This window comes from Exiguobacterium sp. s57 (genome assembly GCF_018617685.1).
Taxonomy (GTDB): domain Bacteria; phylum Bacillota; class Bacilli; order Exiguobacteriales; family Exiguobacteriaceae; genus Exiguobacterium; species Exiguobacterium marinum.
The window spans coordinates 230,328-287,998 of sequence record NZ_JACSKR010000003.1 but is presented as its reverse complement, the minus strand read 5'-3'; the positions used below and the strand labels follow the sequence as shown (position 1 = coordinate 287,998).

The following is a 57,671-nucleotide window of genomic DNA, read 5'->3' as shown; positions in this document are numbered from 1 at the left end:
TTAAAAAGAGAGGCGACGAGGGATGATCCCTAGCCGCCCGTCCCCTATTTAGTCTAGACCGACTTCGTCGCTGACGATATCGAATGCCTCCATAACCTCGTCAAAGTCTTCATCGTCTTCGACAAGCTTCAAGATGAATTCGCCATCTTCAAGTTCTTCAATTTCAAATGCATATACTTCGATTGTGTCTTCATCTTCTGTTTCCGGAGCGCCGACCGGCTCAAGCACGACGAATGTCTTTTTCGTGCGGTCGCTTGTCATACGGAAAATTTCTGCAAATAAATGCTCGTCTCCATTTTCATCTGGAATACGGTACATTTCTTCTTCACGACGGATTTCTGCCATGAGAGATTCCTCCTTTAATTCCCGGAACGATCCAGGTAGTTTTGTAAAATCATCACGGCCGCCATTTTGTCGATGACCGCTTTTCTCTTTTTGCGGCTGACATCTGCTGAAATGAGCATCCGTTCCGCCTGCATCGTCGTCAATCGTTCGTCCACCAACACACTCGGAAGACCAGTCTGTTCAGTGAGGGCTTCAGCAAATGCTTCTGACGCCTCTCCACGAGGACCGATTGTTCCGTTCATGTTTTTCGGGTGACCGACAACAACTTCTTTCACATCGTACTGTTCGATAATCGGACGAAGGAGACGAACGGCCTCTTCAAAGTCAGGTTCAGTCCAGTAGACCGTCTCCACACCTTGTGCCGTCCATCCCATTAGGTCACTTACCGCGACACCAATTGTTTTCGAACCGACATCGAGTCCCATGACTCGCTTCATATTAACCCTCTCTACGATCGTTCAAATACGATTTGACCAACTCTTCGAGTAGTTCGTCCCGCTCAATTTTGCGAATCAAGTTTCGCGCATCATTATGACGTGGAATGTAGGCAGGGTCACCTGACAATAAGTATCCCACGATTTGATTGATCGGTTGATATCCTTTTTCCTCGAGTGCTTGATATACCGTAATCAGCGTTTCGCGTGTGTTAGCACGTTGATCATCTTCTGGAAAATTGAATTGCATCGTGCGATCCATTTGGCTCACAAGAATCCACCTCTTTCCGTTTGCACTTCACACTCTATTATGCCAGTGATTGGACATAATGTGAAGCAAACTTCAATGCTTCATCTAGTTTTGTTACATCGCGACCTCCGGCTTGCGCCATGTCTGGACGACCGCCACCGCCGCCACCGCAACGTGTCGCGACTTCTTTAATGAGTTTTCCGGCATGGAAGCCTCGGTCATTCAAGTCTTTCGTCACGCCCGCGACGAGGTTGACTTTGTCTCCGTTCGCAGACCCAAGGATGATCACGGCAGAACCGAGATTTCCTTTTAAGTCGTCGACCATGCTACGAAGAGCATCCATATTTTGTCCATCGACGCGTTTCGCAATCAATTGGACGTCACCGATTGTCTCGATTGCATCTGTTAAAGAAGACGCTTCGATGTTCGCAAGCTTCGCTTTGAGTGACTCTGAAGCGCGCTCTACTTCTTTGATTTCAGCCTGAAGTGCCTGAACACGTACCGGAACCTCGAGAGGTTTCGTCTTCAATAGTTTCGCTGCCGCTTCAAGCGTCTCGATTTGCATGTTCATCACTTCGTATGCGCCAGCACCTGTGACCGCTTCGATTCGACGTGTCCCAGCGCCAATCCCTGACTCAGACAAGATTTTAAAGAGTCCGATTTCAGCCGTATTGGATACGTGGCAACCACCACAAAGTTCAACCGAGTAGTCACCTGCTGATACGACGCGAACGACATCGCCATATTTCTCACCAAAGAGTGCCATCGCTCCTTTTGCTTTCGCATCAGCGATGTTCATCTCTTCGATGTCGACACCGATCGATGCCCAAATCTTCTCGTTTACTTGACGTTCAATCGATTGAAGCTCGTCGGCTGTCACTTGACCGAAGTGAGAGAAGTCAAAACGAAGCCGATCTGGTGTCACGAGTGATCCAGCCTGGTTGACGTGCTCGCCGAGCGTCTCTTTTAGCGCGCGGTGAAGAAGATGCGTCGCCGTATGGTTTTTCACGATCGCTTGACGTGATGCTTGGTCGACCGTTGCCGTGACTGCCACTTCCGCTTTTGCCACACCTGATTCGACCGTGACCGTGTGTAAGTTTTGACCGTTCGGTGCTTTTGACACATCTTTGACACGAAGAACGAAATCTTCGCCGACGATTTGTCCTTTGTCACCGATTTGACCACCGCTTTCTGCGTAGAATGGTGTCTGATCGAGCATCACTTGTGCTTCTTCCCCGGCAGCGACGACATCGACGAGTTCGCCATCGTGAATCAAGCTGACAATTTTTGCATTCGTCTCTAAATTGTTGTAGCCGAGGAACGTCGATGGCATCGTTATGTCCGCGAGCACACCTGACTGAATCTGCATCGATTCAACGTCGGTACGCGCTTGTCGTGCACGTTCACGTTGCTCATTCATCGCTTCTTTGAAGCCGTCCTCATCGACCGTCATCTGATGATCTTCTGCGTATTCGATTGTCAATTCAAGTGGGAAGCCGTATGTGTCATAAAGACGGAACGCATCTTCACCGCTAATCACGTTCGACCCTGCTGCCTTTTGTGCTTTTGCAACTTCGTTCAAGATCGCGAGTCCATCGTTCAATGTTTCATGGAAACGCTCTTCCTCGTTTTTAATGACTTTTTTAATGAAATCTTTCTTCTCAGTCACTTGTGGATAGAAGTCGATCATGATGTCACCGACAACGTCGACGAGTTCATACATGAACGGACGCTCGATGCCAAGCATCTTCGCATAACGCACGGCACGACGGAGGAGGCGACGAAGTACATATCCACGTCCTTCGTTCGACGGAAGTGCCCCATCACCAATCGCGAACGATACGGTACGAATATGGTCCGCGATGACTTTGAACGCGACATCTTTGCTGCTGTCTTGGCGGTAAACCTCTCCGCTGATCTTTTCTGTTTCACGAATGATCGGCATGAAGAGATCGGTATCGAAGTTCGTCGGCACGTCTTGAAGGACGCTCACCATCCGTTCGAGTCCCATCCCCGTATCAATGTTTTTACGCGGGAGTTCCGTATAATTCCCGTGCCCATCATGGTTATATTGACTGAATACGATGTTCCAGATTTCAAGGTAACGCTCGTTCTCCCCACCAGGATACAGTTCAGGGTCGGTCGGGTCGTCTCCAAACGCTGGTCCTCGGTCGAAGAAAATCTCTGTGTTCGGACCAGACGGGCCTTCACCGATTTCCCAGAAGTTATCTTCAAGCGGGATGATGCGGTCAGCCGGCACACCGAGCTTCAACCAAATCTGTTTCGACTCTTCGTCGTCCGGGTGAATCGTGACGGACAGGCGCTCCGTGTCGAGACCGTACCATTCGTCACTCGTCAATAGCTCCCAACCCCATGTGATTGCTTCTTCACGGAAGTATTCACCGACTGAGAAGTTTCCGAGCATTTCGAAGAATGTATGGTGACGAGCGGTCTTCCCAACGTTCTCAATATCGTTCGTCCGAATCGATTTTTGAGCGTTGACGATGCGCGGGTTTGCAGGGATGACACGACCATCAAAATATTTTTTGAGTGTCGCTACGCCTGAGTTGATCCACAAAAGAGTCGGGTCTTCGACCGGAACGAGCGAAGCACTCGGCTCAACGCTGTGACCTTTTGATTTAAAGAAATCTAAGTACATTTGGCGAATCTGTGCGCCAGTCAATGATTTGAGCGGTTTCATGAACAATTCCTCCTTAAATTCTGAACGAAACGAAAAAAAGCGATGCCTGCCCCTGTGGAAAGGGACGAAAGCATCGCTTCGTGGTACCACCCTCGTTCGCACGGTAACACCGTGCCTCGAAACATCCGTTAACGTGGATGAGGCGCCCAGGTTGAGTGGGAACTCCAGAATAGCTTCGGTCGGCCTGCCCCCATCTTCTCGCAGCCTAGGAAGATGTCTCTGTAGAGGTGGTGACGACGTACTCATTTCCTTCATCGTCTGTATCGTTTCAGTTGTCTATTCGTCATTATCACACGCGCTTATGAAGACGTCAAGACTTCCCTCCTAAGCGCTCGACCAATTTCGTCCGTCGCACTGGTTCCTCTTCTCGCGTGGCCGCCTCGAGTGCCCGTACGTCCCCGAACAGCAGTAAACTTTTCTTCGCCCGGGTCACAGCTGTATAAATCAAGTTACGCGACGACCGGAATCCTCCGTTGAAGAAGACCGGCATGAGCACGATTGGGAACTCCGAACCTTGTGACTTATGAATCGTGATGGCGTAGGCGTGAGTAAACTGATCCCATTCACTACGGTTATATTCGACTTCCGTCTGGTCGAATCGAATATAAATCTTATCGACCTTGTCAACGTTCTCTTTGGCGAAGAAGATGTTCGTGATTTCACCGATGTCTCCGTTATATACGTTTTCTTCAGCATTATTGACGAGTTGTAGCACTTTATCGCCATTTCGGTAAATGCGTGTCCCGTGTTTTACTTCACGGGCATTCGATTTAGGATTGAACACATTTTGGAGCGCCTCGTTCAACCCGTCAATCCCGCATACACCACGATACGTCGGAGCGAGTACTTGGATGTCAAACGGTGAATACCCTTTCCGAAGGGCAGCCCCTGCCATCTGACAGATCGCTTGAAGCGCCGTCTCCTGATTCGCCGTATAGAAACGACGGTCCGGGAGAGCCGCCAACAAATCGTCCGGCATTTTCTTGGCGTTCAAAGAATGCGCGAGCCGTAAAATACTCGACTCCGACGCTTGACGATGGACGACGTCAAGTCGAACGACCGGAATCCCGTCCGTCTGCATCAAATCCGCAAGTACTTGCCCCGGTCCGACAGACGGGAGCTGATCGCGGTCTCCGACGAACAAGATTTTCATGCCGTTCGGAACAGCCTTCAGTAAACTCCTAAACAAGAAGATGTCAATCATCGATGCCTCATCGACGATGAGGACTTTCCCGACAAGCGGATTCGTTTCATCCACTTGGAACGAACTTCCGTCGAACTTCAACAGACGGTGAATTGTCGAGGCCGGTAGCCCTGTCGACTCACTGAGGCGTTTCGCCGCTCGACCCGTCGGTGCGGCCAAGACGAATGGGAACGGTTGGTTCGGTACAGGCTCTAACTTCCAATCGAAGACGTCACTGAGTGCATGAATGATGCCTCGAACGACAGTCGTCTTCCCTGTACCCGGCCCTCCGGTGAGTACCATGAGCGGTGATTTAAGTGCGAGCTCAATGGCTTCTCGTTGCTGTGTCGCATATTCGATCGAGAACATCTCCTCAACACGTCCGACCGCATCAAAGATTGTCGTCATGTCCACGTCTTCTGTCGTCGACGTCGCCATGATTCGGGCCAACTCCTCTGCCGCCTTCCGTTCGGCACGGAAGACACGGGGGTGATAGACGACCCCGTCTTCGATAACGACTCGTTCCTCTTTCGCAAGTGACTCCAAAGCCGTGACGAGGGCGTCACCTGGGTCCGCCCCGATGATGCGAGGCATCTCGGCCTCGAGTTGGTCTGCGGTTACATATAGATGACCGTTCCCTTGTTCGAGTTCTAATACGTAAAGTACTGCTGCCGCAATGCGTTCAGGATGGATTCCTTGAATCCCAAAATGCGCGGCGATGGCATCGGCCGTTTTGAAGCCGATACCTTGCACATCGTACATGAGCGCGTATGGATTCTTTTCAATCGTTTCCATCGCTCGGCCTTCATATTCTTTATGAATCTTTGAGGCGAGACGTGGCGTCACGTCGAATGGGGCGAGAAATAGTAACAGTTGGTCGACCCCGTATAAGACGTTCAGACGTTCCGTAATCACACGTGCCTGTTTCTCTTTCAACCCGTCGACCTCTGACAGGAGGCTCGGATGTTTCACGATTTGGTCGATACAATCGTCGCCGAGAGCATCCGCAATCTTCTGCGCCGTCTTTTGACCGATTCCAGGGAACGATCCGTTCGTCAAAAAGCGGACGGCTGCCCGTTTCGTCATCGGGACGACACGGCGAATCCAATCGGCCTTCATCTGTTTCCCAAATTTGGGGTGTTCGACGAGACGACCGTGCGCCTTATACGTCTCACCTTTCTCGATGCCGACACCGACGCCCGCGATGACCATCTCGGTCTCGTCCGTCTCAAAATTCTTTTCTTTTATTCGTACGAGCGCGATCGTGTGCGCTTCTTCTTCTGATTGAAACAGGACTCGAATGACTTTTCCAGTCAACTCATAAGGTGCTGCCATCATATCCGACACCTCCAGCTATTTTTCCATCATCCATTATAGCCCGAGATGAATCGATTGAACAAATGACCTATCCGAACAGATTTAAGATTTGTTCAATCCGATCAAGGTCGACGACTTCTAAAATGCGTATCAACTGTTCGATATCGACCCGGTCCAAAATACGCTCAACCTGATCAAGGTCCACTTCTTCAATCAGACGCTGAATCCGGTCTAAGTCCCCAGATGCCTGATATGCCTCGAGTTTTGTGAAGAGCTCGGTCTTCTCGATTCGAATCGAATCTTCCAGCATCCCCCTCGCCCCGAATAGGACGAGACCGATGACCGCCAACTGAATCAACCAGTTCGTCACGACTTTCCAAAACGGGACGGTCTGATGGATGAATGGGATGAGCGGAATGAACGTTACCTGAATGAGTAAAATCCCAACCTGGGCATATACGTTCGGAATGAGGAATCCGAGTACTGCAAGAATCAATGGAACGACCCACCCGACACCGACGTGTTCAGATGTATGCTGGCAAGACTTCTGTTCCGAGTACACATAATGAACAACCCATCCGACAATGAGGAGCGCTACGAACAGCATGAGTAATAACGTCATGAGTCCTCGTGGTTCAACGACCACTTGATACAAAATCGTATTCGTCCACTTCCCGTCTGCCAGTCGTTCATTCACCGATTCAAATAATTGTGTGAACCACACATACTCGATAATGAAAAACAAAATGACACTGACCATGCTGAATTTTCGCAAGCCACTCGACCTCCTTCTATAAGTTGTCATTCCCCCACTTCAAGACGGGTAGTCGCGTTTTTGATTCAAAGAAACGGGGAACTGTTCGAATGACACAGTGAAGGAGGAGTCATAAATGGGTAAACGAATTCCAGTCAGCGGATTATGCGAACTCGTGTTAGAAGTGACGGATATGGAAGAAGCGGTAGCATTTTGGCATGAAAAATTAGGTCTCCCCGTCGTCGAACAATGGGTCGGTGACGATGCGGAACCGAGTGAATCCCAAGAACACGCGAACGAGCCGTGGGCAACATGGCTCTATATCGGAGGGAATACACGACTCGGACTTTGGTTGAAGCGTAACTTCACAGAGGAAGAAAACGCGAACCGCAAACAAGATGTGACCGATTGGGACACACTTTATGACGAAGGTGGCGTCCACGTCCATTGCGCGTTCTTCGTTCCGATAGAGTCGTTTGAAAAAGCACTTGAGATTTTGAATGATACCGATGTCCCGGTCAAACTGCGAACGTGGGATGAAGACGAGACGAAAAATGGGAAAGAGCGCTCTGCTTACTTTAAGGATCCGAGCCATAACATTATCGAACTGTATACGAAAAATATGGACGAGGCTTACGGAGAATTTGCCGGAGAACCCGTCAAAATCACGACGAAACAACTCTAATCGCGTTAACGAAAAAAGTGCCATCGCTCCATTGCGATGGCACTTTCCTATTCAAGAAATCAGTTCCCAAGCAGTGCATCCATCTTCGCGATGGCGTCACGTGCAAGTTCATGATCCGGTTGCATCTCCAAGACGCGTTGAAGCTCGGCATAGGTTTTTTCTTGGTCTCCCAAGAAGGCATATGCGATTGCCAAGTTGTAGCGTGCGTCCGTATGGCTCGCATCGAGGTCGAGCGTCTCTTCCAATGCGTCGACCGCTTCTTCCAACTGTTCACTTTGCGCAAGCGCAAGTCCGTATTGGAACGTGATTTCCACGTCTTCCGGCGATTGCTTCTTCGCCTCACGTAGACGTGGCATCGCGCGAACAAAATCACCCATCGCCTTGTACGTCAAGCCGAGCATGAAATGAAGATCGGCATCGTCCATCCCCGAAAGGAGTGCTTGGCGAAGCGAGGTCTCCGCAGACTCCAATTGTTCAAGTTCATAAGCGAGAGCGCCTTTCGCATAGTGCGCGGCACCGAATGAATCATCGAGTTCAATCGCTTTGTCATAGAAGATGGCGGCACGGTCGTAATCGTTGATCGCCTGAAGCAACGTTCCCATGTTGACGAAACCTGTTGGGTCCGTCGGGTTCTCTTCAATCGCCTCATTGAAATGTTTGGCTGCCTGTTCAAATTCACCTTGTTGCATCGCTTGGATGCCTTGTTCGTTTGCGTTCATATTCAATCACCTCATCCGATATAGTCGAGTCGTTTGCCGTTGCGGTATGCTTCGTCGATTGTCGCTCCACCGAGACAGACGTCGCCGTCATAGAAGACCACGGCCTGTCCTGGTGTGATGGCACGTTGCGGCTCATCGAACTTGACGAGGACTTCGCCATTTTCGAGCGGAGCGACCGTGACCGGCACGTCTTGTTGACGATAGCGGAACTTCGCCGTCGCCCGGAACTCATTTGTTGGAGCAACACCCGTCCAAGAGAGTTTTGAAGCAAGGAGCGCGTCCGAATAGAGCGCGTCATGATGGAAGCCTTGTCCGACGAACAAGACGTTGTTCTCCACATCTTTTCCGACGACGAACCAAGGGTCCCCGTCGCCACCAATCCCGAGACCGTGACGTTGTCCGAGCGTATAATACATCAACCCGTCGTGACGTCCTTTGACGACACCGTCGAGCGTCCGCATCTCACCTGGTTGTGACGGAAGATATTCCGATAAGAACTCTTTGAAATTCCGTTCTCCGATAAAGCAGATCCCAGTCGAGTCTTTCTTCTTCGCTGTCGCGAGTCCTGCTTCTTCTGCGATCGCACGCACATCTTTCTTGTCCATATGACCAATCGGGAACATCGTCCGCGCGAGTTGGTCTTGAGACAATTGGTTCAAGAAATACGTTTGATCTTTGTTGTCGTCTTTTCCTCGTAGCAGACGGTGCTCGCCGTCAACGTAATTCACTTGGGCGTAATGCCCCGTCGCGACAAAATCGGCACCAAGTCGAAGAGCATGGTCAAGAAATGCTTTGAACTTGATTTCTTTGTTACACATGACGTCCGGGTTTGGCGTTCGACCGAGACGATATTCTGCTAAGAAATATTCAAAGACGCGGTCCCAATATTCTTTTTCAAAGTTGACCGCATAGTATGGGATCCCGATTTGGTTGGCCACGGCGATGACGTCTTCATAATCCTCCGTCGCCGTACACACACCGTTCTCATCCGTGTCGTCCCAGTTTTTCATAAAGATTCCGATGACATTGTACCCTTGTTCTTTCAATACGTGGGCCGTCACCGATGAATCGACGCCACCTGACATGCCGACGACGACCGTCGTCTCTTCAGGGGCTTTCGTGCGTAAATTCATCTATCTCACTCCGTTCATAAATGTCGAGACGACTTCTTGTAGTCGCTCCGCGAGCCGTTTCGCGTCCTCGACCGAGTTGCCGTGTCCAAAACTGATTCGAACAGACTGACGCGTCCGTTCTGAATCCCCGTACATCGCCGACAATACATGGGACGGTTCGACCGACCCTGCCGTGCAGGCACTCCCACTCGAAATCGCCATGCCTCGCATATCCATCATGATGAGGAAAGGTTCAAGGTCAATTCCAGGGAGGTATAGGTTCACGATGTGAGGTAAACGGTTTGACCCGTTCACTTCATAAGTTACGCCTAGTTCGTCAAGACGTTGACGCAGCGCCAGATCGAGCGACGCATAGAGTGTCACCCGGTCCTCACGCTCTGCCATGACGAGTTCAGCTGCTTTTTGGAATCCGACGGCACCCGGAACATTTTCCGTGCCGGCTCGACGTTTACGTTCTTGTTGTCCACCAAAAGAACGTGACGCTAATTTTACACCTGTTTTCATGAAAAGAAAACCGATACCTTTTGGCCCATTCACTTTATGCGCGGACGCCGACAATAAATCGACATGGATCTTTTTCACATCGATTTCTTCTGTACCGAGCGCCTGTACCGCGTCGGTATGGAAAATGGCTTGATGGTCTTGTAACAACTCGCCAATCGTTTGAATCGGTTGGCGCGTCCCGACCTCGTTGTTGCCGTACATGATCGACACGAGAATCGTGTCATCTCGTAACGCGGCCCGGAACACATCTACATCGACAGCTCCTGACGCGTCGACATCGAGATATGTGACATCAAACCCCTCTCGTTCGAGCTGTTCCATCGCATGAAGCACGGCATGATGTTCGACTTTCGTCGTGATGATATGTTTGCCTTTTCCTTTGTGGGCATAGACTGCACCGAACAAGGCATAATTATCCGACTCCGTCCCACCTGACGTGAACACGATTTCGTTCGGTGAAGCACCGATCCATTTCGCAAGGACACGACGTGACGAATCGAGCGCCGCTCGGGCATTACGACCAATCCCGTGAATGCTCGACGCGTTCCCATAAGTCTCTAAAAAGTAAGGTGTCATCGCTTCGAGGACTTCCGGTCGCATCGGCGTCGTCGCAGCGTGATCAAAATAGTTCATAATAAGGTCACCTCGTTCTTAAATATAAAACATGTAGCCGTCTGACTCTTCTTCTGCGAGGTCAGCGAGTGTCGTCTCATCTAGGACGGTATCAATTGCCTCTTTGATTTTATCCCAAAGCTTTCGTTTCACCGCATCATCTGCTTCAGAGTCCTCGACAACGGCTAAAGGTCCTTCAAGTAAGCGTATAATTTCTCCTGCCGTCACTTCTTCTGCCGGTTTGACGAGTTGATAGCCACCGTATGCACCACGTACGCTCTTGACGAGGCCTCCGTTTCGGAGCGGACCGATCAGTTGCTCTAAATAATGCTCCGGCAACTCGTGACGTGCCGCGATTTTTTTTAAACTGAGCGGTTTGTTGTCTGTCTCTCGTGCCAACGCAATCATAATCGTTAAGCCATAACGGCCCTTTGTAGATATTTTCATCTTCAAGTCTCCTTCTGTTATACTAATCGAACAAACGTTTGTCGAAAGGAATGGTTACGTATGCCTGATTTGTTTCATCAATCGAATGGTGGACCGCTCGCCAACCGGATGCGCCCCGAAACGTTAGATGACGTGATCGGACAGCGACATATCGTCGGCGAGGGCAAGCTCCTTCGCCGTGCCATCGAAGCGGATCGACTCGGTACGATTATTTTATACGGTCCACCGGGTACCGGTAAGACGACACTCGCTCGTGTCATTTCGAATTACACGAAGGCGACGTTCGTCCAATTGAACGCCGTCACCGCCAAGCTCGATGAATTGCGAAGCGTCATTCGTGAAGCGGAGTCCCGGTTTGACTTCGACGATGAGCGAACGATTCTCTTTCTAGATGAGATCCATCGATTCAATAAACTTCAGCAAGACGCGCTTCTCCCTGCCCTTGAGTCCGGAAAGCTTGTCCTCATCGGAGCGACGACCGAAAACCCGAGCTTTGAAGTGAATGCCGCCCTGTTGTCTCGGGCGACGGTGTTCCGACTTGAGCAGCCGGGTGCCGAGGAGTTACGTGCCGTCCTTGAACGGGCGCTCCATGACTCCCGTGGTCTCGGGAACTACCCTGTGAAAATGGATGAAGCTGCTGCTGACCATTATATCAAAATGGCGGACGGTGACTACCGTGTCCTATTAAATGCACTTGAACTCGCCGTCTTAACAACGCCAGAAGTAGACGGGCAGATTCACATCACACTAGAGGTCGCAGAAGAGTCGATTCAACAAAAATCGATCAAATATGATAAAACGGGCGACCGACACTACGATGTCATCTCGGCCTTCATCAAATCGATTCGTGGTTCGGACCCGGATGCCGCGCTCTACTGGCTCGCCGTCATGATCGAAGCTGGCGAGTCCCCGCGCTTCATCATGCGTCGTCTTTATGTGCATGCCGCAGAAGACATCGGGCTGAGCGATCCGAACGCGCTACTCGTCGTCGATGCGGCAGCACGAGCGAGCGAATACATCGGCTTTCCTGAAGCCCGTATACCGATTGCAGAAGCTGTTCTTTATCTCGCGACCGCCCCAAAATCAAATGCGGTCATCACTGCCATCGACAAGGCGCTCCATCATGTCCGAACAGTCGAAGGTGGACCTGTACCGGTGCATCTCCGCGACGCCCATAGTCCCGGGGCACGTGAACTTGGGAACGGGGTCGGTTATAAATATCCTCATGATGAAAAAGACGGGTTCGTTCCTCAAAACTATTGGCCTGAGAATTTGGCCCGAAAACGACCGAACTACTATAAGCCGACGCCTCGTGGATTCGAGCAACAAATCCAAAAACGGCTTGAGTATTGGGAAAAACGACGCTGACTCACAATGAGTCGCGTCGTTTTACTTTTGGATTCGATTGATCTCGACTCCTGCTTGTTCGAGCAAGTCGTTAATGACGTAACCGGCAGCTACAAGTCCTGCGACCGATGGGACGAACGCGTTCGAGCTCGGTGGCATCTTTGCTTTCCGGATTGGAGCGTCTTTCTTCCCGACGACCTCGTTCACGTCTTCACGCGTCACAATTGGAGATTCGTCCGAGAAGACGACTGGGACCCCCTTATAAATCTTTTCTTTACGGAGACGTGTCCGAACCATCTTCGCAATCGGGTCATACGATGTATCTTTGATGTCGACGACTTTGATGCGAGTCGGGTCCATCTTGTTTGCCATCCCCATACTCGAGATGACTGGAATACCACGGCGCTTACACTCCACGATTAAATGGATCTTATAAATGATCGTATCTGAAGCATCAATGACATAGTCGATGTTTTGAGCGAAGAATTCTTCGTACGTCTCTTCTGTATAAAACATCTTCAGTTGAACGAGGTCGACGTCTGGATTGATGTCGAGGAGACGCTTGCCCATCGCTTCTACTTTCGGTTGACCGACTGTCGACAACAACGCGTGGATTTGACGATTGACGTTCGTGATGTCGATGTCATCTTTATCTACGAGGACGATGCGTCCGACGCCACTGCGCACAAGTGCCTCGGCTGCGAATGAGCCGACGCCACCGACACCTAAAATCGCGACCGTTTTATTTTTTAAAGCATCGAGGCCTTCTGAACCGATGGCCAATTCATTTCGTGAAAACTGGTGTAACATGTTTCTTCCTCCAACCAATTCTATTTTCTCATACTATTTTACTCGGAATTATATTCAAAAAAAAGACGTCTCTCGACGTGTTCTCAAAAAAATCGATGGGGCCCGGAGTGCCGTGACGATGCCTTGCTTTTGAACCTGCGTATGCAGGTGGGTGACCTAGCGTTTCCTTCACAAGTCCTCCTGCACGTGATGAGGCAGTTGATCCGGTTAGCAGTTCGGTCTCCCGTATTCAAAGTGTTGGCTCAAAATAACGAAGGCGGCTCTCGTACACCTCAGGTATCCCATCTGTTGATTTAACTATAGCGCTTCTATAAAAAGAAGTCAATGAGAAACACCGACTTCTCGTGACAGTTTCGTCACAACCATTTGTTACGAAACGCACGGTCAGGATCGTACGTGAACTGTTGACGCTCGATGTTAAAATGCCGATTTCGTGAGTCGTTTCCAACACCCGCTTGATAAGCCCAATTCGCCCAATTACTAGCGACATCATAATCGATCAGCTTCGATTCAAAGTAGGCTGCTCCGTATCGCCAATCCTGCATCAACTCCTTAGCGAAATAGTTGGCAACGATTTGCCGACCCCGGTTCGACATCCACCCTGTTGCATTTAGCTCGCGCATGAACGCATCGACAAACTCCACTCCGGTATCGCCTCGTCGCCATTTCTCGATGATGTCAGAATCGACCCGCCACTCCTTCGGCTTCGAACGAATCCCCTGCTCCCGAAACAATCGTTTTCCTTGTTCAAGTGCGACCCATTGAAAAAACTCGCGCCACAACAACTCAAAGTAGAGCCAGTACGTCGATTCGTTCACACTATGTGTCCGCTCGTGCGCTTCTAATTCAAAGAAGACTCGACGCGGGGACAACGAGCCATTCGCCAAATACGGGGACAACTTTGTCGAATCGTCGACCCCGAACCCATTCCGTGTCTCTTTATACGTTCGAATCGGCACGGACAAATAATCATTCAACCGACGTTTTGCAGCTAATTCGCCACCTTTGAAGGGGAATGCCGTCCTCGGGTCTTGCTCGACTTCTTGAACTGGGAATGGGAACGTCACTTCGCGTTTAGACGCTGTCGCCTTTCGGGAGGTGAGTTCGCGTGGTCGTACATCATATTCGACTGCTTTACGGAACTCTGTAAACAGGAACGGCATCTTTTCAAATGGGATATCAACTTCTTCAAATAACGTAAATCCTTCGAACGTTTCGTACTCCCCCTCCCACTCCCCGATTACTTCTTCTTCACGCTTTCGTTCATTGTATCCGATTGCCCTCTGAAACAAGAGACGGTCGGCCGGGTCTAGTATGTCGAGCGGATGCCCAACATGGACATAGAACGGAATCCCAAGAGCATTCAATGAACCTGCCACGTCTTCTAACGTTTCTTTCAAAAAATGAAACCGTTCGTTCCCGAGCGGAATGACACCATATCGATTCTCAACGAGCTGCTTTGGACTGATAAAATAATGCCCTTCTATCGGATCATCATGTCGCAGCGCCTCCTCGAGTGGCAAGTGATCATCGACGCGTAAATCATTTTGGTACCATATAATTGTTTTCATGAAGAGACCTCCTCCATTACTTAGTATGATGGATGACAGTTTAGTACAAAAAGATTAGGATGTGTTTGAAAAATGTTTTCAAAACCAACTTGTGTGGAATATATTCATCTAGAAGAGAAAGGGGTGCTACTATGGCTAAGAAAGGTAAGATGGGATCATTAATCAAAGTCGCGACGGCGGTCGCACCGTTCGTCTACAAATATTATAAAAAGAATAAAGCTAAAAAATCACCGAAGAAATAACGATCTCGTCTCAGCTTTCACGCTGAGACGTTTTTTTCATGTTTTCAAATCGAGTGTGCTAAGATAAATCAATCATTTCATTGAAACGAGGCGATGTTCGTGCACGTCCGATCTATCCACTTTTTACGTATTCTCTTCAAATGGGGCCTCTTCATGACCGGATTGTTCTTACTCGCACTCGGCTCATCGATCATGATCACGGCAAATCTCGGTGTCTCCACGTGGGACGTCCTTCATATCGGAATCGCTCACCATCTTCCGATTTCAATCGGAACTGTCATCTTATGCGTCGGTCTTCTACTCGTCCTATTCAAATACATACTCGATCGAGTCCGTCCTCAGTTCGGCACGCTCGTCAACGCGGTTTTCGTCGGGGTATTCATGAACTTGATTTTAAATGAACAATGGCTTCCTGTTTTCGAAGAGATGATCATGAATATCGTTTGGCTCACATTCGGCATATTTGTGATGGGTATGGGAGCCGGTCTGTACGTCGCTGTCGGGTATGGTGCCGGTCCCCGCGATGGATTGACGCTTGCCTTAGCAGACCGTTTCCAAACGTCTGTCCGTGCCATGCGGACTTGGATGGAGTTGACTGCTTGTCTTATAGGCTGGGCGCTCGGCGGACCTCTCTTCTTCGGCACCGTCCTATCGATTTTCCTCATCGGTCCGTTCTTCCAGTTCTGGTTAGAACGGTTCCGCCTGTTCATCACCTACGTCGATCGTCTCAAAGTAAAATTTGCATAAAAAGAGAGGGGCGGCCCTCTCTTTTTATATGTTCGGAATCAAGACAATCTTTCCGAACTTACCCGATTGTTTGAAGTACGTTTGCGCCTCACGTGCCTCTTCAAGCGGGAACGTCCGATCAATGACCGGTTTTAGCTTCCCTTCAGCAATCGAACGCAACATTTCGGCAAATTCATGACGTGTCCCGAGGACAGACCCGTACATCGCAATATGCTTCAAGTACAGTGTCCGGAAGTCGAGATGGGTCGTCTGTCCGCCGGCAGAACCGGAAATGCAGAATTTCCCACCCTTCTTCAATACTTGAAGAGACATATCAAACAACGCATCCCCGACGACATCAAGCACGGCATCGATCGGACCGTCGTTCGCGGCAATGATATCATCGGCAAGCGTCTCAGAACGATAGGAAAAGACTTCGGTCGCCCCGAACGCTTTCAATTCTTGCTCGTTTTTCAAATCACCGACAATGGCGAACACTTTCGCACCGAAAACGTTCGCAGCAATCTGAACGTTGAGCGAACCGACACCACCGCTCGCACCTGTGACGACAATCGTCTCACCGGAACGAATGTGTAACTGCTCATTCATATGCCACGCTGTGAGTCCGCTCACGGAAAAAACCGCACTTTCGACAAAATCATCGAGTGGCATATCAAAACAAAGGTCGGCCGGCCAGGCAACGTATTCTGCATAACCTCCGTCATATTCTGAGCCAATAAAGGACATATCGTCTGACAAGTGTTCTTTCCGTTCAGGTCCGCTCGAGGTGAACGGAAACAAGACGACATGTCGGCCGATCATCGTTTGATCGACCTCGTCCCCAACCTCGACGACTTCTCCCGTGATGTCTGAACCAGGAATGCGGGGAAAATGGACGCCTTCCGGGCGCCAACCTGACTTTTCGCCAGTTCCATACGCCCCTTCTCGCATCCAAATCTCGGTATTGTTAATGGCACAGGCGCGCACCTTGATCAGTACTTCTCCCGCTTTCGGCGTCGGTTTTTGGATATCGACCACTTGAAGTTGATCGACATCCCCATATCCTACGACTTGCACAGCTTTCATGGTGTATCTGCCCCCTTCTCTTTCGTTCATCCATATGTATTTACCCACGAACCATTCATATCACGCCCAAAAGGTCACCATTCTCAGGTGACCCTCCGTTTAAAGCTGTTGGCGTTGTAACAGATTTGTGAAGACGCCGCCTTTTTGGCTGAGCTCTTCATGTGTCCCGTCCTCGACGATTCCTTCGGCCGTCACGACGAGGATCCGATCGGCATTCTTCACCGTCGCCAAGCGATGTGCGATGATGAGCGTCGTCCGATTCGCCGCTAGTTCATTGAGTGAATCTTGAATGATGGCCTCGGTTTCCGTGTCGAGTGCCGAAGTCGCCTCATCCAAAATCAAGATCGGTGGATTTTTCAAGAACATACGTGCGATAGCGATTCGTTGTTTCTGACCACCGGAGAGTTTGAGTCCTCGTTCCCCGATTTGTGTGTCGAGACCGTGTTCGAGCTCCTCGACGAGCGTCCCGAGATGCGCCTTCTCTACCGCATACATGATATCGGCATCGGTCGCAGTCAGCTTCCCATAAGCGATATTCTCACGCAATGTACCCGCAAACAAGAAGACGTCCTGTTGAACGATTCCGATTTGACGACGTAAACTCTCTTTCGTCATATCACGGATATCCATGCCGTCAATCGAGATGGCACCCTTTGTGACGTCATAAAAGCGAGGGATGAGTGAACAGATTGTCGTCTTACCTGCCCCGCTCGTCCCGACCAAGGCCACGGTCGTCCCTTCCTTGATCGACAAGTCAATGTCCGTCAACACTTGGCGATAATCCGAGTATCCGAACGAGACGTCGTCGAAGACGATATCGCCTTTCAACGTCTCAACATCAACCGCTTCGTCGCGATTCTTAATATCCGGCTCTTCGTCTAAAAGTTGCGTGAAGCGTTTAAATCCTGCCATGCCTTTCGGATACATCTCTAAAAGTGCCGTTATTTTTTCGATCGGCTTGATGAGTAAGTTCATGTACAAGATGAATCCGACGAGCTGACCGTAAGACAACTGTCCTTCATACGTCAAATACGCTCCGTAAACGAGGACGAGTAACGTCATGAGACGCGTCGTGATGTAGATTCCGGCGAGTGACTTACTCATGACCCGATACGCTTCAATCTTCGAGCCGCGATAGAAGTTGTTGTCCTTTTGGAAACGTCCGATCTCAAACGTCTCATTCGTGAACGACTGCACGACACGTGCCCCTGACACACTGTCCTCAACGCGTGCGTTCACTTCCCCGATATTCGTGTACATCTTTTGCCATGCCTTGTTCATGTTTTTATTCGCATACGTGATCATGATGATGAGGAATGGTACCGCGACAACGGTGACGAGTGCGAGTTCTGGGTCAATCGAGAACATGATCCCGAACGCACCAAGTAGCGTCATGATGGCGATAAAGAAGTCTTCCGGCCCGTGGTGTGCCACTTCCCCGATGTCGAACAAGTCGTTCGTGACCCGACTCATCAAATGACCGGTCTTATGGTTGTCAAAGAAGCGGAACGACTGTTTATGGATATGCGTGAACAACTCTTCTCGCATGTCTGTCTCGATGTTGATTCCTAGCTTATGTCCCCAATAGTTGACGACATACTGCATCATCATGGCCAATATGTAAAGAATCAATAGACCGATGCTGACGATGATGATCCAGTTCCATTCCCCACCTGGCAACAAATCATCGATGAACCATTGAACGGCGAGCGGAAACCCGAGTTCAAGCAGTCCGACGAGAATCGCGAATGAAAAGTCGAGGATGAATAACTTCTTATGTGGCCGATAATAACTAAAAAAACGTGCAAACATTCTCTTACCCCCTTCTAAACATTAAGTGTACGCTTTTTTCCGAAAGTTGGAAAACAGGATGCATCCTTTTTTCATTCTTTTTTCAATCGGCGTATAATAAAGGTAAGGAGTGATACACATGCATGTACACATTACAGAACGCGCGCTCGAACGAATCAAGTCGTTGAAAGGCGAACGCGAGGGACAGATGCACCTCTTTTACGAGACGGAAGGTTGCGGCTGTGGAAACAGCGGGATCTTCGAGATTCGATACGTCACGGAGACGACTCCGGAAGACGTCGAGATTGACTCGAACCTCGGTCCAATCTTAATAAAAAACTGGACGAAAGTATTTTTAGACGAACAGATGAAAATCGACTTCCTTGAAGACCGTCGTACGCTCGTCTTGAAGAGTGACGGGCAAGTGTTCAATTCGAATCTACTCGTCACGGACGGCACGGGTTGTCAGTTGAACGTCCCGAGCCGATGAAACAGACACTGAAACAACATCCGAGACTGTTGGTGCTCTTCTTCTTGAGCTTCGGGCTTGGACTGTTCGGGATCTATCTGGCGTTTACCGACTCGGTTTACACGATGTCTGCTGTCATCGCCTCGCTGTTTGCGTTCGGTTTCGCGTTGCAGCGAACAGCGAAATATATGCAGCGAGAAGAGAATAAACGTTAACAAGAGTATGTGTTCCGATTAAATATCTACCATCTCGTGTTGAATCCAAAATCCGTTTCACACATACAAAAAACGAGGATTGCCATGGCAACCCTCGTTTTTTGTGCTTATTTCTTCTCTTTCACTGCCGTACGAATCGACAACTCTTCAAGTTGCGCGTCCACGACAGGACTCGGTGCTTGCGTGAGCAAGTCGCTTGCCGATGCCGTTTTCGGGAAGGCGATCGTGTCGCGAAGGTTCGAACGACCTGCAAGAATCATGACGAGACGGTCGAGACCGAGTGCGATTCCTGCGTGTGGTGGTGTACCGTATTCGAACGCTTCGAGCAAGAAGCCGAACTGTTCAACCGCTTCTTCTTGCGTGAAGCCGAGCAATTTGAACATACGTTCCTGGATGTCACGCTCATAAATACGCTGTGAACCGCCGCCGAGCTCGTAACCGTTCAAGACGAGGTCATACGCGATGGCGCGTACACTTGCCGGATCTGTTTCGAGCAGGTGAAGGTCTTCACGGTTTGGCATCGTGAACGGGTGGTGGTTCGCATAAAAGCGACCGTCTTCTTCTTCAAACGTCACGAGTGGGAAGTCCGTCACCCATAGGAAGTTGAACTTCGACTCGTCGATGAGACCAAGTTCGTGGCCGAGTTTGACGCGGAGTGCGCCAAGGCTGTCTGCGACGACAGTTGGTTTCGATGCGACAAAGAGAAGAAGGTCACCTGCTTCTGCATTCGTTGCTTCGATCAACTTTTGCGCATAAGTCTCGTCGAAGAACTTCGCGATTGGACCGTTCAAGCCTTCCGCTGTCACTTTGAGCCATGCGAGACCTTTCGCACCGTAAACCGCTGTGAATTCTTGAAGCTTGTCGATGTCTTTACGTGAGAAGTTGTCCGCCTCACCTTTGACGTTGATCGCTTTGACTTGTCCGTTTGATTCGAGTGCCGCGTCGAACACTTTGAATCCGGCACCTTTCACAGCATCAGCCACGTCGATGAGTTCAAGACCGAAACGTGTGTCCGGCTTATCTGAACCGAAGCGACGCATCGCTTCAGCATGAGTCATGCGCTCGAACTTCGCCGGTGTGTCCGTACGACCGAGCGTCGATTCCATGACTTGTCCCATCATCGATTCCATCATCGCCATCAAGTCTTCGATGTCCATGAAGCTCGTCTCGATGTCGACTTGTGTGAATTCAGGCTGACGGTCTGCACGAAGGTCCTCGTCACGGAAACAGCGCGCGATTTGGAAGTAACGGTCAAACCCTGCGACCATGAGCAACTGTTTGAAGAGCTGCGGTGATTGTGGGAGTGCGTAAAACTCTCCACCGTGGACACGGCTCGGTACGAGGTAGTCACGTGCGCCTTCAGGTGTCGACTTCGTCAAAATCGGTGTTTCGACTTCAAGGAACTCCTCTTCTGTCAAGAAGTTACGGATCGTGTTCGACGTCTTCGAACGAAGGCGGAACGTCTCTTGAAGCGCCGGACGACGAAGGTCGAGGTAACGATATTTAAGACGAAGGTCTTCTGAAACGTTTTCCGCTTCGTCCCCGATTGGGATTGGTGTCATCTTCGCCGCGTTCAAGATGTTGATCTCAGACGCGATGACTTCGATGTTTCCTGTCGGCATGTTCGGGTTCTTGTTCTCACGCTCGAGCACTGTCCCTTTCACGTCGAGGACGAACTCGCTACGAATCGTCTCTGCGAGTTGGTGGACTGCTTCGTTTTCTGGGCGAACGACGACTTGGACGATCCCTGTGCGGTCACGAAGGTCGATGAAGATGAGTCCTCCGAGGTCACGACGTTTTTGTACCCATCCTTTTAATTGTACTTCTTGGCCGATGAGTGACTCTGTCACACGGCCGTTCATATGTGTGCGTCCGATCATTGTGCTGCTCCTTCCGATAGTTCACGAATTTTGTCTGCGACGGCCGAGAGTGGCACGTCGACTTGTTCACCAGTCGTCATATCTTTCAAGGCGGCTGCCCCACGTTCGACTTCATCATCCCCTAAGATGACTGTAAACTTGGCTTTCAGGCGGTCCGCCTGCTTGAACTGTCCTTTGAACTTGCGCCCTTGGTAATCTCGGTCTGCCTTGAACCCTTCCATGCGGAGTAGTTGCAAGAGGCGTGTCGCCGTCAATTCGACTTCTTTCTCACCTTGCGCGACGATGAAGACGTCAAGTCCTGTCTCGAGTTCAGATAAGACCCCTTCATTCTCCAAGGCGAGGATGAGACGTTCCAACCCGATCCCAAAACCGATTCCCGGCATGTCTGGTCCACCGATGTCTTGCACGAGACCGTTGTAGCGTCCGCCGCCACAAAGTGTCGTGATCGCTCCGAAACCTTCTGCCTCGGACATGATTTCAAACGCCGTGTGCGTGTAGTAATCGAGCCCACGAACGAGCGTCGGGTCAATTTCATAGGCGACACCAAGTGCGTCGAGTTGTGCGAGCACTTGGTCGAAATATGCTTTCGACTCTTCATTCAAATATTCAAGGATCGACGGTGCCGTCTTCATCGACGGGTGATCGCGGTCGACTTTACAATCCAAGATGCGAAGCGGATTCTTATACAAACGTGACTGACAGTCTTGGCAAAGTTCACCTGCCACCGGCTCGAAGTGACGGATGAGCGCATCGCGGTGGGCGTTGCGGCTTTCCGCATCCCCAAGCGAGTTGACGACGACTTTGATTTTCTGAAGTCCAAACGACTTGTAGATCGAGTAAGCGAGGCTGATGACCTCCGCGTCAACGGCCGGGTCGCTACTGCCGATCGCTTCGACACCGTATTGGTGAAGCTGACGGAAGCGGCCTTTTTGCGGACGCTCATAGCGGAACATCGGTCCCATGTAGTAGAGCTTCGTCGGTTGGTCCGGATTCCCGAACAATTTGTTCGTCACGAACGCACGCACGACAGAGGCCGTCCCTTCTGGGCGAAGCGTGTACTCGTCTTTCCCTTTCTTCACGAGCGTGAACATCTCTTTTTGGACGATGTCCGTCGTCTCCCCGACACTACGTGTAAACAGGTTCGTCGTTTCAAAGATTGGTGTGCGGATCTCTTTATAGTTGTAACGGGCGCTCATGTCGCGAAGTTTTTCCTCGACATATTGCCACGTCTCGACCGTGCCCGGAAGCAGGTCTTGTGTACCGCGTGGTGCTTTCATCATCACATTTCCCTCCTTAAAATACAAAAAAGGCCCTCGTCCGCAAAGGGACGAGAGCCTGTGTAAGTTTCCCGTGGTACCACCCTCGTTGCAGAGCCATCACTTGAAACTCTGCCACTCGAAATCGGTTAACGCCCGATGAGACGGCTCCCCCTACTCGCTTTCAAAGGAGCACCTCCAAAGTGTCGTTCGGGTCATCATCCAGTCGATGCTTTCAGCCAAGGCATCGCTCTCTTTGCTGGTGGGTTGACCGTACTCTTCTTTATCGTAGGTGTTTGACTATATGCTTCATGATGCCGAATCAAGCCGGTATCTGTCAAGCGTTTTTTTCGAGCATGAGTGTGACCGGTCCGTCATTGACAAGTGCGACGTCCATCATCTCACCGAAGCGTCCCGTCTCGACGACGAGTCCATTTGACCGAAGTCGCTCGTTGAACTTTTCATAGAGCGTCTCGGCCATGTCCGGTTTCGCTGCCTTTGTGAAAGCAGGTCGCCGTCCTTTCATCGTATCTCCATATAGTGTGAACTGGGAAACAGACAAAATTTGACCGGACACATCTTGAATCGATAAGTTCATCTTTTCTTGATCGTCTTCGAAGACGCGAAGTCCCGTCACTTTGTCGGCGAGCCAGTTCACTTCCTCTTCTGTATCTTCATGTGTCACACCGACGAGAAGCAAGTATCCGGCGTTGATTGCCCCGACGACTTCTTCCTCGACTGTGACCGATGCTTTTTTCACTCGTTGCAATAATACACGCACGTTTCTCTTCCTTTCGTCACGTCATCATGACTCGGCTGACCGAATACACGTCTGAGATTTGTTTGATGCGCTCGACGACTTTCTGCAGGTGATTCACGTTTGGAATCGAGATCGTCATCGAGATGCGGGCTTGTTTGTTTTGGTCGCCCCGACCGCTGACGGCAATGATATTCGTATTCGTCGCCGACACGGCCTGAAGGACATCGTTCAGGAGTCCTGAGCGGTCATATCCAGTGATTTCGATATCGACGTTATAGTTTTTCTCTTTCGCCTGACCAACTTCCCATTCGACATCAAGGAGACGCTCTGGGTGTTGCTCGTTGACGATGTTCAAGCAATCTTTCCGATGAATTGAGACCCCGCGTCCACGGGTGATATACCCGACGATTTCGTCGCCTGGGACCGGGTTACAGCAACGGCTCATCCGAACGAGCATGTTGTCGATCCCTTTGACCGTCACGCCTGCTTCCGTCGTCTTTTTCTTCGGTGACTGACTGACTTTCAATTCGCTGATGGCTTCTGATAGTTCGAGCTTCGGCTCTTTCCGCTGCTTCTCGGTCAACTTATGCGCGACTTGAGCGGCAGTGATCCCTTGATAACCGACCGCGGCGTACATCTCTTCTTCATTCCCAAAGTTGAATTTCTCGACGACGATACTGAGTGCCGGTTCGTCGATTACTTCTTTCGGTTCGAATCCAAGTTTTTTGATTTCCACCTCGACGAGATCTTTCCCTTTTTCAACGTTCTCTTCACGCTGTTGGCGTTTGAACCATTGGCGAATCTTATTCTTCGCCTGACTCGAAACGGCGAGCTTCAACCAGTCCTTACTCGGACCGTAACTGTGCTTCGACGTGATGATTTCAATGATGTCGCCCGTCTCGAGCTTATAGTCGAGCGGGACCATCCGTCCGTTCACTTTTGCACCCGTCATCCGGTGCCCGATCTCCGTATGGATTCGGTAAGCATAGTCAATCGGAACAGAGCCTTTTGGTAACTCGAACACGTCCCCTTTTGGCGTGAACACGTAAAGCATGTCACTAAAGAAGTCGACCTTGAGGGACTCCATGAATTCCTCTGCATCCGTCGTGTCTTTTTGAAGTTCGAGAATCTCACGAAGGTGCGCGATTTTCTCGTCGAATCCGTTCGTCGAGACATTCTTCCCTTCTTTATACGCCCAGTGTGCCGCAATCCCGAACTCGGCGATGAAATGCATATCCTTCGTTCGAATCTGGACTTCGAGCGGTTCACCCTTAGGACCGATCACCGTCGTATGGAGCGACTGGTACATGTTCGGTTTCGGCATGGCAATATAATCTTTGAATCGTCCTGGCATCGGTTTGTATTGCGTGTGGATGATTCCGAGCACCGCATAACAATCACGAATCGAGTCAACGATAATCCGGACCGCCATCAAATCATAAATTTCATTAAATTCTTTTTTGTGCTTGAACATTTTATTGTAGATGGAATAGATATGTTTCGGCCGACCGTTTACATCGGCATCGATGTGCACTTCTTCAAGAACTCCGTTCACTTCTGTGATGACAGAAGTGACGAGCGCTTCTCGTTCCGTCCGTTTTTGTTTCATCATCGAGACGATCTTGTAGTATTGCTGCGGGTTGATATATCGTAACGAAATATCTTCGAGCTCCCATTTAATCGTTGAAATCCCCATCCGGTGTGCGAGCGGTGCAAAGATTTCAAGCGTTTCTTCTGCCTTTTGGACTTGTTTCTCTTTCGGCATATGCTGAAGTGTACGCATGTTATGGAGACGGTCCGCAAGTTTGATCAAGATGACGCGCACATCTTCGGCCATCGCGATAATCATCTTCCGGTGGTTCTCTGCGAGTTCTTCTTTTTTCGATTTATATTTGATTTTACCAAGTTTCGTGACCCCATCTACAAGCATGGCCACATCCGGACCGAAATCGTCCGTCAATTGCTGTAACGAAATATCCGTGTCTTCGACAACATCATGCAAGAGCGCTCCGATGATCGTCGTGGCATCTAAGCCAATATCAACGAGAATGCCGGCCACTTGGACCGGATGGAGGATATAGGGCTCGCCCGAACGTCGGAACTGACCGGTATGATGAAGTTTTGCGTATTCGTAAGCGCGTTTCACTTCGGTTATATCGTCGTCACCCATATACTCCCCGAGCGCGTCGAGAAGATCCTCAATACTTACGATTTGTTTTTTGGTCATAACATTCGACACCCTTTTTCTTACCGCTCCAATCGCCTTGGATTCGTCGCAGCATGGTAGTAGTTTGTATTCAAGATTCTATAATTTTTATAACCATTATCGAAAAAATCTGACGACCTGTCAAAGGTTGTCGGTTATTTTCCTCAAAAACTATTCAAAAACGGGAAGCATATGCTTCCCGTTCAAAAAAATCAGTCTTCGTATCGGATGAGTGAGAAGATGTCGTATCCTTCAAGACGCTCTCGTCCACCGAGTCCGTCGAGTTCGATCAAGAATCCGATTCCTGCTACAACTCCACCAAGTTGCTCAATCATTTTGATTGTCGCTTCAATCGTCCCACCTGTTGCGAGCAAATCATCAAGGATGACAACTTGTTGTCCAGGTTTGATTGAATCTTTGTGCATCGTTAAGATGTCCGTTCCATACTCGAGACCGTATGATACACGCACTGTCTCACGCGGTAACTTTCCTTCTTTACGTACCGGTACAAACCCGAGTTCGAGCGCATAGGCTGCCGGGCAACCGACGACAAATCCGCGCGCTTCTGGTCCAGCAATCAACTCTGCTCCACGCTCACGTGCATAAGCGACGAGCTCATCTACTGATTTCTTGTAGACTTCGCCATCTTGCATAAGTGACGTGATATCTTTAAAGCTAATGCCCTCTTTTGGATAGTCTGCTACTTCTTTAATATGCTGTTTGAAATTCATTTTATGTGTATGCCTCCTGCATCTTGTTCAATCGCAACGATTGTAACCGCTCTTTGAGCTCTGCCAATGACGCGTATACGAAACGCTCTTCGAGTTGTTGGCGTCCGATCCGGCGTTGATAGCACGGCGCCTCGGTCAAATCGCGTTTCGGTGCTTCCGGATTGACTCCAGGCAGTCCGTCTTCCATTGTAACAAGAAATTCGAGTTCAGAGAATACTTGATGCATAAATTGAATCGTATTTTTTGACCATTTTCGCTCTTTTGACAAACGAATCAGGTTTTCACGTAGATTTTTCCGTTCGCAAGTCGCCATATGCACATAATACGTTCGGAAATCCTCACGCGACGGAAGACGTTCAAAGAACGAGTCCCCTTGTCCGAACGCACAATAGATTCGTTCGACACCTTCATGAAGTTTTTCTGCGAGAACCGCCTCATCGTCAGGAAGATCGAGCAGGACGACGAAACGATTGAGTGGTTCATCGTCTTCATGAAGCGGAAAATCCTCTGATGTTCCTTGGAATGACAGGAACGACGTATGTTCTTTCGGCAGGTCCTTCAACTCTTGCACCGAGTTTTTCTTCCCACGGTAGTCAAATACTTGGAAGTCATCGACACGTAAATCTTGAATCATGAGCTGAGGCTTTCGCATCCCGTTCCATTCGTTCACCTGAAGACTCCCCATCACCGAGACATGAGCCATCTGCGAGATTTCCGAGACGACGTGTCCGAACCCGAACCCGATACCATCGAGCTCACGCTTGTCTCCGGCGAGCTGTACTTTCAAATGTGTTGCATCACGTCCGATTTGACGAATGTCACGTAGTTTCGCATCTGCCACGACAACACGTGGTGATGGGTTACCCATCCCAAACGGCGCGAGTTTGCCGATCTCTGTAATCAAATCGAGCGAGACGTCGTTGACCGTCAGTTTCAAATCGACATTGACCCGAGGCACGAACACGTCACCGGGAATCGATTCCGCTTGATGGTTCAGTCGTTCCCGTAGCTCAGCGACGTTTTCAGACTGTAACGTCATCCCTGCCGCGGCTGGGTGTCCCCCGAAGTGTGGCAAGATGTCTTCATTTTTAGAGAGTTCTTTAAACAGGTCAAACCCGTCAATCGATCGCCCCGAACCCTTCGCCTTGCCCGTTTCCGGGTCGTGACAGAGGAGGATGACCGGACGATAGTACGCTTCGACGAGACGAGAAGCGACGATTCCGACAACTCCAGGGTTCCATTTCTCACTCGCGACCACAAGCACACGGTCCTCTGTCATCGACGCTTCGACGAGTTCTTTCGCTTCAGCGGTGATCGTCTTGACGATATCTTGACGCTCTTTATTTTGCTTATCGAGTTGTTTCGCGAGCTCAAGTGCTTCCTCGACATGCTCGGCGAGGAGCATTTGAAGCGCCGGCATCGCCGAGTCGAGACGACCCGCAGCATTGATACGAGGTCCGAACGCAAAACCGACCGACTCCTCATTCAATACACTGTCACCGAGACCACACACTTCTCGTAATGCTAAAATACCTGGTCGCTTCGAGGCTTCGAGTGCCGCGATCCCTTTTTTCGCTAGCAGTCGATTCTCTCCGTCTAGTGGAACGAGGTCGGCGATCGTGCCGAGAACGGCCAAATCAAGGAGTTCCTCCGGCATTCTTCCTAAAACCGCATGCGCCACTTTAAGGGCGACCCCCGCACCGGCAAGCTTATCGTATGGATATCTCGGGTCGATGTGCGGATGGATAACCGCATAGGCGTCCGGGAGTGTCTCTTTCGGCTCGTGGTGATCCGTGATGATCAAATCGACACCAAGGTCTTTCAACAATGTCGCTTCTTCAATTCCAGAAATCCCACAATCCACCGTGATGACCAATGTGAACCCTTCATCGGCCGCCCACTGGAACGCTTCTTTGTTCGGTCCATAACCTTCTGTGAAACGGTTCGGGATATAGCACTCGGCCATGACACCAATTTCAGTCAGGGCGTGCCACATGACAGAAGAGGCGCTGACACCATCGACGTCATAGTCTCCATAGATGAGTACCATCTCACCTTCGTCCACCGACCGCTTGATACGGGTGACGACTTTCTCCATTTGCTCGAACAAGTACGGATCATGAAAGACGAGTTCTTCCTCGGCATACAAAAATGCTTTGGCCGCCTCTACGTCCTGATGACCACGCTGAACGAGTAACGTCGCGAGTTGTGCTGATATATTTAATTCGCTTTGTAAACGTGTGACGTCTTCCAAATTTGTTTCTGGATAGACCCACTGTTTCTTCGAATGATACATGTCCTTCACTCCAATCAATTGTAGATTATAGCAGACCGCGTGAAAGATGTGCCGTCTTGACATTTAAAAAGGTCTCCCGTTTGAAGGGAGACCCAGTTGTTACGCCTCTGTGACCGACGTATCTTTTTTCTTGTTGATGGTTGAACGTTTGATGAGGAGCCACAAATACGATGCAATAAAGATCGATGAGTACATCCCCATGAACAGACCGATGATCAATGCGAGCGAGAAGCTACGAATCGATTCGGCACCGAACACATACAAGGCGAGGGCTGTCACGAGTACCGTGATGACGGTATTGACCGACCGGACAATCGTCTCTTGAATCGATTTGTTGATGATCGACTCATACACGTCCATAGATCGAATTTTTCGTTCTTTTTCATACGACGTGATATTCTCCCGGACCCGGTCGAACGTAACGATTGTATCGTTGACGGAATAACCGATAATCGTCAGAATCGCTGCGATGAAGTACAAGTTCACCTCGACCCCAAACAGCGAGAACGCAACGATCATGAAGAACGCATCGTGTAACATCGCCACCACGGTCGCGACCGCATAAGAGAATTGGAAGCGGACCGTGATATAGAGAATGATCCCAATCGAAGCGACGGCTACCGCATACAAGGCATTTTTCGCCAAGTCACGACCGACTTGAGCCGACACGGTGCTGATGTTCGGATCGTTGCCGAACTGTTCTGTGAACGCAGTCTTGACGCTCGCGACTTCTTCTTGTCCTAATTGTCCGACGAACGTGACATATGCCAAGCGACCTTCATCTGCATATTGGACGCTCGAAATCTCTTGGTCGACACCCGCGTCATTGAACGCCTGTGTGAACTCTTCTTGTGAGACCCGCTCTTCCGTTTGTACCTCGACACGTGTTCCTGAGGCGAAGTCGATTCCAAGATTCAATCCCCGGAAGAACAAGAGACCGATTCCGAGAACGACGATGGCTGTCGAAACTAAGAACATCGTGCGCATATGTTTCACGTAATTCCATTCAGTAAGCTTAAAGTTCACGGATTTCACTCTCCTTCACACCAAACCATCCTTTGCGTTTGTCGAACAGGCGACTTGAGACAAGGAGGTGCATCAAATAACGTGAGATGAATACGTTCGAGATGAACGTCATCGCAATCGAGATCATGAGCATGATCGCGAACCCTTTGACTGAGCTTTGTCCAAAATAGAACAAGACCGCAGCCGAGATAAGTGTCGTCAAGTTGGCATCGATGATCGTACTGAGCGAACGACGGTTACCGGCACGAAATGCTGATAAGACCGATTTTCCAGAACGGAGTTCGTCTTTAATTCGTTCCGCTGTAATAATGTTCGCATCGACCGCCATCCCGACACCGAGGACGAGTGCCGCGATCCCTGGGAGCGTCAAGACCGCATTGATTCCATTGAAGAACAACATGATCAAATTAATGTATAGAACGAGTGTAATAATCGACACGAGTCCTGGTAGACGATAGAAGAACAACATGAAGAAGAATACAGCGATAATCCCGATTGTTGCGGCAAATACCGTTTCTTCAAGTGCATCTTGACCGAACTGGGCCGATACCGATGTCGAATAAATCTCATCAAGCTTGACCGGAAGCGCACCTGCGTTCAAGATGTCAGCGAGGCGTTGACCGCTATCTGCGTCAATCCCACCACCTGAAATGATGGCTTTATCCGACAAGATTGGCCCGTTGACGGAAGCATCTGACACAATTTTCGAGTTCTCTTTTTGAATTTCTTCCTCGTATGTGTCACCTTCTTCGTAATCGAGCCAAATGACGAGACGATTCTCCGGAGCAGGACGTTGTGAGATTTCTGACGTCACTTCACCGAATTTGTCAGCGGATTGAAGCGTCAACTCAACGACCGGTTGCCCTTGTTGGTTGTAGCTGAGTGCAGCACCACGGGGCGCCAAATCTTTCCCGTCGAGCAAGACGTTGTCATTTACGTCACGGAACGTCAATTGTGCCGTTGACGAGATGACTTCGCGCGCTTCGTTTTGGTTCGACACGCCCGCGAGTTGGACACGGATTCGATTGCTTTCTTCGATTCGAACGTCCGGTTCGGATACCCCGAGGACGTTGATTCGGTTGTTGATGGCGCGAACGGTTGCATTCATCGCCGATTCGTCGATGACATCACCGTCTTCGAGCGGTTGCACTTCATACAAAACTTCGAATCCACCTTTTAGGTCGAGTCCGAGATTCGTGTTCTTGACGACCCATGGTGTCGTGAACACAGCGAGCAGGATTGTCGCAATCATGAGGATCGCGAAAATCACAATGTTGCCTTTTTTGTACATACGACTATTTCCTTTCTAGACCACTGTTCTTGATAAAAACTTCTCTTGTTAACATTACAAATTTTCTAAACATTTATCAATCATTTTCCTAAAATTGTAACGGCTGTTCACAGATTATCTGTCCTAATTTGCGTATAAGACTAAATGTTGCGTATAGGCAAAACTTCATGTATGATAAATCTAACCATTACGAAATTAAAGGAGTCTTCCCTCATGGATAGTACGATTATTTATGCGTTCCTCCTCACCTTGTTTGCAGGACTTGCGACAGGGATTGGGAGTATGATCGCATTCTTTGCGAAACGAACAAACACAGCTTTCTTATCGATATCACTCGGTTTTTCCGGAGGTGTCATGATTTATGTATCATTCATCGAGATTTTCCCAAAAGCGCTTGAAGAGCTTGTTGGCGCACACGGAGAATCCACAGGTACGATTTATACAGTCCTTGCGTTCTTCGGTGGTATGTTCTTGATTGGCTTGATTGATAAATTCATCCCAAAAATGGAGAACCCGCACGAGGTCAAATTCGTTGAATCGATGCAAAATGATCCGTCTACTCAAGAATTGGCGACGACCGCAACAAATGAATCGACCAACATCACTCATCCGGAAACACAAAACCGCCTAAGAAAAATGGGGATTTTCATGGCACTCGCTATCGGAATTCATAACTTTCCTGAAGGGTTGGCGACGTTCATCTCGGCACTTGATGATCCTGCCGTCGGTCTTGCCATCGCGATTGCCATCGCCTTGCATAACATTCCGGAAGGGATTGCCGTCTCGGTTCCAATCTATTATGCGACGGGTTCACGGAAGAAGGCGTTCAAGCTTTCGATGTTATCTGGACTTGCCGAACCGGCCGGAGCTGCCATCGGATTTTTGATTCTCATGCCGTTCCTGAGCGACACCGTATTCGGACTATTGTTCGCGGCAGTCGGTGGAATCATGGTATTCATCTCACTTGATGAATTGCTACCTGCCGCCCGCGAATACGGGCGTGCCCATCACTCAATGTATGGAATGGTCGCCGGGATGATTGTTATGGCGACAAGTCTGATTCTATTGATGTAACAAACAATGCCCTGACGAAGCCGTCAGGGCATTGTTTTAGTTTGTTTTAAATACATGGACAACATCTTTTAATTCGGACGACATATGGCTCATCGTCTCGGCAATCCCATTGATTTCCTGAATAGCCGCAAGTTGTTCTTCGACGTTCGCACCCGCTTCTTCGACACTGCGCTGTGTCGAGACAGCGTTCGTAGACATATCTTCAACCGATACCGCGACCTCTGTCGTATTGGCACTTACCTCTTCCGTCGCTGCAGCAATCTCACTCATTTGACGCGACGTTTCTTCGATGACCGCTACAATCTCCCGGAACGCTTCGGCCACTTCACCCATTTGCGATACCCCGTTCTCTACGTGCACACTCGACTCCTCAAACGCCGATTCGACTTGTTCTGTGTCCCGCTGAATGTCGCGGACGACGGTTTGAATTTGAATCGCGGACTGCTTTGATTCTTCGGCAAGTTTTCGAACCTCCGCAGCGACAACCGCGAATCCTTTACCATGCTCACCGGCACGTGCCGCTTCTATGGCCGCATTCAAGGCAAGCAAGTTCGTCTGTTCCGTAATGGCTGTAATGGAACGGGTGATCTTTTCAATCTCTAGCGACTGGTTCGACAGACGACTCACCATTTGATTGGTCATTTCATTTGCCCGACGGATTTCTTGCATTCGCTTCTCGGCCAATTGAACCGTATCTAGTCCACCGTTCGCCGCCTCGAGTGTATGAATCGTCTGTTCATTCACTCCTTGTGAAGCGGCAGCAATTTGATTCAAGCCGTCAACCGCTTGATTGACACCGATCGTTCCTTCCTCCGCGCGCTTGGATGACCCTTGGGCAGCTATATTCATGTCTTCGAATAATCGTGAGACACCTTGTGTCGTCGTTGCCACATGATCTGTGCTTGCGTAAAGTTCCTCTGAATAGGCTGTGACTTTATCTGAAGCTTCTCCCACGCGACGAATCAAACCGACAAGGTTATGTTTCATCTCGTTAAACGCCGTCACAAGGTCTCCAAGTTCATCGTTTGATGCGACTTCGATATCTTCTCCCGTCAAATCACCTTCCGCCATGATTCGGGCTTGACGACCGAGTCGGTTGATCGGTTTTAGGAATAGGCGTTGTAGTGCTAAGAGAGAAAGAATTCCAATTACGACACCGACAACACTGATGACAATCATCCAAAAAATCGAACTTTCTGCATCCTTTTGAACCACCTCCGTCTCAGACTCAAGGAGGCCTCCTTTATACTCGACAAGATCTGTCACCGTCATGCGGACACGGTCCGTTGTAGGCGTCACACTCGTATTGAGTACAGTCTTATATCCAATCTCGTCTTGTTGCTGGCGAAGTTCGATCGCACGATTCATTTCGCGGTCCAACAGTTCGTTAAACTTTTCCAAGTCTTCTAGCCAAGATAAGATTTTCTCATCTGAAGACGATGCGTTGAGTTTTTTCATCAACTCATCACGATTCTCTTGAACCCCCTGTAAACTAATGAGTGTCTTTGGATTGGCGACAAGCATATAATAATTCAAATATCGTTCAGCATCCGTTACTGCCAATGACAAATTTTCTGCGAGGAGCATCTCCTGCATCCCTTCACTGAGGACCCGATCGTAAGCAGCAGTCGATTGTCTCAACTGATATGACCCGAGTGCTCCAACAATGACGAGGGCGATAATCGTCGGAACTAGTGCGATTGCCATACGTCTTTTAAGTGAAGAACGTCTATTTTGTTTCACACCGCTTCGTTTCCGTGTCCACCCTTTCCAATTTTTGAACGGTCTTACAAATCGTTTCACATCCATATCATTCGTTCTCCTTCATCTCGGATTTCTTCTCACCTTGACATTAATGCAAACGTTTTCACTATTCAAATCGATTTTTCGAAATAAGGTGGATGAATTTGAAACTAATTCATTTTGACAAAAATAAGTCATCTTTTGTATGCTTTAAATAGTAATAATTACGTTTTGGTAGGTATTCAAATGAATGTTGAAAATACATCGGTACTAATTATTGGTGGTGTCCCTGGAATGACACTCGCCGTCTCTATGTCACATCTTCGTTCGACTCGTGTCCTTCACTCGAATCGTTTATTGACCATGCCCTGATGATATGGAGCTCTGGTCTCAAATGGTCACCTCGAGTGACAAGAGGCAGCCCGAAGAATTCTCCCCCAACTTCTCTCGACACAAAAAAGCGTCCGACCGTAACGGTCAGACGCTTACTTGCTTATTCCTCAAATGAGGCATTCGCTTTTTTCACGACTTCTGCCACTGCACTTCGGTTGAAGCGTAGAAGCGACTGGTCGCATTTCAAAACGACATGTGTGTCTTCGATTTGATGAACGACGCCGTGTAAACCGCCGATTGTGACAACGCTGTCGCCACGCTCGAGGGCGTTTTGCATCGATTGTACTTCTTTTTGGCGTTTCGTCTGTGGACGAATCAAAAGGAAGTAAAATACGACGAAAATCAAGATCATTGGTAATAACGCAACGAGTGTTTCCATGTGTAACATTCACCCTTTCCTTCAATATCAGGTTCATTATACCGTGAAACTGAAACAATGTCACATAATGTCCGACACGATTTCTTAGAAATTCTTCGCGTTCGGCTTGTTGTAACCGTATTCTTCGAAGAACTCTTCTTTGAAATCGAGCAAACGGTCTTCACGAATCGCTTGACGAACCTGCTCCATCAACTTCACGAGGAAGTGAAGGTTATGTGTCGTGCACAAGTGAAGTCCGAACATCTCTTCCGCTCGAATCAAGTGATGGACATACGCACGCGAATAATTTTTACACGTGTTACAGTCACACTTCTCATCGATTGGACCGAAGTCTGTCTTATATTTTGCTTGTTTAATCGTGACACGACCTTTTGATGTCATGAGCGTCCCGTTACGCGCGATTCGTGTCGGAAGGACGCAATCGAACATGTCGATTCCACGAATCGATCCTTCAATCAATGCATCTGGCGAGCCGACACCCATCAAATAGCGTGGTTTGTTTTCAGGCATGAGAGGTGTCGTGAATTCAAGGGCACGATACATAACGTCTTTCGGTTCACCGACCGAGAGACCTCCTACCGCATATCCTGGGAAATCGAGTGAGACAAGGTCTTGCGCGCTTTGACGACGAAGATCTTCATATTCTCCACCTTGAATAATACCGAAGAGCGCTTGGTCTTCTGGACGTTCGTGTGCCTCGAGGCAACGTTCTGCCCAACGGCTCGTACGTTCGACCGACTTCTTCATGTATTCATGTGTCGCTGGATATGGCGGGCACTCATCAAATGCCATCATAATATCCGACCCGAGCGCGTTTTGAATCTCCATCGCTTTCTCAGGTGACAAGAACAACTTGTCTCCGTTCAAGTGATTGCGGAAATGGACACCTTCTTCTTGGATGTTTCGAAGATCAGCGAGAGAGAATACTTGAAAGCCGCCCGAGTCCGTTAGAATCGCGCCATCCCAGTTCATGAATTTATGAAGACCACCGGCTTGTTTGATGACGTCATGGCCCGGACGTACCCATAGATGGTACGTGTTCGACAAGATGATGTTCGCGCCCATCGCCTTGACTTGTTCTGGTGCCATCGTTTTAACGCTCGCTTGCGTTCCAACCGGCATGAAGACCGGTGTCTCGAATGAGCCATGCGGCGTATGGACGATCCCGTGCCGCGCTCCGGTCTGTTTACATGTGTGAATGTGTTCGTATGTGACTGCATGTTTTGTCATTTTGTTACTTCCTTCCTCGTGATGAGCATCGCATCTCCAAAGCTGAAGAAGCGGTATCGTTCTGCGACCGCAGTCCGATAAGCGTTTAAGATGATGTCGCGCGTCGCGAATGCCGAGACGAGCATGACGAGTGTCGATTTAGGCAAGTGGAAGTTCGTGATCAATCCATCGATTGCCTTCAACTCCACACCAGGGTAAATAAAGATATCCGTCCAGCCCGATGACTCGACGAAGTCCCCATGGTCTCGCATGATTGTCTCGAGCGTCCGCGTCGACGTCGTCCCAACCGCAAAGATGCGACCACCTTGAGCTCGAACATCTTGGAGCGCTGTTGCGGACTCTGCTGACAACTCAAAATATTCGCTATGCATCGTATGTTCTTCAATCGAATCAGCCGTCACTGGACGGAACGTACCGAGACCCACGTGTAGTGTGAGTGGAATCAACCGAACGCCTTTCCTTTTGGCTGCCTCAAGTAATTCTTCTGTGAAATGAAGACCCGCTGTCGGTGCCGCTGCACTGCCTCGTTCTCGTGCATAGACCGTTTGGTATCGGTCCTGGTCGTCGAGTTGTTCGCGAATATACGGCGGGAGTGGCATTGTACCGAGCTCGTCTAAAATTTCATAGAAAATCCCGTCGTAGTCAAACTTGAAACGACGTCCTCCTTCCGGGAGCTCCTCGACGCATTCTGCGCGGAGAATTCCGTTGCCGAACTCGACGATGGCACCGATGCGTACTTTTTTTGCAGGTTTGACGAGTGCTTCCCACACATCGTCTTCCGTCTGCTTCAATAAGAGCAGTTCGACTTTCCCACCCGTCTCTTGTTTCGCACCGAAAAGACGTGCCGGTAAGACGCGTGAATCGTTGACGACGAGCGCATCCCCCTCGTTCAAGTAATCGAGCACGTCACGGAAATGACGATGCTCGATGTCTCCTGTCTCACGGTCCAATACGAGCAGTCGTGAGCTTGTTCGATCGAGTAACGGGACTTGTGCGATCAACTCTTCCGGTAATTCAAAATCATAATCGTTTACGTTTAATTGAATGTCTTGCATACCTTACTCCTCTTCCTCAACATAACCAAAATGCGACTTGGCAAACTGTGTAATCATGCGTCCTCGCGGCGTGCGCTGCAAGAATCCTTGTTGTAATAAATAGGGCTCATAGACGTCTTCAATCGTCTGAGCATCCTCACCGATCGTAGCGGCGAGCGTCTCGAGTCCGACCGGTCCACCTCCGAACCGTTCGACCATGGACCGAAGTAACCGGTGATCGACTTCATCGAGACCGAGCGCATCGACGTGAAGACGGTCGAGCGCGTCGGATGCGAGCACGGGGTCGATTTCTTTCGTTCCAGCCACTTGTGCGAAATCACGAACACGTCGCAATAACCGGTTCGCGATTCGTGGCGTCCCGCGCGATCGTTTCGCAATCGCTCCGCTCGCCTCAGGTGATATCGAGAGACGGAACAACTGTGCCGTCCGACTGACAATGGCCGCTAATTCATGCGGTTCATAATATTCAAGCTTCAGTGTGACGCCGAAACGGTCACGAAGTGGTGCCGACAACATTCCGGCCCTTGTCGTCGCTCCGACAAGCGTGAACGGTGGCAGGTCGATGCGCACACTTCGTGCCATCTCGCCTTGCCCGTAGACGATGTCGAGACAGTAGTCCTCCATCGCTGGATAGAGAATCTCTTCGATTGTCCGGCTCAACCGGTGAATCTCGTCGATGAATAAGACGTCTCCCGGTTCAAGTGTCGAGAGGATTGCCGCCAAATCACCTGGTCGTTCGATCGCAGGGCCAGCGGTCGTCTTGATCCCGACGCCCATCTCGTTGGCGATGATTTGGGCAAGTGTCGTCTTTCCAAGTCCAGGTGGTCCGTATAACAATACGTGGTCGAGCGTCTCACTGCGAAGTTTGGCGGCTTGAATGAAGACCGACAAATTGCCTTTCGCTTTTTCTTGCCCGATATATTGCTCGAAGCGCTGCGGACGTAAGCTCCACTCTTCAGAGTCTTCATATTGCTGATGAGATTGTGACAACAATCGTTCGTCCATAGCTTCCTCCTTATTTCAGTAACAGCTGTAGCGCGCGTTTTATGTACGCGTCGGTCGTCAAGATCTCCCCGCTCAATGCTTTGCGTACTTTCGCAATCTCTCGTTCAGAATATCCGAGTGCGACGAGCGCCTCACACGCCTCGTCTAGTTCTGATGCACCTTGTGCGAACAACCCTTCGTTCGGCACGTAATCCGGTGCGAGCTCGGATAGCTTCCCTTTTAGGTCGAGGGCCATCTGTTTAGCCGTCTTCTTCCCGACTCCCGGGAACTTCGTCAAATACTTCTCATTCTCGGTTTCAATTGCGTCAATCAACGCATCGATATCTCCAGATGCTACGATGGCGAGCGCTCCTTTTGGTCCAATCCCGCTGACGCTAAGAAGCTTATTGAAAAGCTCCCGCTCGCGGCGTGACCGGAAACCGTATAGCGTCTGTTGGTCTTCACGCACGTAATGATGCGTAAACACGATTACATGTTCGTCTTGTTCACGATAAAAAAACGGGTTAGGCACATGTACTTTGTAGCCGACGCCCGAAACATCTAACGTTATATATTCCGCACACACATAGGCGACGGGTCCTTTTACGAATTCAATCACGGTGTACTCTCCTTTTCGGTCGGAAAAACTGCATTTATTGTACCATAACGGACGACACGAAAAAAGGACAGGCGTTTACCTGTCCTGAAGCGATTACCGTACCAGCATCCGTTCAAGCGCACGTTTCGACAATTCTGTCGTGTCAGCATCGACACGAATCACATTCACTGGATCGGTCTCGAGTGATTCAAGCGACCAAAGTAGATGTTGCAAGTCGATTCGATTCATCGTGAGGCACGGACACATGAACGGGTTCAATGAGACGATATCAAGATGTGGGTACGTGGCCGCCAAACGGTTGACGAGGTTCATCTCCGTTCCGACCGCCCATTTCGTCCCCGGCGCACTCGCATCAATCTTGTCGATGATATACGATGTCGATCCCGCCTCATCCGCTGCCTGAACGACGTCAAACGTACATTCCGGATGAACGATGATGCGGCGGTCCGGTTCGCGTTCACGAAACGTCTGAATTTGCGAGACGGTGAACTTCTCATGGACGGAACAGTGTCCTTTCCAAAGGATGACCCGAATTTGTTCTAGCTCGCCTTCCGCAACCAATTCTTCGTGAAGTGGGTCCCAGACGGCCATCGCCTCGAGCGGGACCCCGAGGTCATACGCCGTGTTCCGACCAAGGTGTTGATCCGGAAGAAATAAAATTCGTTCGCCGGCCTCAAGTGCCCATTTGACAATTTCATGAGCGTTTGACGAAGTGACGGTCGCCCCACCGTGACGACCGACGAACGCTTTGATGGCCGCTGTTGAATTGACGTATGTAATCGGGATGATTCCTTCTCCAAATCGTTCCGTCAGTTCTTCCCAGGCAATCTCCGTCTGATCGATATCGGCCATGTCTGCCATCGAACAACCGGCACGCATATCGGGCAAGACGACAATCTGGTCGTCCCGCGTCAACATATCAGCCGTCTCTGCCATGAAATGGACACCACAAAAGACGATGAATTCCGCCTCGCTCATCTGTTCTGCGAGTCGCGCGAGCTGGAGCGAATCTCCTGTCGCGTCTGCGAACTGGACGACTTCGTCTTTTTGATAATGATGTGCTGGCAAGAACAGTCGCTTCCCGAGTCGGTCTTTGACTGCCTGAATCCGCGTCTCCATTTCTTCCACCGAAAGGTTAGCGTACGTCGGCGGAAGTGTTCCGAGTAGTTGCATATTTCATTCCTCCTTGTAAATTCATACTGCAGTCAAGCGCGCGCACTGAATGGGTCAATTGCCCGAGGGAGATCACATCGATGCGAATTCCTTTGTATGCGGCAATCGAATCGATCGTGATGCCTCCGGACACCTCGGTTTTGATATGACGTGGGATATACCGGACCCATTCTCTCAATTCATCCGGTTTACAATTATCAAGCATCACAATATCTGGATTCGCCGGAATCGCCTCTAAGAGCTGAGTGAACGTCTCGACCTCGACTTCAATCGGAGTCGTATGCCCCACTTTAGCGCGTGCGGCATGAATGGCCTCTGTCACACCACCGAGTGCGACGATATGGTTGTCTTTGATCATGACGGCATCGTCGAGTCGGAGTCGATGGTTATAGCCGCCGCCGACACGAACCGCATACTTCTCAAGCATACGAAGGCCCGGGGTCGTCTTCCGTGTATCGGTCACGTGAATGGATTCGTCATTGAGAGAATCAACGCACTGACGTGTCAAGGTCGCAACACCACTCACGTGTTGAATCACATTCAATAGGACGCGCTCCGTCTCTAAAAGGACACGTGTCTTTCCTTTCAAGACGATCAGTTCGTCGCCGATCGCGATTTGATGACCGTCTTCTTGGCAGAACAAGACATCAAACTGCTGAATCGTAGCAAGTTCTTGAACGATTGGTTTTCCGCAAAAGATCCCTTCTTCTTTCGCAACGATTGTTGCGACCGATTCATCATCCGGATCAATCAATGCACTCGATAAATCGCCAAATCCGATGTCTTCAATCAAAAAGTTCTGCAGCTGTTCGCGTAGATAAATCGTGTTCATCATACCTCTCCATTTCAAGGATGCTTTGCGCGAGGAGACGCGCTGCATCGAGTTGTAAAGTTTGTTCACTTAATTGTCTTGTCACGTGTTTCGTCAAGGTCAATGATTGGGTATTTTGTAAGAAACATTTCATTTCTTCAAGACTTGGTGAGATTGTCAACCATTTACCGATTTGATGACGTAACGTTCGGAAGTCATCCGGTTTGATGTCGTAAGCCACCGTCTCACTTGACGTAAAGGATGAGTCATGTAACTGAAGCGCTCGCGCGACCCGTTTCCCGAACACCCAACATTCAAGAAGCGAGTTCGAAGCCAACCGATTCCTCCCATGGACTCCTGTATCCGCGACTTCACCGACTGCGTATAATCCATCAACGCCGGTTCTTCCCATGTCATCCACTTCGATTCCACCCATATGAAAATGAAGACCTGGACGTACCGGAATCCGGTGACAATCAATCCCAAGCTTGTCGCATGTCAAAGCGAGTTTCGGGAAGCGGTCTCGTAGTCGTTTCACTGTCGTCGTATCTAGATAAACAGGTCCCGCTTGTTCAGTCAGGACCCGAGCCACCTCATCTCGAGGAGCGAGACTGCCAAGCGGATGATGCGCCATCACATGGTTTCCTTCCTCATCAACGAGTGTCGCCCCGGCTCCTCGGAGCGCCTCGGTCACGAGGTGAGGCTCATCGGTCGCCAGTTATGTGGGGTGAAATTGAATCCGCTGTAAGTGTGTCAGCTTAGCACCACATCGATTTGCCAGAACGAGACCATCGCCGGTCACGGTATGCGCGTTTGAAGTCCAATCGATCAGTCCACCAATGCCACCTGTCGCCAACACGACAGCACCGGCTTCAATGTGTAGGACTTCTTCTTTATGAAACGCCATCGCACCGACGACTCGTCCTTCTTTCATCACCAGGTCATGTACGAGGACGTGTTCGAGTATTTTCACGTTGTCTGACAACGACTGACGTAATTGTCGCATGACATGGCGACCCGTCTCGTCGCCACCGGCATGAAAAATTCGATGCGCTCGATGTGCGCCTTCTCGTCCGAGGGCATACTCGCCCTCTTCAAGATCAAATCGGACACCAAATCGCTCCATCTCTTCAATCGATTGACGACCTTCTTCGACGAGAATGTCTACTCGTGCTGAGCACGATGTCATGTTTGAAGCGAACATCGTGTCTTCTTTATGTGCCTCACTCGTCTCCTCAAGATACGAACTCGCAATTCCTCCTTGTGCCAAATCTGAGTTACTCTCCGTCACCCCGCCTTTTGAAACGAGGAGAATAGATAAAGAACCTGGCACATGCAAGGCCGTTGTAACGGCGGCAAGTCCAGTACCAATAATCAAAATGTCAGTTCTCTCTTTGTGTAAAGACACCTGTATATCACCTGTATTCCATATGTAATATTGACTTGTAAACTAGTTTCGCATAATTTTGGGTAGAAGACAACATGAGAAAAGGGGAGTCCATGATGAACCGCTACTTCGACTACGCCGCTACACATCCAATGACACATGCTGCATTAGACCATTACGTGGCTATGGCCCAAAACGTTTATGGGAACCCATCATCACTCCACACACAAGGATATATGGCTGAAGATTATTTAACTGAGGCACGACGTCTATTCAAACAAGCGCTCGGAATTGACGTCTTACGCGGAAAATTATTGTTTACCGGAAGTGGATCTGAGAGTAACTACATCGCGCTCACAAGTTTACGGAAACGTATGAAAGGCAAAGAAGTGATTACGTCTTGGCATGAACATGATTCGGTCTCCCTTCCACTTGAAGAATGGGAACGGGAAGGTGTGATTGTACATCGTTTGAAGTTAAAAGATGGAAAGTTTGATTTGGATCAGTTTACGCACCTACTTGACCGTGACATCGGACTCGTCACGCTCCAACACGTCAATTCCGACACAGGATGGGTGTTACCGCTTCATCACATTCAATGTTTACTGAAGTACAGAAAAATCCTTTTCCATGTGGATGGGGTGCAGGCACTCGGGAAAATCCCAATCTCTGTCGAAGGCATCGACGCCTACTCGTTCAGCGCCCATAAGGTCGGGGGACCAAAAGGCGTGGGGGCGCTTTATATGGAACGATTGATTCCACCGCCATACTATCCAGGTCATCATCAATATGGGATTCGTCCCGGTACGATTGACGTACCCGGAATCAGCTCTTTCGTGAAAGCACTCGGGGAACGACAGGAGCAATTGACGCGTTTTCAGAGAAATTTCATGGCGTTTCGTGCTATCTTGAAAGAGAAGACTTCAAGATATGTCAATTGGCTCGAGTTTGACGAACAAAGTCCCGCTATCTTTTCCTTCGTGTCACATCAACGCGATGGGCAATGGTGGATGACTGAGCTCGATGATCTCGGGTTCCAAGTATCGGCCGGTTCGGCATGTCGTGCCGGCCAGAATGGACCGAACCGCATGCTCGAAGCACTCGGATATGAAACGAGTGCCTGCCATGGACTCGTCCGTATTTCCTTCGGCGCACAAACGACCGTCGAAGACACATCGGCCCTCGCCGATGCCATCGTCACTTTAGCAAGGAGAGTCGAACATCATGAACAAACGTTTAGCCGGTGAAGAACGCCGTCGCACTTTACTTCAGCTGATTGAATCGAGCGCTGAACCAATCACAGGATCTGAACTCGCAAGGCACGTATCTGTCAGTCGTCAAGTCATCGTCCAAGACTTGTCGCTCTTAAAAGCGAAAGGTCATCAAATCATCGCCACAGCCCGTGGTTATGTCTATTTGCACGGGGACCTTACTCCGTCTACTTATTCGAAAAAGGTAGCTTGTCGTCACACTGCAAACGAGATGGAGGCAGAAATGAACGCCATCGTTGATGAAGGAGTCACGATCAAAGACGTCGTCATCGATCACCCAGTTTACGGTTCTATCACCGGTCAACTTATGGTGAAGAGTCGACGCGACGTTCGCGCCTTTCTCGAACGTGTCAAAACACATGGGGCCTCTCCGCTCTCACAACTGACCGGGGGCTTACACATCCATACGCTCGAAGCAGATCATAAAGAGGCAATCGATGCTGCGGTGAAAGAACTGGACCGCCTCGGCATCCTCGTATCCGAATTAGATTGAAGGGACGTCACGAATATGTGACATCTCTTCTTTTTCTTTTGGTTCATGTCCGTTATACTGATGGATGGAACATCTTTCCTGAAACTTTTGAAAGGAGGACTTGTCATGAACGTTCTCGAGCATTTGCTTGCCGCATGCGGTGTCTTCAGCATCCCCATCGGTATCTTGATTCAATTCATCCCGAACGAACTCGTCCTTGCATACGGCGGTTTTCTCGTTGACTCACATGATGCGCCTTTCTTTCTTATGTTCCTACTGGCGTGGTTTTCATTCACGCTCAGTCAAATCGCTCTTTATTGGATTGGTCGGTACGGCGGTCGTCCCGTCGCCTTAAAACTGTATCGCTATTTTCGAATTCGGTCGGACAAGCAACTTCGGGCCGAACGATGGTTTGAGAAGTACGGGGCTTGGATCGTCTGTCTCAGTCTCTTTTGGCGACAGTTGTTCGCAGTGAGTGCCGGTGTGATGCGTCTGTCATTCCGTAAATTCTTGACAGTGACGACATTGATTTTTGCGGTCTGGTCCTTCGTATTTATTCATGTAGGGATGATGCTCGGTAATAACTGGCGGATGATCGGTCACTTCATGGACAATGTCCTCCCATTCCTAGCATTTGGAATCGGCACGACCCTCGTCATTCGTCATTTTCGCCACCAACCAAAGCGTTTGAAAGAATCCGCCTAAACGTGACGGATTCTTTTTTTGTTGGAAAGGGAAACGATGAAATCTGTCGAATAAGAACTATGTAAGCGAATTGCGGTCATACATACAGGATACCGCACAACGAAAAAGGAGGAATCACCATGTTCCATCGTCGCAAAACGTATACGATTCGACCTGAACGCCTGCAAGAATTCACCGACTTTTTTCATACATACATCTACCCGATCCAAGCGTCCCATGGCGCTCGTCTTGTCGGACGCTGGGTGACGGAAGACAAATCTGAGGTCATGGCCTTATGGGAATACCGGGACCGTGAACATTATGAGCAAGTCGAACGGGATTACCGAGGCAGTGCGTTACGGCGAGAAGCGATGAAAAAACGAGCCCGTCTCGGAAAAGACTTGTATATCAAATCGAGCGAAGAGTTCATGATGCCGACGGGACATTATACGCCACCTCGTACTATCGTCTCTGTGACGGCCCATATCACGAACGAAGCGGGCGAGGTCCTACTCGTCAAAAACATGCATCGGAACGACTCGTTCGAAATGCCGGGTGGACAGGTCGAAGAACATGAGTCACTCGTTGACGCCATCCATCGCGAAGTGCGAGAAGAAACTGGTGCAGAAATAGAAGTGGAAGGCATCACCGGGATTTATCAAAACGTCTCATCCCGCGTCCTCTGTGTCACCTTCCGCGCGAAATACGTATCAGGTGAGCTCAGGTCGCAAGCAGGCGAGACGCAAGAAGTCGGGTTCTATCCGATTGATGCGGGTAACGTCGGCGACTATATCAAGCGTGAACATTTCCAAATGCGCTTCCTTGATGCAATCGACCCGATTTATATGCCGTACGCGATTTATAAAGTACGTCCATATGAATTGATTGAACGGATCGAACGCCAGTCGGTATAACAAAAAAAGAGATGATTCGCTATGAGCGAATCATCTCTTTTGCTTATGCTTCTTGCATGTCTTCTTGCTTCGATTGGCCGGTCTCCACTAATAGCTTACGGACGCGACGTTTTTCCACGTGGAGGACGGTGAACGTCATGTCTTCATACATGACTTGCGCACCTTTCTCCGGGATGTCACCGAGCAATTCAACGAACCATCCACCCATCGTGTTTGAATCGATGTCTGGGTCTTTGATTCCCATCTCTTCTGCGAACTCATCAACATCCATATCGGCCATACACTCATACACACCTTCACGGAGACGTCTGAGATAGACGACGGATTCGTCGTGCTCATCCCAAATATCACCGACAAGTTCCTCGAGCATGTCTTCTAGAGTGATCAAACCTGCTGTCCCCCCGAATTCATCGAGGACGACAGCCATGTGAGACTGTTTCTGTTGGAGAATCGGAAGCAGTTCAATCAGTTTTGTCTGCGGTGACACGAACGTGACCGGTCGAATGAGCGAACGGACATCGGTCACTTCATCTCTCATCATCGAACGCAAGAAGTCTCGCTCCGACAAGACACCGATGACGTTGTCAATCGAGTCTTTATAGACCGGTAACCGTGAATGACCACCACTGAAAATCGTATCTTTGATCTCATCGAGCGTATCATCGATGTCGACGGCCAAAATATCAATACGTGGTGTCAGGACGTCATCCACGGAAATGTCGTTAAAGGCAAATGCGCTGTGCACAAGCTCAGCTTCCGTCTCGCCGAGTACACCTTCTTCTTCACCCATATCGACGAGCACTTTCAACTCTTCTTCTGTGACTGATGGCTCTTTATCTTTCATCCCGATGAGACGTAATGTCACATTTTTGAGACCTGTGAACACAACAGTGACCGGTTTGAGGATTTTGACAAGAAAGACAAGAATCCCGCTGATTGCGAGCGAGTACTTCTCTGCGAATTCTTTCGCGAGAGACTTCGGTAAAATCTCACCAAAAATCAAGATGAGAATCGTCGTTACGAATGTCGCAACAAGGAGTCCCGTCCCTCCGGTAAAGATCGTAGTCGCAATCGTAGTCGAGACCGTCGCCGAACCGATGTTGACGATGTTATTCCCGACGAGGATTGTCGAGAGCGTATCATCGAAATTGTCGACAAGGCTGAGGACGCGCTTGGCACGTTTATCCCCATCCTCTGACATTCGAATCATCCGCACTCGGTTCACACTCGATAAGGCGGTCTCAGATGACGAGAAGAACGCTGACAATAGAATCAAAACTGCATATAGAATTAAACTTGACGAGGGCACAGGGTCCACGTTAGCTTCACACTCCGTTTCTTCTTAACAAATAATTTTTTACTCCACAAATTCGAATTCGAAATCGAGGATTGCGACGACGCTACCGTCTTCGGCACCCAATTTACGAAGATCGTCATCGACGCCCATCTGACGCATTTGACGAGCGAATCGCTTGATTGACTCATCATGGTCGAAGTTCGTCATCTTGAAGAGCTTCTCGATACGTGGTCCCGTGATGACGAAGCGTTCGTATTCATCGATGTGGATTTGATAACCTTTTTCTTCCTTCTCATAACGATACACGACACGAGGCGTCGCTGTCTTCTCTTCAAGCTCATCGAGTGGGAATTCAGGCGTCGTATCGACGAAGTTCGCCACTTCAATCAACAAGTTGCGAAGACCATCTTGAGCGAGTGCAGAGATTGGAAAGACTTTGACATCGTCCCCTACCTTCTTCTTGAACTCTTCGAGATGTTCCTCTGCGTCCGGCATATCCATTTTGTTCGCCACGACGACTTGTGGACGCTCGAGGAGGCGTAAGTTATACGACTCGAGCTCACGGTTGATTGTCGTGTAGTCCTCGAACGGGTCGCGTCCTTCCATCCCGCTCATATCAATCATATGAACGATGACTTTCGTCCGCTCGATATGACGCAGGAATTGGTGACCGAGACCGACACCTTGACTCGCTCCTTCAATGAGACCAGGAAGGTCGGCCATGACGAAGCTACGATCGTCCGCTGTCTTGACGACGCCGAGATTCGGTGTGATCGTCGTGAAGTGGTACGCCCCAATTTTAGGACGTGCAGATGAAACGACCGAGAGTAGCGTAGACTTTCCGACAGACGGGAAGCCGACGAGTCCGACATCAGCGAGTAATTTCAACTCGAGACGTAACTCGCGCTCTTGACCTGGTTCTCCGTTCTCTGCAATTTCAGGAGCCGGGTTGGCTGGTGTCGCGAAACGACAGTTCCCCCGTCCACCACGTCCACCTTTGGCAATCGTTGCTTGTTGTCCGTGCTCTGTCAAATCGGCGATGACCGTATCCGTTTGTGCATCGAACACGATGGTACCAGGTGGAACTTTGACGATGAGCGGCTTCGCTTTACGTCCGTGCATCCCTTTTGACATCCCTTTTTCGCCATCATAGGCGATAAACTTCTTCGAATAACGGAAATCAACGAGTGTACGTAACCCTTCTTCTACTTCAAAGACGACATCTCCACCGTGACCACCGTCACCACCTGCAGGTCCACCATCTGGGACATACTTCTCGCGGCGGAAGGCAACCATACCTTTTCCGCCGTCTCCAGCTTTTACAAAAATATTAACCTGATCGACAAACATTTATTTCCCCTCCTTTATGTGAAACGTAGTACTATCTACGTTCTGTTCGTACACATCGGCTGATGGGTTCACACCTGCCGGGACAGTGCCCGTGACGCGAACCATCAGTCCGTCCGTGAACGTCACATGAATCGGCCCGTCCGTGTCTTCTAATAAACGGACAAGCATCTCTGCCACTCGCGCGTCATCGATGGCAAGTTGGTCGGTCGAAATCGTATACGTCATCCGTCCTTCCCAATTCGCTTGAATCACGACAAGGCTCGTCTGCGGCACGTTCAGACGAACGAGCGCACTCTCCTCGTCAGCCTGTTTCCGATAGCGTTCGTAAAGTTCCTCGAGCTTAGTCGGATCGAGTGCCGCATAGAGTGAGATCAATTGAAGCCGATTCATCCATTCGTGACGGACGGTCGATAAGAGCTCGAGTGTCTGTTCTGAATCCATTTGATCCTCTCCTAGAAAAAAAGACTCTAACCAAAAAAGTGGCTAGAGTCTTCTGCGTCGTTCAACTTACGCGCCTGGGTAAACGCTCACTTGTTTCTTGTCGCGACCAAGACGCTCATAGCGTACTACGCCGTCAACTTTCGCAAACAAAGTGTCGTCGCCACCACGGCCAACGTTTTCACCTGGGTGAATCTTTGTACCGCGTTGGCGGTAAAGGATTGATCCAGCTGAAACTGTTTGTCCGTCAGCGCGTTTTGCACCGAGACGTTTCGAAATTGAGTCACGACCGTTTTTAGTCGAACCAACTCCCTTTTTCGAAGCGAAGAACTGAAGGTTCAATTGTAACATGAGGTCCACCTCCTATTGTTCAATTTGGATATATTCACCGTAGCTTTGGGCGATCGTGTCTAACTGCACGAGCATCCCTTCTAATAACAGTTGGGTGCGTTCCATATCCTGCGGTGATAAGTCAGGATACGTCTCGACATAAAAGTAACCACCCTCTGTTTGATCTGCCATTTCTACAAGAAGCGATTGACCCGCAAACGTTTCGACGGCGTTATAGGCACCAAATATGATGGCTGAAACACCGGCGCACACCAAGTCAGAACCAGGTTCTGCAAAGTTGGCATGACCAGTCACTTCGACAGAGCGAATCAAATTCGCTTCGTCTCGTCTTACCTTGACCCGAATCATAGCTTACGCTTCGATTTTCTCGATGCGAACTTTCGTGTAAGGCTGACGGTGACCTTGCTTACGACGGTAGTTTTTCTTAGCTTTCATTTTGAAGACAGTGATCTTCTTAGCGCGGCCGTGTTTTACCACAGTACCGACAACTTTAGCTCCTTCTACGAGTGGAGCGCCGACTTTAACATCGTCACCACCAACAAAAAGAACCTCACCGAATTCTACAGAACCTTCGACATCAGCATCGAGTTTTTCGATGTAGATCTCTTGACCTGCTTCAACTTTGATTTGCTTACCACCAGTTTTGATGATTGCGTACATATACGTGCACCTCCTTGTTAAACTCAGACTCGCCATCCTGGGCAGGGCAAAAACCTTTAAAAACCCGTTCTGTGCGGTTGTAGCCATTTGGGTGCTTCCAAACGAACTAACGTTATAGATAATACCATTCTCAATTAATCATTGTCAACGTCGAGATAAGAAATTCTGACATTCTTCGGACGTCCCGTAAAAGGCGAACTCTGGATTCCCTTCAACGAGGTGCACCTCGATGTCACATTCGTGCCAAGAAGCATCGTGCCACTTTTTTGGTAGCGAGAGTACGACCGCTTCATATTGATCGTTCAAATCAAGAAGTGCACGTTCGAACTGTGAGAAGATGGCCAGTTTCGAAGGCTTGCCGGCATACGTCATTCGATCTTGAATCGAGCGTCCCGTCCGTTCTCTCGACAACTCGAACAAGCCCATCCGTGTGAATCCATACACCTCGACACGTCGCAAATCACGCGCCCCAAGTTCTTTCATCTTTTTAAGGAGCCGAGTCTGACCTTCTTTCGAACCTCGTAAAAAATCAATGACGATCATGCCACCGATGTTACGCAAGCGCAACTGCTCCATGATCGTGTAAAGCGCGGCTTCATTGATGGTATCGGCCGCACGACCCTTGTCTTTGACGGCGACATTTTTTCCGCTATTCACATCGATGACAGTCATCGTCTCGACTTGTTCGATCAAGACGAATGCCCCTCCGTCTAGCCAGACGGCACGACTCTCAAGCTTCTCGATGGTCCCGTCTAGACGTTTCGCCTCAGGCATACGCCCCTTCCCGACATGGCGTTTCACAGGCACTTCCAACCGTTCAATCCGTGTTTGTCCTTCTTTGTCGTTCAGAAGAACCGATTCGACTGCATGACGCCTCACGAATTGTTCGCATAGTAACTCATCCTGACCGTAGCGTTGATCGATTACAGCCATGGCACGTTCACGAAGAAGGTTCAGTTCTTCCTGTAAAGCATCAGGTGCCACTTGCCCGGCTTCCGTCCGAAACAGGACCCCTTCCTCTTCTGAAAGCTCGAGCACCTTCGAGAGACGATCCTGCGTGACGAGGTCAAGCTTCCGACTAAACAATTTCCGCCGACCAAACGGGAAGTAGACGAGATAGCGTCCGCCGAAACGAATATTTTCTGTCACTTTATGATGCTTACCGTTGATTCCTTCTTTCGTCACTTGAACGAGTCGCTTTTCCCCGACGATAGCAGCTTGACCGATTGCCGGCACCTCTGGGTAAGAGGCGAGCGCACGGAGCGTCTCTGCGATCGGCAGGAAGAACGTCGTCTCACCGTCCGTCAAAAAGGCTGCACCGAGCGACGGATGAATCCGTTCGATTGCAGCTTCGACGATCGTACCGACCGACAGTTGGTCGACAAACCGTTCCTCGACTTCAAGTAAACGTTCTCCGTCCACGAGCATCGCCCGCTCAACCGAAGGGGTGCGTTCATAGATTAACTTCATGTGCATCACTCCTTTCGACAGAAAAAGGCAACTTTCGTTGCCTTTACACTTTTTTCATTCCAAACTTCATCATCAGTTTTGCCCAGAAGCCGACCGGTGCCGCGTCCGTCTGAATCGACATGAGCGGGACCGATTCGCCGAGGATACGGCGTGTGATGTTCCGGTACGCCTGTCCGGCATAGTTATCTGGGTTCATCGTGACCGGGACCCCACGGTTTGCAGCAGCAATCACTTCCTCATCGTCAATCACGACGCCGAGCAGGTCAATCGAAAGAATCCGCATGATGTCATCGATGTCAAGCATATCACCTGACTCGACAAGGTGATTCTTGACTCGGTTGACAACCAGCTTTGGTGCATCGATATGCTCCGCTTGTTCAAGCATCCCGATGATCCGGTCTGCATCCTGAACAGCTGCCTTCTCAGGTGTCGTGACGACAATCGCCTCATCCGCTCCAGCAATCGCGTTCATGAATCCTTGCTCAATTCCTGCAGGACAATCAATCAAGACGAAATCATATTCCGTCTTCAACTGATCGACAATCTCCTTCACTTGTTCGGGATTGACCGATGTCTTATCTTTTGACTGTGCTGCCGGGAGTAGGTACATCTCCTCGAACCGTTTGTCACGAACGAGTGCCTGGTTCAATTTACACTGCCCTGTGATGACGTCGACGAGGTTATAAATGCTCCGGTTGTCGAGTCCGAGAATGATATCGAGGTTACGTAAACCGATATCCGTATCGACGAGACAGACCGAGTGACCAGACAAGGCGAGCCCCGTCCCGATGTTCGCGGTCGTCGTTGTCTTACCGACGCCCCCTTTTCCTGATGTCACGACGATGGCTCTGCCGTTTTTCACTTCTTTTTCTGTATGTACAGGCTCCACTACTTGCTCCATTCCACTCACCCTCTCTGTAATTCCATTGCATATGCGTCTTTCAGACCGGTCATGACGTGCCGGAGACGTGTCATCTCAATCCCGTTACTCGTCTGATACGCACAACCCATCTCGATTTCAGGAAGTTCTTCCTCGTCGTCGGAGGTGAGAACATGTTCGCCGATTGCTAAAAATTTCGGATGGAGCAGGCTCGCGGTAATCACCGCTTCTTCCCATCCTTCGACACCCGCACGTACATTTCCTCGTATCGTTCCTAAACAATAGATACTTCCTGTCGCCCGGACTTCTGACCCGGGATTGATATCCCCAATCACGAGCACAGAACCATCAAACGTCAGGACTTGCCCGCTACGAATCGTCCCACTGTGATAGTGGAACGTCTTTCTGCCGTACGTCGCTTTCGCTTCTTCCGTCAACATGACATCGCTCGACAAGTCTTCAATATAAAAAACGCCATGACGAGCGACGACCTCACGAATTTGACGTGACAGCTCCTCGTCAAGATAACGAGTACCTGCATGCAACTTCAGGGCAATCTTCCCGGACGGCGGCTCCATTTCTTGCAATGTCGCTTCTAAGTCCGTAAGCACCTCGTCGATGCCACTCTTCGGATTGAAGTGAATGGCAATGCCGTTGCGATGTCCTTTAATCGTAATGTGTCGTTTACGCTCCATCATGGCTACCCTCTTTTCACAACAGGTCGTGTCGTCACGTATCGCGTCATCGGATAATAAAGAATCACGATGGCGATGGCATTGACAAACATCGTCCCTGGAATCTGTTCAACCAATAGTGTTTGAATCGTCATCAACGTCCCACCAATCGCCGCCATGATCCCGTAAATCGAAACGGTGAAAACGAGAATCATAAACGTAAATGTGATGGTGACGGAGAAAAAGTTCTCACCTATATATTTTAACACGAAGCTGGCTAAGAGAGGAATGAGTGAAAAAGTAAATACGTAAATTCCGAGCAAGTCGGTGTAGACGATGTCATACAGCAATCCGAATACAAGACCAAACCCGAGCGCCGTTTCCCATCGACCGTACAGACTGACAAACATCAGCCCGATGAGCGTCAATAAGAGAAACGGCGTCGCATAGTGCCAAGAGAAAATCGATGCCCATGTTCCTTCAATAAGAAAAAGGAGGAACAGGGCGATGAACACTTTCATGTTACTCACCCGCTGCTCCTCCTTCCTCGGGACCCGTTAGAAACGGTTCGTCTAGTGTCCGATTAATCACGTACATTTGTGAGAACTCATTGAAGTCGGCCTCCGGTTTAATTCGGGCGACTTGTGAGACGCCGTATTCGTCCGTCTCAATCGACTCGATTGTACCAATCACGAGTCCGGCCGGGTAGCGTCCCCCGAGTCCAGAAGTCGATACGAGTTCTCCTTCTTTCAACTTGACGCTATTCGATACTTTCGTGAAGAACAATTCATTCGTTTCAGTATCGAATCCGTCAATAGTTCCATATGTCGCTTTTCCATCCGCATCTTTGACGACAGCCGAAACGTTATTCGTCCGATTGTTGTCGCTGAGCAACTGAACTTGTGACGTATAGGCACTCGTCTGGATGACACGACCGACCATCCCACTTGCCGCGGTTACGGCCATGCCTTTCTCAACGCCTCTTTCTGAACCGACGTTGATGGTGACGTAGCGTTGCCAATCGTTCGGTGTACGACCGATGACTTCCGCGGGAATGAGGTCGAAGTCACGTAACGACTTGTCTTTCGCTTCGACCATCTTTCGAAGTTCCTCATTCTCACGACGCAAATCATCCGCTTCAACCGATACCTCGGCGTACTTCGCCAAATGTTCTTTCAGCTGGCGGTTCTCTTCGTAGATATCGCGGACGTCTGAGATGGAAGAGACCGTCGAGTCCATCCATCCGATTGGTACCGCGAACACTCGCTGGAACGTGCCGACCACATCACGCGTGACGTCTTGGTACCAGGCTGATTCCGATCGTCCTCGAATCGAAACCCCTAAAATGACAAAAAACAAGATCAGTACAACTAGCGTGATGATGAGCTTTTTATTACGTACGAATCGGCTCATCGTGTCTCACCTCTCATCGACGTGACGAGATGCCTGATTTCGAACGGAGGACGTCCATCATTTCAAGAGATTTCCCTGTACCAATCGCAACGCAGTCGAGTGGTTCATCCGCAACGAGTGTCGGGATGTGTGTCTCGTCTGAAATCACGTCGTCCAAGTTTTTAAGGAGCGCGCCGCCACCAGTCAAGACGATTCCGCGGTCCATCACGTCAGCTGCGAGTTCAGGAGGTGTTTGTTCGAGCGTCTGCTTGACACCTGCTAAAATCGCTTCGACCGTATCCGAAAGTGCTTCACACACTTCTGTAGATGTGACTTCGATTTGTTTCGGAAGTCCTGTCACGAGGTCGCGACCACGGATTTCCATCTTTTCCGCTTCGTTCGATGCATCGATGCGCGCCGAACCGACTTCCATTTTGAGCGTCTCGGCCGTACGTTCCCCGATCATGAGGTTGTACTTGTTTTTGATGTAACGAATAATGGCATCATCCATTTCGTCACCACCGACACGAATCGATTGGCTTGTCACGATGCCGCCGAGTGAGATCACTGCGACTTCGGTCGTTCCGCCACCGATATCGACGACCATCGAGCCAGTCGGTTCCCAAACCGGGAGGCCTGCACCGATTGCTGCCGCGAACGGTTCTTCGATCGTATATGCTTCACGAGCACCTGCTTGTTTAGCAGCGTCTTCCACGGCACGTTTTTCAACAGACGTGATGCCGCTCGGTACACAAATCATGACGTTCGTCTTCGATGCGAACAAACCGCCTTTTGATTTTTGAGCTTGTTCCATGAAGTATTTAATCATCGTTGCAGTCGTTTCAAAGTCAGCGATGACGCCGTCTTTCATCGGACGACGTGCAGAGACGTTCCCTGGAGTACGTCCAATCATATCTTTGGCCTGGTTACCAACGGCCTCAATTCTTCCTGTATCAGTGCGGAACGCCACAACGGACGGTTCACGTACAACAATTCCTTGACCTTTTACATAAACGAGCGTGTTAGCCGTTCCAAGGTCGATTCCGATTTCTCGGTTAAAACTACGAAACATAGGTGTTGCTCCTCTCTTCGTTACACTATTTTTTATTATAACGGAAAAATCATGTTTGAAAACGTTCATTCGATTACAGGTTATTTACAATAACCGCATCTCAGTCCTGTCTCACCGTCTTTTAGTTTGCCTTCTTTTCGGTAAAAAGGCAAATCAAAAAAGCAGACGCGAGTAAGCGTCTGCCTAAGAAGAGAACGGTTACAATCCTGGTTGGAGCGGGATGAGTAACATCGCCCCGTAGAAGAAGACCGAGAAAATTAATACTGGTCGAAAGAAGCGGGACGGCTTGAGTCGCGTCGCTCCGGCTAAAAAGCTCGATGTCGTCACGACGAAAAGGTAGATCCCGACGTACATGAGCATGAGGCGGACGAGTACCGTCCACATGCCGAGTTGGTCGATTTCGTTAAAAGAGAGCACAATTAGACCAATATAAGCGATGAGCGATAGAGCACCGACCCCGATACCGACGAGCGGTGAGACACGGTCGAGCCAATGGTCTTTGTCGAACCGAAGGAAAAGCACCGTACTTACAAATAAAAACAAGATAAACATGACAATCGAGAAAAGTGTCGGTTCTAAGTGTATGTAGCTGACGAATAGTGACATCCCGATCATCAAAACCCAAATGATTTTTTCCATGTTGAACACCTCATTTATCATTTTACCAAAGTCACTTTCCCGAATGGAGAAAACTGTATATTCTTATTGAGGTTGTCATAATTTTTTTAATGTAATGAGGATGGACTGTCGTAGCGGTTCATGGATATCCTCTTCACTTAGCCGGATATACAGACTCTTCAAAAATATTTTCACGTTGTGGACGACATACCAATACGTTTCCTCATCAAGTTGTTGTTTACGTTCCTCCACGAGATCAGGGAGGCGTTCTACATGACGCAGGATGATTTCAGAATCCATCCCTCGTTCGAGTAAACGTAGGAGCGGATGGATAAGACGTTCATCTTCGTCATGCGCCAATACGTCGGAACGCATGATTTGATTGATGATGACGTGGAAGAGTTGCGGAAATGACTCCGGACCGAGTTTCGGATTTGCGATGAGTTCGTCCACCGCGTCTGCCGCGTGGGCAATCGAATGGGCCCACCCCCTCCCATTGACATAACCTCTTGTATCTCTTTCAAGTTGGAGATATCGAATCAAACCTTCTGCTGCCTGTTGGAATTGCTCTTCTGTCAAAAAGTTCTCTTCTACATCCCGATGCAGAATCAAAGCCATCAATAGAGTCGTAAAGGCTCTCGTGAAGATAGCGTCCGACTGTGTCTCTTCAATTTTATGAAACAAAAGAGTATGCAAGGACGTCTCAAGGAGTTCACTCATCCTGTCGACTTCGATATCTTTTTGCTCAACGATGAGGCGAAAGAACATCGTGTATATGAGTCGATCACGGAGTTCACCATCCGTTGATCCAATCTGATCAACCATGCTGGTGAGGATACTTTCTTTGTGGACTTCGTAATACGTCATATCCCCTTCCTTCATCATCCGAAGGGTTTCTTTTAATTCATCATTCGTCAAAACATTCATATTCGTACACCGCTCTTTTCAATTTGATTCTTCATCTGATTTTTAGTCGAATGACAGTTTAGATGTCGCTGTTCATTCAGGCCCTCCATTCGAATGTTGTGATGTTTCTTCTTCACCGGAATAAATCATCCACAAACTCAACATCAAACAAATCAATCCGCCTAGCCCAGTCGTAATCAACGACAATTGCTCACCAAAAAATGATTTACTGACTGCTAAGAAAATAAGAATTCCCCATCCAATCACATTCCATACCGTGATTCGCGACATTCGGTAACCCCCTATGAACAAACTCATGCATCATCATTCCTACTCTCTTCAAATTCTATATCTCCACTCATCGTTTTCCAACTATATCCAAAATTTAATGAGGTTATACGCATTATCCGAAATCGGTACAATTGAATAATGAGTGAAGATAATATGTTTTTAATCTATTTGATACTTTACTGTAGATGAGTAACCCTAAGCGAATTAGGAATCGTTAATAATGTGGTTCAACAATTTTTACAAAGGAGGATTTATAGTGAAAAAGAAAATTTACACGTCTTTATCCATAAGTGTCATCATAATCATTGGAGGATGGTTTCTCTATATTGATTCGAAGAAGGAACAGTTAGAAGAAATGGTGTATGAACATTTAGTGGAAGATAAACAAGTCCCTAAAGATGAAATCATGAGTATTACCGCGTTTAATGCAAACCTTCCAAATGAAAAAAATTACTTAGTGAGTGTCAAAATAATAAATGATCCAAATACCTATTACTATTATCGAGCGTCGAACGGCTCCGTAGCTCTTGAATCTTACACGGACGAGAACAATGTAGAACATGTATCTCCTTAGTCCATCAGAGTTTTTTCTACTCATTGTATTCTATACTTCTATGAAAATGTGAATGAAATCAATCAAAAAAGCAGACATCACGATGCCTGCTCTACTCCTCATCCATTCATATATCCCCGCTGCTTCATACTGACATAATGGTCTTCCCCGATGATGACATGGTCGAGACAGGCGATGCCGACGATATTGCCCGCTTCGACCAACCGTTCAGACACCTCGATGTCTTCCCGACTCGGGGTCGCGTCCCCGCTCGGATGATTGTGAACGGCGATAAAGCACGCTGCCGACAACTTGAGCGCCTCGCGGAACACATCGCGCGGGTGCACGATGGACGAGTTGAGCCCACCGACGAACAACGTCTTCCTCGCGATGAGCTGATTTTTTGTGTTGAGATACAGACAGACGAAATGTTCTTGATTCAACAGTCTCAATTCATCCCGCAACAACTCATACGCGTCTTGCGGTGAACGAATCGTCGGCATACTCACTTTCGGTTCCTCGACGTACCGAATCCCAATCGTAAACGCGGCCAGGAGTTGCTCTGCTTTCTTCTTCGTCATCCCTTCGATTTTGCACAAATCGTGGACAGACGCTTGCGATAACGCCCGTAACGTCGGGTACACGTCTGAGATGCGGCGTGCCGTCTCCATCGGATCAGGTCCCCGTCCCCCGATTTGAAGCAATCTGGCGATGGCGGTCTCTACACTACGGTCAAGCACCAT

Annotated in this window: 57 protein-coding genes, 1 other RNA gene, 1 pseudogene and 2 other annotated features; of the genes and pseudogenes, 11 read left to right on the top strand and 48 right to left on the bottom strand. The window is 49.4% G+C overall.

Annotated elements, in window-relative coordinates; translation table 11 throughout:
* Positions 1–48 precede the first annotated feature (48 nt).
* The 6 genes from KNO98_RS09875 to KNO98_RS09850 form a co-directional block, all read right to left on the bottom strand.
* Positions 49–345: a DUF1292 domain-containing protein gene (locus tag KNO98_RS09875; RefSeq protein WP_026826425.1), complete on the bottom strand. Its 297-nt coding sequence runs from the start codon at positions 343–345 to the stop codon at positions 49–51.
* A 14-nt stretch (positions 346–359) separates the two neighbouring features.
* Positions 360–782, bottom strand: a complete 423-nt coding sequence (ruvX, locus tag KNO98_RS09870) for a Holliday junction resolvase RuvX (RefSeq protein ID WP_026826426.1) — start codon at positions 780–782, stop codon at positions 360–362.
* Position 783: 1 nt separating this feature from the next.
* Positions 784–1,050: an IreB family regulatory phosphoprotein gene (locus KNO98_RS09865; protein ID WP_026826427.1), complete on the bottom strand. Its 267-nt coding sequence runs from the start codon at positions 1,048–1,050 to the stop codon at positions 784–786.
* A gap of 37 nt (positions 1,051–1,087) precedes the next feature.
* On the bottom strand, positions 1,088–3,730 hold the full coding sequence (gene alaS / locus KNO98_RS09860) for an alanine--tRNA ligase (RefSeq protein ID WP_214700711.1): 2,643 nt from the start codon (positions 3,728–3,730) through the stop codon (positions 1,088–1,090).
* Positions 3,731–4,040: 310 nt separating this feature from the next.
* A complete protein-coding gene (gene recD2, locus KNO98_RS09855; RefSeq protein ID WP_034771500.1) occupies positions 4,041–6,248 on the bottom strand; it encodes an SF1B family DNA helicase RecD2 in 2,208 nt (735 codons plus the stop codon).
* Positions 6,249–6,318: 70 nt separating this feature from the next.
* A complete protein-coding gene (locus tag KNO98_RS09850; RefSeq protein WP_214700710.1) occupies positions 6,319–7,005 on the bottom strand; it encodes a hypothetical protein in 687 nt (228 codons plus the stop codon).
* A 115-nt stretch (positions 7,006–7,120) separates the two neighbouring features.
* Here KNO98_RS09850 and KNO98_RS09845 point away from each other — a divergent pair, with 115 nt between their 5' ends.
* Positions 7,121–7,669: a VOC family protein gene (locus KNO98_RS09845; protein ID WP_214700708.1), complete on the top strand. Its 549-nt coding sequence runs from the start codon at positions 7,121–7,123 to the stop codon at positions 7,667–7,669.
* Between the two features lie 59 nt (positions 7,670–7,728).
* Here KNO98_RS09845 and KNO98_RS09840 read toward each other — a convergent pair whose 3' ends face one another.
* The 4 genes from KNO98_RS09840 to cymR are packed head-to-tail and all read right to left on the bottom strand — an operon-like array spanning position 7,729 to position 11,084.
* Entirely contained in the window at positions 7,729–8,388 is a 660-nt protein-coding gene (locus KNO98_RS09840) for a tetratricopeptide repeat protein (RefSeq protein WP_026826432.1), read from the bottom strand.
* Between the two features lie 11 nt (positions 8,389–8,399).
* Positions 8,400–9,521 carry a tRNA 2-thiouridine(34) synthase MnmA gene (gene mnmA, locus KNO98_RS09835; RefSeq protein ID WP_214700707.1) on the bottom strand — a complete coding sequence of 374 codons (1,122 nt, stop codon included), beginning with the start codon at positions 9,519–9,521 and terminating at the stop codon, positions 8,400–8,402.
* Entirely contained in the window at positions 9,522–10,658 is a 1,137-nt protein-coding gene (locus KNO98_RS09830; RefSeq protein WP_214700706.1) for a cysteine desulfurase family protein, read from the bottom strand.
* A gap of 18 nt (positions 10,659–10,676) precedes the next feature.
* Positions 10,677–11,084 carry a cysteine metabolism transcriptional regulator CymR gene (gene cymR / locus KNO98_RS09825; RefSeq protein ID WP_026826435.1) on the bottom strand — a complete coding sequence of 136 codons (408 nt, stop codon included), beginning with the start codon at positions 11,082–11,084 and terminating at the stop codon, positions 10,677–10,679.
* 60 nt (positions 11,085–11,144) lie between these two features.
* Here cymR and KNO98_RS09820 point away from each other — a divergent pair, with 60 nt between their 5' ends.
* The gene (locus KNO98_RS09820; RefSeq protein WP_214700705.1) at positions 11,145–12,452 is read left to right on the top strand and encodes a replication-associated recombination protein A; all 1,308 of its coding nucleotides are present in this window, start codon (positions 11,145–11,147) and stop codon (positions 12,450–12,452) included.
* 21 nt (positions 12,453–12,473) lie between these two features.
* Here the strand turns inward: KNO98_RS09820 and KNO98_RS09815 are convergent, their stop codons facing one another.
* The 3 genes from KNO98_RS09815 to KNO98_RS09805 form a co-directional block, all read right to left on the bottom strand.
* Entirely contained in the window at positions 12,474–13,241 is a 768-nt protein-coding gene (locus KNO98_RS09815; protein ID WP_214700704.1) for a tRNA threonylcarbamoyladenosine dehydratase, read from the bottom strand.
* A gap of 95 nt (positions 13,242–13,336) precedes the next feature.
* Positions 13,337–13,523, bottom strand: a non-coding RNA gene (ssrS, locus tag KNO98_RS09810) — 6S RNA.
* Between the two features lie 74 nt (positions 13,524–13,597).
* Positions 13,598–14,812, bottom strand: coding sequence for a DASH family cryptochrome (locus KNO98_RS09805; protein WP_214700703.1), 1,215 nt, complete (start codon positions 14,810–14,812; stop codon positions 13,598–13,600).
* Positions 14,813–15,147: 335 nt separating this feature from the next.
* On the opposite strand from KNO98_RS09805, the gene KNO98_RS09800 reads away from it, so the two are divergent.
* Positions 15,148–15,801 carry a YczE/YyaS/YitT family protein gene (locus tag KNO98_RS09800; RefSeq protein ID WP_251130007.1) on the top strand — a complete coding sequence of 218 codons (654 nt, stop codon included), beginning with the start codon at positions 15,148–15,150 and terminating at the stop codon, positions 15,799–15,801.
* A 24-nt stretch (positions 15,802–15,825) separates the two neighbouring features.
* Here KNO98_RS09800 and KNO98_RS09795 read toward each other — a convergent pair whose 3' ends face one another.
* Both KNO98_RS09795 and KNO98_RS09790 read right to left on the bottom strand, forming a co-directional pair.
* The gene (locus KNO98_RS09795; RefSeq protein WP_214700699.1) at positions 15,826–16,866 is read right to left on the bottom strand and encodes an alcohol dehydrogenase family protein; all 1,041 of its coding nucleotides are present in this window, start codon (positions 16,864–16,866) and stop codon (positions 15,826–15,828) included.
* A 99-nt stretch (positions 16,867–16,965) separates the two neighbouring features.
* Entirely contained in the window at positions 16,966–18,678 is a 1,713-nt protein-coding gene (locus tag KNO98_RS09790; protein ID WP_214700697.1) for an ABC transporter ATP-binding protein, read from the bottom strand.
* A 118-nt stretch (positions 18,679–18,796) separates the two neighbouring features.
* Here KNO98_RS09790 and KNO98_RS09785 point away from each other — a divergent pair, with 118 nt between their 5' ends.
* On the top strand, positions 18,797–19,147 hold the full coding sequence (locus KNO98_RS09785) for an iron-sulfur cluster biosynthesis family protein (RefSeq protein ID WP_034771157.1): 351 nt from the start codon (positions 18,797–18,799) through the stop codon (positions 19,145–19,147).
* On the top strand, positions 19,120–19,341 hold the full coding sequence (locus KNO98_RS09780) for a hypothetical protein (protein ID WP_214700695.1): 222 nt from the start codon (positions 19,120–19,122) through the stop codon (positions 19,339–19,341). Before KNO98_RS09785 ends, KNO98_RS09780 begins: the two co-directional genes overlap by 28 nt.
* Before the next feature lie 107 nt (positions 19,342–19,448).
* On the opposite strand, the gene aspS is transcribed toward KNO98_RS09780, so the two are convergent.
* The 8 genes from aspS to secD all read right to left on the bottom strand — a co-directional run bounded on the left by aspS (position 19,449) and on the right by secD (position 30,766).
* Entirely contained in the window at positions 19,449–21,221 is a 1,773-nt protein-coding gene (aspS, locus tag KNO98_RS09775; protein WP_214700693.1) for an aspartate--tRNA ligase, read from the bottom strand.
* Positions 21,218–22,498, bottom strand: coding sequence for a histidine--tRNA ligase (hisS, locus tag KNO98_RS09770; protein ID WP_251130014.1), 1,281 nt, complete (start codon positions 22,496–22,498; stop codon positions 21,218–21,220). Before hisS ends, aspS begins: the two co-directional genes overlap by 4 nt.
* 43 nt (positions 22,499–22,541) lie before the next feature.
* Positions 22,542–22,776 (bottom strand) — a binding site (T-box leader).
* 38 nt (positions 22,777–22,814) lie between these two features.
* A complete protein-coding gene (gene dtd / locus KNO98_RS09765) occupies positions 22,815–23,258 on the bottom strand; it encodes a D-aminoacyl-tRNA deacylase (RefSeq protein ID WP_214700689.1) in 444 nt (147 codons plus the stop codon).
* Positions 23,259–23,274: 16 nt separating this feature from the next.
* Positions 23,275–25,464, bottom strand: a complete 2,190-nt coding sequence (locus tag KNO98_RS09760; protein WP_214700687.1) for a RelA/SpoT family protein — start codon at positions 25,462–25,464, stop codon at positions 23,275–23,277.
* A 191-nt stretch (positions 25,465–25,655) separates the two neighbouring features.
* Positions 25,656–26,174, bottom strand: a complete 519-nt coding sequence (locus KNO98_RS09755) for an adenine phosphoribosyltransferase (protein ID WP_026826447.1) — start codon at positions 26,172–26,174, stop codon at positions 25,656–25,658.
* A gap of 1 nt (position 26,175) precedes the next feature.
* Positions 26,176–28,533: a single-stranded-DNA-specific exonuclease RecJ gene (gene recJ / locus KNO98_RS09750; RefSeq protein WP_251130006.1), complete on the bottom strand. Its 2,358-nt coding sequence runs from the start codon at positions 28,531–28,533 to the stop codon at positions 26,176–26,178.
* 36 nt (positions 28,534–28,569) lie between these two features.
* Complete coding sequence (gene secF, locus KNO98_RS09745) at positions 28,570–29,496, bottom strand: protein translocase subunit SecF (protein ID WP_214700685.1); 927 nt, start codon at positions 29,494–29,496, stop codon at positions 28,570–28,572.
* A complete protein-coding gene (gene secD, locus KNO98_RS09740) occupies positions 29,486–30,766 on the bottom strand; it encodes a protein translocase subunit SecD (protein ID WP_371742786.1) in 1,281 nt (426 codons plus the stop codon). Before secD ends, secF begins: the two co-directional genes overlap by 11 nt.
* Before the next feature lie 234 nt (positions 30,767–31,000).
* On the opposite strand from secD, the gene zupT reads away from it, so the two are divergent.
* Entirely contained in the window at positions 31,001–31,861 is an 861-nt protein-coding gene (gene zupT, locus KNO98_RS09735) for a zinc transporter ZupT (RefSeq protein ID WP_026826449.1), read from the top strand.
* A 36-nt stretch (positions 31,862–31,897) separates the two neighbouring features.
* Here zupT and KNO98_RS09730 read toward each other — a convergent pair whose 3' ends face one another.
* The 9 genes and pseudogenes from KNO98_RS09730 to KNO98_RS09690 form a co-directional block, all read right to left on the bottom strand.
* The gene (locus KNO98_RS09730; protein ID WP_026826450.1) at positions 31,898–33,670 is read right to left on the bottom strand and encodes a methyl-accepting chemotaxis protein; all 1,773 of its coding nucleotides are present in this window, start codon (positions 33,668–33,670) and stop codon (positions 31,898–31,900) included.
* Between the two features lie 427 nt (positions 33,671–34,097).
* Positions 34,098–34,376 carry a preprotein translocase subunit YajC gene (gene yajC, locus KNO98_RS09725; RefSeq protein WP_026826452.1) on the bottom strand — a complete coding sequence of 93 codons (279 nt, stop codon included), beginning with the start codon at positions 34,374–34,376 and terminating at the stop codon, positions 34,098–34,100.
* A gap of 84 nt (positions 34,377–34,460) precedes the next feature.
* On the bottom strand, positions 34,461–35,606 hold the full coding sequence (gene tgt, locus KNO98_RS09720) for a tRNA guanosine(34) transglycosylase Tgt (RefSeq protein WP_026826453.1): 1,146 nt from the start codon (positions 35,604–35,606) through the stop codon (positions 34,461–34,463).
* A complete protein-coding gene (gene queA, locus KNO98_RS09715) occupies positions 35,603–36,661 on the bottom strand; it encodes a tRNA preQ1(34) S-adenosylmethionine ribosyltransferase-isomerase QueA (protein ID WP_214700681.1) in 1,059 nt (352 codons plus the stop codon). Before queA ends, tgt begins: the two co-directional genes overlap by 4 nt.
* A 3-nt stretch (positions 36,662–36,664) precedes the next feature.
* Complete coding sequence (gene ruvB / locus KNO98_RS09710) at positions 36,665–37,666, bottom strand: Holliday junction branch migration DNA helicase RuvB (protein ID WP_026826455.1); 1,002 nt, start codon at positions 37,664–37,666, stop codon at positions 36,665–36,667.
* A gap of 10 nt (positions 37,667–37,676) precedes the next feature.
* Entirely contained in the window at positions 37,677–38,264 is a 588-nt protein-coding gene (ruvA, locus tag KNO98_RS09705) for a Holliday junction branch migration protein RuvA (RefSeq protein WP_015881166.1), read from the bottom strand.
* Positions 38,265–38,357: 93 nt separating this feature from the next.
* Positions 38,358–39,437, bottom strand: a complete 1,080-nt coding sequence (nadA, locus tag KNO98_RS09700; RefSeq protein WP_214700679.1) for a quinolinate synthase NadA — start codon at positions 39,435–39,437, stop codon at positions 38,358–38,360.
* The gene (gene nadC, locus KNO98_RS09695; RefSeq protein ID WP_214700677.1) at positions 39,400–40,269 is read right to left on the bottom strand and encodes a carboxylating nicotinate-nucleotide diphosphorylase; all 870 of its coding nucleotides are present in this window, start codon (positions 40,267–40,269) and stop codon (positions 39,400–39,402) included. The genes nadA and nadC overlap by 38 nt, the downstream gene beginning before the upstream one ends.
* Positions 40,223–41,656, bottom strand: a pseudogene (locus KNO98_RS09690) (L-aspartate oxidase). Before KNO98_RS09690 ends, nadC begins: the two are co-directional and overlap by 47 nt.
* A gap of 95 nt (positions 41,657–41,751) precedes the next feature.
* Between KNO98_RS09690 and KNO98_RS09685 the strand changes: the two are divergent.
* The 4 genes from KNO98_RS09685 to KNO98_RS09670 all read left to right on the top strand — a co-directional run bounded on the left by KNO98_RS09685 (position 41,752) and on the right by KNO98_RS09670 (position 44,976).
* Positions 41,752–42,882: a cysteine desulfurase family protein gene (locus KNO98_RS09685; RefSeq protein ID WP_034771509.1), complete on the top strand. Its 1,131-nt coding sequence runs from the start codon at positions 41,752–41,754 to the stop codon at positions 42,880–42,882.
* Positions 42,860–43,399, top strand: coding sequence for a transcription repressor NadR (locus KNO98_RS09680; protein ID WP_214700676.1), 540 nt, complete (start codon positions 42,860–42,862; stop codon positions 43,397–43,399). Before KNO98_RS09685 ends, KNO98_RS09680 begins: the two co-directional genes overlap by 23 nt.
* A gap of 105 nt (positions 43,400–43,504) precedes the next feature.
* Complete coding sequence (locus KNO98_RS09675) at positions 43,505–44,083, top strand: DedA family protein (RefSeq protein ID WP_214700674.1); 579 nt, start codon at positions 43,505–43,507, stop codon at positions 44,081–44,083.
* A 119-nt stretch (positions 44,084–44,202) separates the two neighbouring features.
* Positions 44,203–44,976 carry an NUDIX domain-containing protein gene (locus KNO98_RS09670; protein WP_026826461.1) on the top strand — a complete coding sequence of 258 codons (774 nt, stop codon included), beginning with the start codon at positions 44,203–44,205 and terminating at the stop codon, positions 44,974–44,976.
* Positions 44,977–45,019: 43 nt separating this feature from the next.
* On the opposite strand, the gene KNO98_RS09665 is transcribed toward KNO98_RS09670, so the two are convergent.
* From KNO98_RS09665 to KNO98_RS09595, 15 genes are all read right to left on the bottom strand, one after another.
* Positions 45,020–46,294, bottom strand: coding sequence for a hemolysin family protein (locus tag KNO98_RS09665; protein ID WP_026826462.1), 1,275 nt, complete (start codon positions 46,292–46,294; stop codon positions 45,020–45,022).
* A 39-nt stretch (positions 46,295–46,333) separates the two neighbouring features.
* Complete coding sequence (obgE, locus tag KNO98_RS09660; RefSeq protein ID WP_026826463.1) at positions 46,334–47,623, bottom strand: GTPase ObgE; 1,290 nt, start codon at positions 47,621–47,623, stop codon at positions 46,334–46,336.
* Entirely contained in the window at positions 47,624–48,064 is a 441-nt protein-coding gene (locus KNO98_RS09655) for a Spo0B domain-containing protein (RefSeq protein WP_026826464.1), read from the bottom strand. It abuts the gene before it with no gap.
* Between the two features lie 66 nt (positions 48,065–48,130).
* A complete protein-coding gene (gene rpmA / locus KNO98_RS09650) occupies positions 48,131–48,412 on the bottom strand; it encodes a 50S ribosomal protein L27 (protein WP_026826465.1) in 282 nt (93 codons plus the stop codon).
* A gap of 12 nt (positions 48,413–48,424) precedes the next feature.
* Positions 48,425–48,760 carry a ribosomal-processing cysteine protease Prp gene (locus KNO98_RS09645; RefSeq protein ID WP_214700672.1) on the bottom strand — a complete coding sequence of 112 codons (336 nt, stop codon included), beginning with the start codon at positions 48,758–48,760 and terminating at the stop codon, positions 48,425–48,427.
* A 3-nt stretch (positions 48,761–48,763) separates the two neighbouring features.
* On the bottom strand, positions 48,764–49,072 hold the full coding sequence (gene rplU, locus KNO98_RS09640; RefSeq protein ID WP_026826467.1) for a 50S ribosomal protein L21: 309 nt from the start codon (positions 49,070–49,072) through the stop codon (positions 48,764–48,766).
* Between the two features lie 15 nt (positions 49,073–49,087).
* Positions 49,088–49,161: a sequence feature (ribosomal protein L21 leader region), on the bottom strand.
* Positions 49,162–49,216: 55 nt separating this feature from the next.
* Positions 49,217–50,542 carry a ribonuclease E/G gene (locus KNO98_RS09635; protein ID WP_214700671.1) on the bottom strand — a complete coding sequence of 442 codons (1,326 nt, stop codon included), beginning with the start codon at positions 50,540–50,542 and terminating at the stop codon, positions 49,217–49,219.
* Positions 50,543–50,585: 43 nt separating this feature from the next.
* Complete coding sequence (gene minD / locus KNO98_RS09630; RefSeq protein ID WP_051545985.1) at positions 50,586–51,443, bottom strand: septum site-determining protein MinD; 858 nt, start codon at positions 51,441–51,443, stop codon at positions 50,586–50,588.
* Positions 51,444–51,448: 5 nt separating this feature from the next.
* Complete coding sequence (locus KNO98_RS09625) at positions 51,449–52,117, bottom strand: septum site-determining protein MinC (RefSeq protein WP_251129446.1); 669 nt, start codon at positions 52,115–52,117, stop codon at positions 51,449–51,451.
* 5 nt (positions 52,118–52,122) lie between these two features.
* Positions 52,123–52,617, bottom strand: coding sequence for a rod shape-determining protein MreD (gene mreD / locus KNO98_RS09620; protein WP_051546024.1), 495 nt, complete (start codon positions 52,615–52,617; stop codon positions 52,123–52,125).
* A 1-nt stretch (position 52,618) separates the two neighbouring features.
* Positions 52,619–53,509, bottom strand: a complete 891-nt coding sequence (mreC, locus tag KNO98_RS09615; RefSeq protein WP_026826472.1) for a rod shape-determining protein MreC — start codon at positions 53,507–53,509, stop codon at positions 52,619–52,621.
* Between the two features lie 13 nt (positions 53,510–53,522).
* The gene (locus tag KNO98_RS09610) at positions 53,523–54,560 is read right to left on the bottom strand and encodes a rod shape-determining protein (RefSeq protein WP_026826473.1); all 1,038 of its coding nucleotides are present in this window, start codon (positions 54,558–54,560) and stop codon (positions 53,523–53,525) included.
* Positions 54,561–54,758: 198 nt separating this feature from the next.
* Complete coding sequence (locus KNO98_RS09605) at positions 54,759–55,199, bottom strand: hypothetical protein (RefSeq protein ID WP_214700669.1); 441 nt, start codon at positions 55,197–55,199, stop codon at positions 54,759–54,761.
* A gap of 75 nt (positions 55,200–55,274) precedes the next feature.
* Positions 55,275–56,105, bottom strand: a complete 831-nt coding sequence (locus KNO98_RS09600) for a DUF2785 domain-containing protein (protein WP_214700668.1) — start codon at positions 56,103–56,105, stop codon at positions 55,275–55,277.
* 72 nt (positions 56,106–56,177) lie between these two features.
* Entirely contained in the window at positions 56,178–56,375 is a 198-nt protein-coding gene (locus KNO98_RS09595; RefSeq protein WP_214700667.1) for a hypothetical protein, read from the bottom strand.
* A gap of 256 nt (positions 56,376–56,631) precedes the next feature.
* On the opposite strand from KNO98_RS09595, the gene KNO98_RS09590 reads away from it, so the two are divergent.
* Entirely contained in the window at positions 56,632–56,949 is a 318-nt protein-coding gene (locus KNO98_RS09590) for a hypothetical protein (RefSeq protein ID WP_214700666.1), read from the top strand.
* A gap of 98 nt (positions 56,950–57,047) precedes the next feature.
* Here the strand turns inward: KNO98_RS09590 and radC are convergent, their stop codons facing one another.
* Positions 57,048–57,671 carry a RadC family protein gene (gene radC / locus KNO98_RS09585; RefSeq protein ID WP_251130005.1) on the bottom strand — a complete coding sequence of 208 codons (624 nt, stop codon included), beginning with the start codon at positions 57,669–57,671 and terminating at the stop codon, positions 57,048–57,050.

Bases quoted from the DNA above. Each gene is read 5' to 3' on its own strand.
- KNO98_RS09875 (WP_026826425.1), bottom strand. From the start codon at position 345: ATGGCAGAAATCCGTCGTGAAGAAGAAATGTACCGTATTCCAGATGAA.
- ruvX (WP_026826426.1), bottom strand. From the start codon at position 782: ATGAAGCGAGTCATGGGACTCGATGTCGGTTCGAAAACAATTGGTGTC.
- alaS (WP_214700711.1), bottom strand. From the start codon at position 3,730: ATGAAACCGCTCAAATCATTGACTGGCGCACAGATTCGCCAAATGTAC.
- recD2 (WP_034771500.1), bottom strand. From the start codon at position 6,248: ATGGCAGCACCTTATGAGTTGACTGGAAAAGTCATTCGAGTCCTGTTT.
- KNO98_RS09845 (WP_214700708.1), top strand. From the start codon at position 7,121: ATGGGTAAACGAATTCCAGTCAGCGGATTATGCGAACTCGTGTTAGAA.
- KNO98_RS09840 (WP_026826432.1), bottom strand. From the start codon at position 8,388: ATGAACGCAAACGAACAAGGCATCCAAGCGATGCAACAAGGTGAATTT.
- mnmA (WP_214700707.1), bottom strand. From the start codon at position 9,521: ATGAATTTACGCACGAAAGCCCCTGAAGAGACGACGGTCGTCGTCGGC.
- KNO98_RS09830 (WP_214700706.1), bottom strand. From the start codon at position 10,658: ATGAACTATTTTGATCACGCTGCGACGACGCCGATGCGACCGGAAGTC.
- cymR (WP_026826435.1), bottom strand. From the start codon at position 11,084: ATGAAAATATCTACAAAGGGCCGTTATGGCTTAACGATTATGATTGCG.
- KNO98_RS09820 (WP_214700705.1), top strand. From the start codon at position 11,145: ATGCCTGATTTGTTTCATCAATCGAATGGTGGACCGCTCGCCAACCGG.
- KNO98_RS09815 (WP_214700704.1), bottom strand. From the start codon at position 13,241: ATGTTACACCAGTTTTCACGAAATGAATTGGCCATCGGTTCAGAAGGC.
- KNO98_RS09805 (WP_214700703.1), bottom strand. From the start codon at position 14,812: ATGAAAACAATTATATGGTACCAAAATGATTTACGCGTCGATGATCAC.
- KNO98_RS09800 (WP_251130007.1), top strand. From the start codon at position 15,148: ATGTTCGTGCACGTCCGATCTATCCACTTTTTACGTATTCTCTTCAAA.
- KNO98_RS09795 (WP_214700699.1), bottom strand. From the start codon at position 16,866: ATGAAAGCTGTGCAAGTCGTAGGATATGGGGATGTCGATCAACTTCAA.
- KNO98_RS09790 (WP_214700697.1), bottom strand. From the start codon at position 18,678: ATGTTTGCACGTTTTTTTAGTTATTATCGGCCACATAAGAAGTTATTC.
- KNO98_RS09785 (WP_034771157.1), top strand. From the start codon at position 18,797: ATGCATGTACACATTACAGAACGCGCGCTCGAACGAATCAAGTCGTTG.
- aspS (WP_214700693.1), bottom strand. From the start codon at position 21,221: ATGATCGGACGCACACATATGAACGGCCGTGTGACAGAGTCACTCATC.
- hisS (WP_251130014.1), bottom strand. From the start codon at position 22,498: ATGAAAGCACCACGCGGTACACAAGACCTGCTTCCGGGCACGGTCGAG.
- KNO98_RS09760 (WP_214700687.1), bottom strand. From the start codon at position 25,464: ATGACCAAAAAACAAATCGTAAGTATTGAGGATCTTCTCGACGCGCTC.
- KNO98_RS09755 (WP_026826447.1), bottom strand. From the start codon at position 26,174: ATGAATTTCAAACAGCATATTAAAGAAGTAGCAGACTATCCAAAAGAG.
- recJ (WP_251130006.1), bottom strand. From the start codon at position 28,533: ATGTCAAGACGGCACATCTTTCACGCGGTCTGCTATAATCTACAATTG.
- zupT (WP_026826449.1), top strand. From the start codon at position 31,001: ATGGATAGTACGATTATTTATGCGTTCCTCCTCACCTTGTTTGCAGGA.
- KNO98_RS09730 (WP_026826450.1), bottom strand. From the start codon at position 33,670: ATGGATGTGAAACGATTTGTAAGACCGTTCAAAAATTGGAAAGGGTGG.
- yajC (WP_026826452.1), bottom strand. From the start codon at position 34,376: ATGGAAACACTCGTTGCGTTATTACCAATGATCTTGATTTTCGTCGTA.
- tgt (WP_026826453.1), bottom strand. From the start codon at position 35,606: ATGACAAAACATGCAGTCACATACGAACACATTCACACATGTAAACAG.
- queA (WP_214700681.1), bottom strand. From the start codon at position 36,661: ATGCAAGACATTCAATTAAACGTAAACGATTATGATTTTGAATTACCG.
- ruvB (WP_026826455.1), bottom strand. From the start codon at position 37,666: ATGGACGAACGATTGTTGTCACAATCTCATCAGCAATATGAAGACTCT.
- nadA (WP_214700679.1), bottom strand. From the start codon at position 39,437: ATGCAACTACTCGGAACACTTCCGCCGACGTACGCTAACCTTTCGGTG.
- nadC (WP_214700677.1), bottom strand. From the start codon at position 40,269: ATGAACACGATTTATCTACGCGAACAGCTGCAGAACTTTTTGATTGAA.
- KNO98_RS09685 (WP_034771509.1), top strand. From the start codon at position 41,752: ATGAACCGCTACTTCGACTACGCCGCTACACATCCAATGACACATGCT.
- KNO98_RS09680 (WP_214700676.1), top strand. From the start codon at position 42,860: ATGAACAAACGTTTAGCCGGTGAAGAACGCCGTCGCACTTTACTTCAG.
- KNO98_RS09675 (WP_214700674.1), top strand. From the start codon at position 43,505: ATGAACGTTCTCGAGCATTTGCTTGCCGCATGCGGTGTCTTCAGCATC.
- KNO98_RS09670 (WP_026826461.1), top strand. From the start codon at position 44,203: ATGTTCCATCGTCGCAAAACGTATACGATTCGACCTGAACGCCTGCAA.
- obgE (WP_026826463.1), bottom strand. From the start codon at position 47,623: ATGTTTGTCGATCAGGTTAATATTTTTGTAAAAGCTGGAGACGGCGGA.
- KNO98_RS09655 (WP_026826464.1), bottom strand. From the start codon at position 48,064: ATGGATTCAGAACAGACACTCGAGCTCTTATCGACCGTCCGTCACGAA.
- rpmA (WP_026826465.1), bottom strand. From the start codon at position 48,412: ATGTTACAATTGAACCTTCAGTTCTTCGCTTCGAAAAAGGGAGTTGGT.
- KNO98_RS09645 (WP_214700672.1), bottom strand. From the start codon at position 48,760: ATGATTCGGGTCAAGGTAAGACGAGACGAAGCGAATTTGATTCGCTCT.
- rplU (WP_026826467.1), bottom strand. From the start codon at position 49,072: ATGTACGCAATCATCAAAACTGGTGGTAAGCAAATCAAAGTTGAAGCA.
- KNO98_RS09635 (WP_214700671.1), bottom strand. From the start codon at position 50,542: ATGAAGTTAATCTATGAACGCACCCCTTCGGTTGAGCGGGCGATGCTC.
- minD (WP_051545985.1), bottom strand. From the start codon at position 51,443: ATGGAGCAAGTAGTGGAGCCTGTACATACAGAAAAAGAAGTGAAAAAC.
- KNO98_RS09625 (WP_251129446.1), bottom strand. From the start codon at position 52,117: ATGGAGCGTAAACGACACATTACGATTAAAGGACATCGCAACGGCATT.
- mreD (WP_051546024.1), bottom strand. From the start codon at position 52,617: ATGAAAGTGTTCATCGCCCTGTTCCTCCTTTTTCTTATTGAAGGAACA.
- mreC (WP_026826472.1), bottom strand. From the start codon at position 53,509: ATGAGCCGATTCGTACGTAATAAAAAGCTCATCATCACGCTAGTTGTA.
- KNO98_RS09610 (WP_026826473.1), bottom strand. From the start codon at position 54,560: ATGTTTCGTAGTTTTAACCGAGAAATCGGAATCGACCTTGGAACGGCT.
- KNO98_RS09605 (WP_214700669.1), bottom strand. From the start codon at position 55,199: ATGGAAAAAATCATTTGGGTTTTGATGATCGGGATGTCACTATTCGTC.
- KNO98_RS09600 (WP_214700668.1), bottom strand. From the start codon at position 56,105: ATGAATGTTTTGACGAATGATGAATTAAAAGAAACCCTTCGGATGATG.
- KNO98_RS09595 (WP_214700667.1), bottom strand. From the start codon at position 56,375: ATGTCGCGAATCACGGTATGGAATGTGATTGGATGGGGAATTCTTATT.
- radC (WP_251130005.1), bottom strand. From the start codon at position 57,671: ATGGTGCTTGACCGTAGTGTAGAGACCGCCATCGCCAGATTGCTTCAA.